The 53624-nt window shown below is 64.7% G+C and carries 68 protein-coding genes, 1 other RNA gene and 2 pseudogenes; 55 read left to right on the top strand and 16 right to left on the bottom strand.

The window, feature by feature from the left end:
- The 4 genes and pseudogenes from AB5Z54_RS05645 to AB5Z54_RS05660 all read right to left on the bottom strand — a co-directional run.
- Positions 1 to 374: patatin-like phospholipase family protein (locus AB5Z54_RS05645; RefSeq protein ID WP_368160736.1), on the bottom strand; the 374-nt coding region annotated here is incomplete at its 3' end.
- 690 nt (positions 375 to 1064) lie between these two features.
- Positions 1065 to 2576 (bottom strand): recombinase family protein, encoded by a 1512-nt coding sequence (locus AB5Z54_RS05650; RefSeq protein WP_368143829.1) that lies wholly within the window; start codon positions 2574 to 2576, stop codon positions 1065 to 1067.
- Between the two features lie 2 nt (positions 2577 to 2578).
- Positions 2579 to 3061 carry a LexA family protein gene (locus AB5Z54_RS05655; protein WP_229071520.1) on the bottom strand — a complete coding sequence of 161 codons (483 nt, stop codon included), beginning with the start codon at positions 3059 to 3061 and terminating at the stop codon, positions 2579 to 2581.
- Between the two features lie 36 nt (positions 3062 to 3097).
- Positions 3098 to 3259, bottom strand: a pseudogene (locus AB5Z54_RS05660) (helix-turn-helix domain-containing protein); the annotation flags it as partial.
- Between the two features lie 101 nt (positions 3260 to 3360).
- Here AB5Z54_RS05660 and AB5Z54_RS05665 point away from each other — a divergent pair.
- From AB5Z54_RS05665 to AB5Z54_RS05925, 53 genes and pseudogenes are all read left to right on the top strand, one after another.
- The gene (locus AB5Z54_RS05665; RefSeq protein ID WP_117637851.1) at positions 3361 to 3558 is read left to right on the top strand and encodes a helix-turn-helix domain-containing protein; all 198 of its coding nucleotides are present in this window, start codon (positions 3361 to 3363) and stop codon (positions 3556 to 3558) included.
- A gap of 28 nt (positions 3559 to 3586) precedes the next feature.
- A complete protein-coding gene (locus AB5Z54_RS05670; protein ID WP_368134764.1) occupies positions 3587 to 3925 on the top strand; it encodes a hypothetical protein in 339 nt (112 codons plus the stop codon).
- A 49-nt stretch (positions 3926 to 3974) separates the two neighbouring features.
- The gene (locus AB5Z54_RS05675) at positions 3975 to 4175 is read left to right on the top strand and encodes a hypothetical protein (protein ID WP_117637853.1); all 201 of its coding nucleotides are present in this window, start codon (positions 3975 to 3977) and stop codon (positions 4173 to 4175) included.
- Positions 4176 to 4263: 88 nt separating this feature from the next.
- Positions 4264 to 4464: a hypothetical protein gene (locus AB5Z54_RS05680; protein WP_117637854.1), complete on the top strand. Its 201-nt coding sequence runs from the start codon at positions 4264 to 4266 to the stop codon at positions 4462 to 4464.
- Positions 4452 to 4850 (top strand): hypothetical protein, encoded by a 399-nt coding sequence (locus tag AB5Z54_RS05685; protein WP_158551308.1) that lies wholly within the window; start codon positions 4452 to 4454, stop codon positions 4848 to 4850. Before AB5Z54_RS05680 ends, AB5Z54_RS05685 begins: the two co-directional genes overlap by 13 nt.
- On the top strand, positions 4847 to 5212 hold the full coding sequence (locus tag AB5Z54_RS05690; RefSeq protein ID WP_368134765.1) for a RusA family crossover junction endodeoxyribonuclease: 366 nt from the start codon (positions 4847 to 4849) through the stop codon (positions 5210 to 5212). The genes AB5Z54_RS05685 and AB5Z54_RS05690 overlap by 4 nt, the downstream gene beginning before the upstream one ends.
- Positions 5209 to 5766, top strand: coding sequence for a hypothetical protein (locus tag AB5Z54_RS05695; RefSeq protein WP_117765305.1), 558 nt, complete (start codon positions 5209 to 5211; stop codon positions 5764 to 5766). Before AB5Z54_RS05690 ends, AB5Z54_RS05695 begins: the two co-directional genes overlap by 4 nt.
- Before the next feature lie 42 nt (positions 5767 to 5808).
- The gene (locus tag AB5Z54_RS05700; RefSeq protein ID WP_117765307.1) at positions 5809 to 6105 is read left to right on the top strand and encodes a hypothetical protein; all 297 of its coding nucleotides are present in this window, start codon (positions 5809 to 5811) and stop codon (positions 6103 to 6105) included.
- The gene (locus AB5Z54_RS05705) at positions 6093 to 7376 is read left to right on the top strand and encodes a ParB N-terminal domain-containing protein (protein ID WP_368134766.1); all 1284 of its coding nucleotides are present in this window, start codon (positions 6093 to 6095) and stop codon (positions 7374 to 7376) included. Before AB5Z54_RS05700 ends, AB5Z54_RS05705 begins: the two co-directional genes overlap by 13 nt.
- Positions 7377 to 8387, top strand: a complete 1011-nt coding sequence (locus tag AB5Z54_RS05710) for a DUF1351 domain-containing protein (RefSeq protein ID WP_368134767.1) — start codon at positions 7377 to 7379, stop codon at positions 8385 to 8387.
- Position 8388: 1 nt separating this feature from the next.
- Entirely contained in the window at positions 8389 to 8961 is a 573-nt protein-coding gene (locus tag AB5Z54_RS05715; protein ID WP_229071509.1) for an ERF family protein, read from the top strand.
- Positions 8962 to 9315: a hypothetical protein gene (locus AB5Z54_RS05720; RefSeq protein ID WP_117637860.1), complete on the top strand. Its 354-nt coding sequence runs from the start codon at positions 8962 to 8964 to the stop codon at positions 9313 to 9315.
- Entirely contained in the window at positions 9312 to 9884 is a 573-nt protein-coding gene (locus AB5Z54_RS05725) for a single-stranded DNA-binding protein (protein ID WP_117765311.1), read from the top strand. Before AB5Z54_RS05720 ends, AB5Z54_RS05725 begins: the two co-directional genes overlap by 4 nt.
- A gap of 19 nt (positions 9885 to 9903) precedes the next feature.
- On the top strand, positions 9904 to 10605 hold the full coding sequence (locus AB5Z54_RS05730; RefSeq protein ID WP_368134768.1) for a conserved phage C-terminal domain-containing protein: 702 nt from the start codon (positions 9904 to 9906) through the stop codon (positions 10603 to 10605).
- Complete coding sequence (locus AB5Z54_RS05735; RefSeq protein ID WP_117637863.1) at positions 10589 to 11317, top strand: ATP-binding protein; 729 nt, start codon at positions 10589 to 10591, stop codon at positions 11315 to 11317. The genes AB5Z54_RS05730 and AB5Z54_RS05735 overlap by 17 nt, the downstream gene beginning before the upstream one ends.
- Positions 11304 to 11690: a hypothetical protein gene (locus AB5Z54_RS05740; RefSeq protein WP_368134769.1), complete on the top strand. Its 387-nt coding sequence runs from the start codon at positions 11304 to 11306 to the stop codon at positions 11688 to 11690. Before AB5Z54_RS05735 ends, AB5Z54_RS05740 begins: the two co-directional genes overlap by 14 nt.
- A complete protein-coding gene (locus tag AB5Z54_RS05745) occupies positions 11687 to 11935 on the top strand; it encodes a hypothetical protein (protein ID WP_147336072.1) in 249 nt (82 codons plus the stop codon). Before AB5Z54_RS05740 ends, AB5Z54_RS05745 begins: the two co-directional genes overlap by 4 nt.
- 11 nt (positions 11936 to 11946) lie before the next feature.
- The gene (locus AB5Z54_RS05750) at positions 11947 to 12156 is read left to right on the top strand and encodes a DUF3110 domain-containing protein (RefSeq protein WP_152067355.1); all 210 of its coding nucleotides are present in this window, start codon (positions 11947 to 11949) and stop codon (positions 12154 to 12156) included.
- Positions 12153 to 12344 carry a hypothetical protein gene (locus AB5Z54_RS05755; RefSeq protein ID WP_368134770.1) on the top strand — a complete coding sequence of 64 codons (192 nt, stop codon included), beginning with the start codon at positions 12153 to 12155 and terminating at the stop codon, positions 12342 to 12344. The genes AB5Z54_RS05750 and AB5Z54_RS05755 overlap by 4 nt, the downstream gene beginning before the upstream one ends.
- A 2-nt stretch (positions 12345 to 12346) precedes the next feature.
- Positions 12347 to 12853, top strand: a complete 507-nt coding sequence (locus AB5Z54_RS05760) for a hypothetical protein (RefSeq protein ID WP_368134771.1) — start codon at positions 12347 to 12349, stop codon at positions 12851 to 12853.
- Positions 12854 to 12855: 2 nt separating this feature from the next.
- A complete protein-coding gene (locus AB5Z54_RS05765; RefSeq protein WP_368134772.1) occupies positions 12856 to 13041 on the top strand; it encodes a hypothetical protein in 186 nt (61 codons plus the stop codon).
- Positions 13038 to 13259: a hypothetical protein gene (locus AB5Z54_RS05770; protein WP_118349161.1), complete on the top strand. Its 222-nt coding sequence runs from the start codon at positions 13038 to 13040 to the stop codon at positions 13257 to 13259. The genes AB5Z54_RS05765 and AB5Z54_RS05770 overlap by 4 nt, the downstream gene beginning before the upstream one ends.
- The gene (locus AB5Z54_RS05775; protein ID WP_264297873.1) at positions 13256 to 13390 is read left to right on the top strand and encodes a hypothetical protein; all 135 of its coding nucleotides are present in this window, start codon (positions 13256 to 13258) and stop codon (positions 13388 to 13390) included. Before AB5Z54_RS05770 ends, AB5Z54_RS05775 begins: the two co-directional genes overlap by 4 nt.
- Positions 13391 to 13493: 103 nt before the next feature.
- On the top strand, positions 13494 to 14216 hold the full coding sequence (locus AB5Z54_RS05780; RefSeq protein ID WP_368134773.1) for a hypothetical protein: 723 nt from the start codon (positions 13494 to 13496) through the stop codon (positions 14214 to 14216).
- A 29-nt stretch (positions 14217 to 14245) separates the two neighbouring features.
- A complete protein-coding gene (locus tag AB5Z54_RS05785) occupies positions 14246 to 14677 on the top strand; it encodes a hypothetical protein (protein WP_117765325.1) in 432 nt (143 codons plus the stop codon).
- Positions 14661 to 15944 (top strand): PBSX family phage terminase large subunit, encoded by a 1284-nt coding sequence (locus tag AB5Z54_RS05790; protein ID WP_117765327.1) that lies wholly within the window; start codon positions 14661 to 14663, stop codon positions 15942 to 15944. The genes AB5Z54_RS05785 and AB5Z54_RS05790 overlap by 17 nt, the downstream gene beginning before the upstream one ends.
- Before the next feature lie 224 nt (positions 15945 to 16168).
- Complete coding sequence (locus tag AB5Z54_RS05795; RefSeq protein ID WP_368160738.1) at positions 16169 to 17458, top strand: phage portal protein; 1290 nt, start codon at positions 16169 to 16171, stop codon at positions 17456 to 17458.
- Positions 17459 to 17508: 50 nt separating this feature from the next.
- Positions 17509 to 19134 (top strand): phage minor capsid protein, encoded by a 1626-nt coding sequence (locus AB5Z54_RS05800; protein ID WP_368134775.1) that lies wholly within the window; start codon positions 17509 to 17511, stop codon positions 19132 to 19134.
- Positions 19131 to 19331 carry a hypothetical protein gene (locus AB5Z54_RS05805; protein WP_271748655.1) on the top strand — a complete coding sequence of 67 codons (201 nt, stop codon included), beginning with the start codon at positions 19131 to 19133 and terminating at the stop codon, positions 19329 to 19331. Before AB5Z54_RS05800 ends, AB5Z54_RS05805 begins: the two co-directional genes overlap by 4 nt.
- A gap of 202 nt (positions 19332 to 19533) precedes the next feature.
- On the top strand, positions 19534 to 20091 hold the full coding sequence (locus tag AB5Z54_RS05810; RefSeq protein ID WP_368134776.1) for a phage scaffolding protein: 558 nt from the start codon (positions 19534 to 19536) through the stop codon (positions 20089 to 20091).
- Between the two features lie 3 nt (positions 20092 to 20094).
- Positions 20095 to 20979, top strand: a complete 885-nt coding sequence (locus AB5Z54_RS05815) for a hypothetical protein (RefSeq protein ID WP_368134777.1) — start codon at positions 20095 to 20097, stop codon at positions 20977 to 20979.
- 14 nt (positions 20980 to 20993) lie between these two features.
- Entirely contained in the window at positions 20994 to 21146 is a 153-nt protein-coding gene (locus tag AB5Z54_RS05820) for a hypothetical protein (protein ID WP_368134778.1), read from the top strand.
- Entirely contained in the window at positions 21136 to 21495 is a 360-nt protein-coding gene (locus AB5Z54_RS05825; RefSeq protein ID WP_368134779.1) for a hypothetical protein, read from the top strand. The genes AB5Z54_RS05820 and AB5Z54_RS05825 overlap by 11 nt, the downstream gene beginning before the upstream one ends.
- A 32-nt stretch (positions 21496 to 21527) precedes the next feature.
- Positions 21528 to 21821: a putative minor capsid protein gene (locus tag AB5Z54_RS05830; protein WP_368134780.1), complete on the top strand. Its 294-nt coding sequence runs from the start codon at positions 21528 to 21530 to the stop codon at positions 21819 to 21821.
- A 2-nt stretch (positions 21822 to 21823) separates the two neighbouring features.
- A complete protein-coding gene (locus AB5Z54_RS05835) occupies positions 21824 to 22174 on the top strand; it encodes a minor capsid protein (RefSeq protein WP_118349157.1) in 351 nt (116 codons plus the stop codon).
- A 1-nt stretch (position 22175) separates the two neighbouring features.
- Positions 22176 to 22574: a phage tail terminator protein gene (locus AB5Z54_RS05840; protein ID WP_161160593.1), complete on the top strand. Its 399-nt coding sequence runs from the start codon at positions 22176 to 22178 to the stop codon at positions 22572 to 22574.
- Between the two features lie 2 nt (positions 22575 to 22576).
- Positions 22577 to 23293, top strand: a complete 717-nt coding sequence (locus AB5Z54_RS05845; RefSeq protein ID WP_368134781.1) for a phage tail tube protein — start codon at positions 22577 to 22579, stop codon at positions 23291 to 23293.
- 108 nt (positions 23294 to 23401) lie between these two features.
- Complete coding sequence (locus AB5Z54_RS05850) at positions 23402 to 23905, top strand: hypothetical protein (protein WP_158573936.1); 504 nt, start codon at positions 23402 to 23404, stop codon at positions 23903 to 23905.
- A complete protein-coding gene (locus AB5Z54_RS05855; protein WP_161160595.1) occupies positions 23905 to 24561 on the top strand; it encodes a Gp15 family bacteriophage protein in 657 nt (218 codons plus the stop codon). Before AB5Z54_RS05850 ends, AB5Z54_RS05855 begins: the two co-directional genes overlap by 1 nt.
- Before the next feature lie 2 nt (positions 24562 to 24563).
- Entirely contained in the window at positions 24564 to 27254 is a 2691-nt protein-coding gene (locus tag AB5Z54_RS05860) for a phage tail tape measure protein (RefSeq protein WP_368134783.1), read from the top strand.
- Positions 27251 to 27964, top strand: coding sequence for a distal tail protein Dit (locus AB5Z54_RS05865; RefSeq protein ID WP_117637885.1), 714 nt, complete (start codon positions 27251 to 27253; stop codon positions 27962 to 27964). The genes AB5Z54_RS05860 and AB5Z54_RS05865 overlap by 4 nt, the downstream gene beginning before the upstream one ends.
- The gene (locus AB5Z54_RS05870; protein ID WP_368134784.1) at positions 27964 to 30516 is read left to right on the top strand and encodes a phage tail spike protein; all 2553 of its coding nucleotides are present in this window, start codon (positions 27964 to 27966) and stop codon (positions 30514 to 30516) included. Before AB5Z54_RS05865 ends, AB5Z54_RS05870 begins: the two co-directional genes overlap by 1 nt.
- Positions 30517 to 30537: 21 nt before the next feature.
- Positions 30538 to 30858 carry a hypothetical protein gene (locus AB5Z54_RS05875; protein ID WP_368134785.1) on the top strand — a complete coding sequence of 107 codons (321 nt, stop codon included), beginning with the start codon at positions 30538 to 30540 and terminating at the stop codon, positions 30856 to 30858.
- A gap of 3 nt (positions 30859 to 30861) precedes the next feature.
- Complete coding sequence (locus AB5Z54_RS05880) at positions 30862 to 31764, top strand: BppU family phage baseplate upper protein (protein WP_368134786.1); 903 nt, start codon at positions 30862 to 30864, stop codon at positions 31762 to 31764.
- Positions 31765 to 31776: 12 nt separating this feature from the next.
- Entirely contained in the window at positions 31777 to 32685 is a 909-nt protein-coding gene (locus tag AB5Z54_RS05885) for a DUF6273 domain-containing protein (protein WP_368160740.1), read from the top strand.
- Positions 32686 to 32790: 105 nt separating this feature from the next.
- Entirely contained in the window at positions 32791 to 33261 is a 471-nt protein-coding gene (locus AB5Z54_RS05890; RefSeq protein ID WP_199669199.1) for a hypothetical protein, read from the top strand.
- Between the two features lie 31 nt (positions 33262 to 33292).
- Positions 33293 to 33433, top strand: a pseudogene (locus AB5Z54_RS05895) (DUF6273 domain-containing protein); the annotation flags it as partial.
- Positions 33434 to 33625: 192 nt separating this feature from the next.
- A complete protein-coding gene (locus tag AB5Z54_RS05900) occupies positions 33626 to 34807 on the top strand; it encodes an RNA-directed DNA polymerase (protein ID WP_368160742.1) in 1182 nt (393 codons plus the stop codon).
- 18 nt (positions 34808 to 34825) lie between these two features.
- Complete coding sequence (locus AB5Z54_RS05905) at positions 34826 to 35071, top strand: hypothetical protein (RefSeq protein ID WP_117637890.1); 246 nt, start codon at positions 34826 to 34828, stop codon at positions 35069 to 35071.
- 74 nt (positions 35072 to 35145) lie between these two features.
- A complete protein-coding gene (locus AB5Z54_RS05910; RefSeq protein ID WP_233514508.1) occupies positions 35146 to 35571 on the top strand; it encodes a hypothetical protein in 426 nt (141 codons plus the stop codon).
- Between the two features lie 13 nt (positions 35572 to 35584).
- Positions 35585 to 35890, top strand: coding sequence for a hypothetical protein (locus AB5Z54_RS05915; RefSeq protein ID WP_117637892.1), 306 nt, complete (start codon positions 35585 to 35587; stop codon positions 35888 to 35890).
- A gap of 3 nt (positions 35891 to 35893) precedes the next feature.
- The gene (locus tag AB5Z54_RS05920; RefSeq protein ID WP_117765363.1) at positions 35894 to 36706 is read left to right on the top strand and encodes an N-acetylmuramoyl-L-alanine amidase; all 813 of its coding nucleotides are present in this window, start codon (positions 35894 to 35896) and stop codon (positions 36704 to 36706) included.
- A gap of 3 nt (positions 36707 to 36709) precedes the next feature.
- Positions 36710 to 37021, top strand: a complete 312-nt coding sequence (locus tag AB5Z54_RS05925; RefSeq protein WP_117637894.1) for a hypothetical protein — start codon at positions 36710 to 36712, stop codon at positions 37019 to 37021.
- A 105-nt stretch (positions 37022 to 37126) separates the two neighbouring features.
- Here the strand turns inward: AB5Z54_RS05925 and ssrA are convergent.
- Positions 37127 to 37490: a transfer-messenger RNA gene (gene ssrA, locus AB5Z54_RS05930) on the bottom strand.
- 237 nt (positions 37491 to 37727) lie between these two features.
- Between ssrA and AB5Z54_RS05935 the strand changes: the two genes are divergently transcribed.
- The gene (locus tag AB5Z54_RS05935; RefSeq protein WP_368143795.1) at positions 37728 to 38162 is read left to right on the top strand and encodes a hypothetical protein; all 435 of its coding nucleotides are present in this window, start codon (positions 37728 to 37730) and stop codon (positions 38160 to 38162) included.
- Between the two features lie 58 nt (positions 38163 to 38220).
- Here the strand turns inward: AB5Z54_RS05935 and AB5Z54_RS05940 are convergent, their stop codons facing one another.
- The 6 genes from AB5Z54_RS05940 to AB5Z54_RS05965 all read right to left on the bottom strand — a co-directional run bounded on the left by AB5Z54_RS05940 (position 38221) and on the right by AB5Z54_RS05965 (position 45294).
- Complete coding sequence (locus AB5Z54_RS05940) at positions 38221 to 38736, bottom strand: type II toxin-antitoxin system VapC family toxin (protein WP_368160744.1); 516 nt, start codon at positions 38734 to 38736, stop codon at positions 38221 to 38223.
- Positions 38733 to 39086: a hypothetical protein gene (locus tag AB5Z54_RS05945; RefSeq protein ID WP_349091633.1), complete on the bottom strand. Its 354-nt coding sequence runs from the start codon at positions 39084 to 39086 to the stop codon at positions 38733 to 38735. The genes AB5Z54_RS05940 and AB5Z54_RS05945 overlap by 4 nt, the downstream gene beginning before the upstream one ends.
- Before the next feature lie 138 nt (positions 39087 to 39224).
- The gene (locus AB5Z54_RS05950; protein WP_368143793.1) at positions 39225 to 41240 is read right to left on the bottom strand and encodes a heavy metal translocating P-type ATPase; all 2016 of its coding nucleotides are present in this window, start codon (positions 41238 to 41240) and stop codon (positions 39225 to 39227) included.
- A gap of 78 nt (positions 41241 to 41318) precedes the next feature.
- Positions 41319 to 41564, bottom strand: coding sequence for a DUF6110 family protein (locus AB5Z54_RS05955; protein WP_055250999.1), 246 nt, complete (start codon positions 41562 to 41564; stop codon positions 41319 to 41321).
- A gap of 145 nt (positions 41565 to 41709) precedes the next feature.
- Positions 41710 to 43467: an ABC transporter ATP-binding protein gene (locus AB5Z54_RS05960; protein ID WP_368143792.1), complete on the bottom strand. Its 1758-nt coding sequence runs from the start codon at positions 43465 to 43467 to the stop codon at positions 41710 to 41712.
- Positions 43468 to 45294 carry an ABC transporter ATP-binding protein gene (locus tag AB5Z54_RS05965; protein WP_368160745.1) on the bottom strand — a complete coding sequence of 609 codons (1827 nt, stop codon included), beginning with the start codon at positions 45292 to 45294 and terminating at the stop codon, positions 43468 to 43470.
- A 120-nt stretch (positions 45295 to 45414) separates the two neighbouring features.
- On the opposite strand from AB5Z54_RS05965, the gene AB5Z54_RS05970 reads away from it, so the two are divergent.
- The gene (locus AB5Z54_RS05970; protein WP_368160771.1) at positions 45415 to 46413 is read left to right on the top strand and encodes a helix-turn-helix domain-containing protein; all 999 of its coding nucleotides are present in this window, start codon (positions 45415 to 45417) and stop codon (positions 46411 to 46413) included.
- A gap of 64 nt (positions 46414 to 46477) precedes the next feature.
- On the opposite strand, the gene AB5Z54_RS05975 is transcribed toward AB5Z54_RS05970, so the two are convergent.
- From AB5Z54_RS05975 to AB5Z54_RS05995, 5 genes are all read right to left on the bottom strand, one after another.
- On the bottom strand, positions 46478 to 47842 hold the full coding sequence (locus AB5Z54_RS05975) for an ATP-binding protein (protein ID WP_368160747.1): 1365 nt from the start codon (positions 47840 to 47842) through the stop codon (positions 46478 to 46480).
- Between the two features lie 343 nt (positions 47843 to 48185).
- Positions 48186 to 49862, bottom strand: coding sequence for an Asp-tRNA(Asn)/Glu-tRNA(Gln) amidotransferase subunit GatB (gene gatB / locus AB5Z54_RS05980; RefSeq protein ID WP_368160749.1), 1677 nt, complete (start codon positions 49860 to 49862; stop codon positions 48186 to 48188).
- Positions 49862 to 51376 (bottom strand): Asp-tRNA(Asn)/Glu-tRNA(Gln) amidotransferase subunit GatA, encoded by a 1515-nt coding sequence (gene gatA / locus AB5Z54_RS05985; protein ID WP_368160751.1) that lies wholly within the window; start codon positions 51374 to 51376, stop codon positions 49862 to 49864. The genes gatB and gatA overlap by 1 nt, the downstream gene beginning before the upstream one ends.
- A complete protein-coding gene (gene gatC / locus AB5Z54_RS05990) occupies positions 51376 to 51687 on the bottom strand; it encodes an Asp-tRNA(Asn)/Glu-tRNA(Gln) amidotransferase subunit GatC (RefSeq protein ID WP_055250987.1) in 312 nt (103 codons plus the stop codon). Before gatC ends, gatA begins: the two co-directional genes overlap by 1 nt.
- A 345-nt stretch (positions 51688 to 52032) precedes the next feature.
- Positions 52033 to 52950 carry a class C sortase gene (locus AB5Z54_RS05995; protein WP_195644591.1) on the bottom strand — a complete coding sequence of 306 codons (918 nt, stop codon included), beginning with the start codon at positions 52948 to 52950 and terminating at the stop codon, positions 52033 to 52035.
- Positions 52951 to 53624 lie beyond the last annotated feature (674 nt).

The raw sequence follows: 53624 nt of genomic DNA on the forward strand, positions 1-53624 counted from the left end.
TCCGTCGCAACGGCGTACATCTCGATGGGGCTCGCATCAAACGTCTCGTTGTCAAAGGGATCCAGGCGGTCCTGGACATCGTTGAAGATAAAGTCGTAGCCGACGATAGAGCCCGTGGCCGCAAACGACGCGGCGCCCATGAAGCGGTTGTCGTTACAGAAAGCCAGGTTGATGCGGTTGGCACGGCCGATCTGGTGCGACTTGTAGTTCACGCCATTGAGGGCGCCGGCCGATACACCGTAGACAGCCGGAATCTCGACGCCAGCCTCCATGAGAACGTCGAGCACGCCCGCAGTAAACTGCCCGCGAAAACTGCCGCCCTCCAAGACGAGCGCGACCTTGCCGGCGTTCTTTGCCTTATCTTCTGCAGTCATATTGACCTCCTGCGATTACGTTTTGACTTTCTTCTACCCAGTTTTGGGATGGAGGGCGCGCAGGTTTTGGAGGTGAGAAGATGGAGCGGATAGCGCGTCCCAGTTTGAGGCGGGATTCCGGGATGCGCTTTCCGCTTGGACCGCCGCTGGGAAAGCGCGTCCCGTTCTGAGCGCGGATTCCGGGATGAACTTTCCGCTAGCCATTCATTTGGAAACTGCATCCCATTCCGAACGAAGATTCCGGGATGTGCTTTCCGCTTGAGCTGCCATTGGGAAAGCATGTCCCACTCTACGGCTCGATTCCGGCTCGCAGTTTCCGCTTGAGGCGCCATCCGGAAACTACGTCCCAGTCTGAGCGCGGATTCCGGGACGTGCTTTCCGCCTGGGCTGCCATCGGGAAAGCGCGTCCCACTCTGCGTCACTGAGGCGTTTTCTTTACGCCCGCGCCCTGCATAGAGTTCGATTCTCCGCGGTGCGGGGGATCCGTTGATGGGTTGAGGCCGGGGTAAGACGCCCGATCGGCATCGCATCTATATCTGGCTGGAGCTTTGCGCGGAGAATCCGCGTGTTCGCTTCGCGAACACGCACCGGCTTCGGCCGCCTGTCGGCGTCCTCGCCCGCGGGCTAAAAACGCTTAGCGTTTTCTTTACGCCCGCGCCCTGCATAGAGTTCGATTCTCCGCGATACGGACTAGAAATAAAAAGGCAGGTAGATATAAGTATCTACCTGCCTGTTACTTATGGTGGAGCTGGCGTTCATTCGGTCGAACACCTCGCCACCTGGACCTATAGCGCCAGGCAGCGACGGATTATCGCCCAAGCCGGCAGAATCGTCAAACGTGAACGCCACGCGCAGGCCGTCGTCATCGTCGGGGCCGCCCAGCACCACGCGCGCCACGAACGTGCGCAGAAGCTGCGCGTCGTCCACCTCGGCGGCGGCCATGCCCTCAAGCCAGAACAGCGCGCGGTCGTAGTCAAGGCGGGCGGCCTCAAGGGCCTCGGCCGTGCGCAGCTCGTCCTTGAGGAGCGCCTGCCGCTGCTTCAGCGCGTCTATGCGCTCCTTGCCGCCCGGCGGCGCGATGCCCGACTCGATGGCCGCCCATATGTTGGAGAACGCCGTCTCGATCTTGGCCAGCTCGCCCTTTATGGTCTCGCTCAAGGGCTTCTCGTCGGCGCGCTCCTCCTCGGCGTCGGCCAGCATGCGAGCGATGCGCTCGCGGCTGTCGGCGCTGCCCAGGGCCTCGCGCACGGCGTCGGCCACGCGCTTCTCCACGACATCGCGGCGCACGGTGCGCCCGCAGCTGCGGCAGCGGTAGTAGTGATAGGGCCTGCCCGACTTGCCCGTGCCGCTGGTGCCGGTCATCAGCCCGCCGTCGCGCCCGTCGTAGAGCTTGCCAGTGAGCGGGAAGTCCCACGCTTCGGTCTTGGCGCGGGGCCTGTGCGAGTCCTCAAGCATCCGTATCACCCTCTCCTCGTCATCCATGGGAACGATGGCGGGCATGCCGCCGGGCACGACCACGCCCGCGTAGCGGTACTCCCCGCCGTTCTCCCGCCGCATCAGTATGCGGCGCACCGTCTGGAAGCGCCACTTGCCGCCGCGCTTGGTGCGGTACGGCTCCCAGGCGCGCACCACGTCGGCCACCGACTTGCCCGACAAGACCATGCGCACGCCCAGGCGGATGGCGGCGGCCTCCTCCTCGTTGACCACGTAGCGCCCGTCCACTATGTCCCAGCCGTAGCGCACGCAGCCGTTGGCCATGCACCGCTCGGCGTTCTTCTGTATGCCGTCGCGTATGCGCTCGCCGTCGAGCGCGCTCTCGTACTCCGCCAGCACCTCCAGCATGCCCAGCTGCAGCACGCCCGCCGAGCCGTCCGAAATGTCCTCGCCCGCGTACAGTATCTCGACGCGGCAGCGGCGCAGCATGATGCGCGCCATGGCCATCTCGTCGCGGTTGCGCATGATTCGGGTAACTTTATATATGACCACGAAATCGAACAGCCCTCGCTTGGCGTCGGCCATCATGCGCTGGAACTCGGCGCGGTCGGTGTTGGTGCCCGTCTGCGCGAAGTCGCAGTACGTGGCCACCACGCGCAGGTCGTTCTCGGCGCAGTAGGCGCGGGACTTCTCCACCTGTATCTCTATGGACTCGCCGCGCTGGTTGTGGCTCGAGAAGCGGGCGTATATCGCCGCGCGCCCGCCCACGGCTACTCCATCTCGTCGGCGGCCTGGAACCACACCACCGTGCCGATCACGCGCACGGGTCCGTCGTCCATGCCGAAAATCATGTCCTCGTAGTCCTCGAAGCTATCCGCCGACAGCATCAGCTTGGTGCTGCCCTTGTACCAGCGGCGCATGACCGCGCGGTAGTCCTCGGTCTCCACCACGGCGATGGACCCGTTGGCGGGCTGGCGGTCGGGGTCGACCAGCACGTGGCTGCCCTCGGGTATGACGCGGTTCATGCAGTCGCCCTCGACCTCCAGGGCGAACGCGCGCGGATGCCCGGCGCACACCGAGGCGGGCACCTCAACGCGGTGCGCTATCTCCTCCTCGTCGGCGAGCGCGCCGGCGTGCACGCGCCCGAGCGTGAGCAGCGGCACGGTGGCGCTGCTGGCCACCACGGGCATGGCACCGGCGGGCATATAGGAGCTGCCCTTGGGCTTTTTGGTCACGGGGTCAATCTGATCCATTCCGCCGTCTTCTATAAGGTGTGACTTACTAATCTGATAGCAGGCCGCCATGCGCTCAATAGCTCCCATACGGGGTTCGGAGCGGCCATTTTCCCACTGCGAAACGGCGTTACCTGTTACACCTGCAATCTCACCCAGTTCATCCTGGGTAACGTCGAAAATCTGCCGTAACTTCTTTATGTTGTCGGATATCGGCATCTTAACTCCTTCCAGGACTTAAATTTATTTTCAATTTTACCAAAATTAATCTTGACCGTGTTCTGAAGATTAATTACAGTTATGGACAGAAAGGAGGGAGTATGAAGTCACTCAAGCAGGCGCGCATGAGCAAGGGCGTAACCAAGAAGGCAATGGCTGAACATCTGGGCATTTCAGGACCTACATACGATGTTTATGAAGACCACCCCGACCGTATGCGCATCGAGACGGCTAAAAAGGCCGCCGACTTCTTGGGCTACAAACCCGAAGAAATTTTTTTCGCTTCAAACTGTAATTAGATTTACCTATCAGAAAAGGAGACACACCATGACCACCAAGAGCCACCAGCCCGAGTTCGCCGCCGAGATCATCGGCAAAACGCTCGACTACCTCACCGACGACCGCAAGCGCGTGGCCGTCAACTTCGAGCTGGCCGAGAACGGCTGCATGGAGGAGACGCACGTCAGCCTCAAGCGCCGCATCGCGGCCATGTGGGGCTTCCAGACGAGCGGCATCGAGCTTCTGGAGGCGAGCACGACCTGGTTCGAGCTCGGCGGCATGCAGTTCAACGTCTACAACTCCGTGCAGTTCAGCGTGAACGGCAAGGGCTGGAGCACCGACTTCAAGACCATCGCGCGCGACACCGCGTACGACGAGAAGGAGTAGGCCATGCTGAACGAGGTGACCGTACGGGGGGGGGTTCACCGCCCTCAACGTGAAGAGCGGCAAGTGCGTGCTGCAGTTTGAGCTGGACCCGAAGTTCCGTGACTTCATCCCCAAGCTGGTGGAGTTCACGGGGCAGATGCTCAACATCCACGTGTACGACGACCAGGAGGTGATGTTCGTGGATAGGGACACCGGTGAGGTCGCCTACGAGGACGCCCCGCTGCTTCTGCCGGGCGTCGCGGGCGAATGACCCCGATACAGCGCGCCATGTGCGACGAGTGCGCCGCCATGATGCGCGAGTTCTACAAGGACCCAGAGAACGAGAGGAAGTTCCAGGAATGGAAAAGATCAAGGGAAAGAGGGTGCGCGTCGCAGCCGGCAAGCGAAAGACGCGCACCGCAACGGTTCACTTCCGAACCGAGACCAGTGTAACACCCGAGCAGCGCCGCGAGAGGCTGCAGGCCGTTTTCGCCGCCCTGTTCGTCTGCGCGTGCATCGCCGCCACATGGGCGCTGGAGGCAACAGTATGGCCGAGGTAGACGCCAAGGCCCAGGCCCTCGTGGCCAAGGCGTGCGGCTGGGTTGCCTCGAACCCCGATACATGGGCGAAGCTGCGCCGCATCTGCTACCGCCTGATGCTGGAGGGCCACGTCATCCAGCGCGACAACGTGTACACCCTGGCGTGCCAGAACGGCATGACCGTGAGCGAGGCCAGCGAGTTCAAGCGCGACCACAACCTGTGGAGCGTGCTGTCCCGCTACATGGTGCTGCAGCGCCCCTCCATGCTGGCCGCCGTGAGCTTCCGCCGCACGCCGGTGGACTCCGTGGACCTGGTGGGCACGTGGGAGGCCATCGTGGGCCCAGCCGTTTTCGCCGCCTCCACGCTAACCGAGGCGCAGGGCATCTACGACAGGGGCGCGCAATGAGGTGCACCGTCACGGTCGAGGGCCGAATGCCGAGCCTGAACGACTACATCAGCGCCGAGCGCGCCAACCGCTACAAGGCGGCGGCCATGAAGAAGCGCGAGACGGCGCGCGTGAGGGCGGCGGTCATGCAGCAGCGAGCGCCGCGCTTCGAGCGCCGGGTGACCGTGCGCACCACGTTCTACGAGCCCGACATGCGCCGCGACGCCGACAACGTGGGCTTCGCGCGCAAGTTCGTGCTCGACGGCCTGGTGGCGGCGGGCGTAATCAAGGACGACTCCCGCAAGTACGTGGAGCAGTGCCCCGACAGGGTGCTCACCGACAGGGCGCGCCCCCGCGTGGTCGTGGAGGTGAGCGACGAGTGACCCGCCGAGACAAGGGCAGGCCGCACAGGGCGTGGCGCAAGGCCGACCTCGACCGCATAGCCGAGCTGGCGGGAAAGGTGCCCGCCCGCGAGATTCGCCGCGAGCTGCGGCTGTCCAAGAACCAGTTGGATAACGCGCGGCGCGTGATCAACGCCAGCGGCGGCCACGTGTCCCTGCGCTGCTACCGCCACCGCCTGGAGCTGTGCCCGTCGTGCGGGTGCCGCAGGGCGACCCTCGGCAAGGACGGCATCTGCGAACCGTGCAGACGCCAGCAGCAGCTTGAGGCCATAGAGGCCCGCATAGCCGAGCTGCTGCCGAGGCTGACCGCAGAGGAGCGCCGCACCTACGAGCGCACCGAGTGCGGCCGAGAGAGCCGCGCCGACCCCATGCCGCAGGCCCCGGACACCTCGGGCATGAGCCGCTACGCCGCCGACAAGGCAGCAGAGGCGCACGACGAGGCCATGGAGCGGTGGCTGTGCCGTTACCTGTACCGCAGGGTCAAGGCGGCGCAGAAGCGCAAGGAGCGCATAGAGAAAAAAGTTCCGAAATCCTGAAAAGTTTTTATCACTTTTAGTTTTCCCAGTTAGGAGACCCAAATGCTCACGGAAATCATCAGCAAGACCGTCGCGGACAAGACGGTGGACAGCATCCTGAAGCGCATCGAGCGCGCCGTCCCCGTGCCCGAGCCGGGCGACGGCGGCTTCGACGCCGCCATGCGCCAGGCGTTCAACATGGGGGCCGCCTGCATGGCCGCGCAAATCAAGAACGGCCCCGTGCCCACCAAGCGCATCGCGCTCATGGGCGAGGTTGCCCGCGTGGCGTGCCGCGCCCGCCTGGTGGGCATGGAGTGCCGCGTGGTCGTAGACGAGGAGGCCCGCGCATGCAATCGCTAGAGGAGGTCGCGATCTGCGACGTGTACCCCTACGAGCGCGCCGACGGCGAGCCGATGAACCCGCGCGACTTCACCACCAGGGAGAGCGCCGAGCACATCGCGGGCCTGGCCGCGCAGTTCAAGGCCAACCGCCTCAACCCCGGCCAGCCCGTCATGAAGCCCATCCTGTACAAGGAGGGCGGCATCTACTGGATCATCGACGGCGAGTGCCGCGTGCGCGCCATGCGCTCCATCGGCACCGAGCGGTTCCTGGCCGAGGTCTACGACGACCTGGACGACGCCGAGCTGGCGCGCGTGGAGGCCGCCAAGGCCATGGTGGAGACCGACGCCAAGCTGGGGCTGACCGCCGAGGAGAAGTCGCGCGGCGTGCAGACCATGCTGGCGCTCGACATTCCCGACGAGGAGGTGGCCGTGGCCGCCCGCACCGATGCGGGCACCGTGGCCAAGGCGCGCCGCGCCGCCCGCAGGGTGCAGGACGCCGCCTACGACATGACGCTCGACCGCCTGGCGGCCATCGCCGAGTTCGAGGGCGACGACGAGGCCGTGGCCGAGCTGCGCGACTGCAAGCAGTCCGAATGGCAGCGCGTGTACGCCGGCCTGAAGGCCGAGGCCGAGCAGAGGCGCAACCGCGCCGAGGTGGTGGCGGTGCTTGCCGACGCGGGCGTCGAGTTCGTCGACGAATGCCCCGAGGGCTTCGCCGCATGCCGCACGTTTTCCGACTACCGCCCCGACCTGGCGGCGCTGGACGCCTACGTGGCCGACAACGCGGGCGCGGGGCTTCTGGCCGAGGAGACGCCGTTCGGCGTGACCCTGCTGGCGCCGGTGGCCGAGGGGGCCGACGAGGCCGCACAGGCCGCAGCCCAGCGCAAGGCCGACTTCCAAGCCGCCTACGAGGACGGCGCGAAGGCCCGCCGCGAGTGGCTTGCCGCCCACGCGGGCGACCTCAAGTCGATGCGCCGCACGGCTCTGGCGCTGACCGCGTTCGCCATGGAGGCCGAGGCCGTGGAATCGTTCGAGGAGTTGCTGGGCCGACCCATCGACCGCACGCCCACCGAACTGGCCGTGGCCATGGGCTGGCGGGCAGCGTGGAGCATGAGCGGCTGGACGGCCTGGAGCCTCATGGAAGGCGGCAGCTCCGTGTACTTCAACCGAGCGACGGTCGAGAACGTGACCATCATCTACGAGGCCATGAAGGCCGACGGCTACGAGCCGAACGCGGCCGAGACGGAAACCTACGAGGCGTGCATGGCGCGCCTGGGAAGCGAGGAGTAAATGAGCGAAGCAGTTGAGGCCGAGATCATCGAGCCCGAGGAGGCGTCAGAGCTGACCGTGGCGTACTCCCCCGCCGTGATCGAGGCCAACTTCGACGCCCTGGAGGCGCACGTGCGCAGGCTGGTGGCCGACTACGAGGGCGCGACCTACGACATGGGCAAGGACGAGAACGTGAAGGCCGCCAAGCGCGACCGCGCCTACCTCAACGGCATCGCCAAGGAGATAGACGAGCGCCGCAAGGCCGTGAGCCGCGAGTACACGAAGCCCCTGGCCGCGTTCGAGGACAGGTGCAAGGCCGTGGCGGGCATCGCGAAGCAGGCAGCCGACGGCATCAAGGCGCAGCTGGACGAGGCCGAGGAGGAGCGCCAGCTGCGCGCGTACGCCAAGCTGCGGGAGCACTACGAGGAGTTCGCCGGGCTGCTGGCCCCCGTCGTGCCCTATGAGCGTTTCCACGAGAAGCAGTGGACCAACAAGACCTTCGGCGAGGTGAAGGCATTCAAGGCCCTGGAGGCCAAGGTAGAGCGCCTGGCCCAGGACTGGGAAACCCTCAAGGCGCAGTTCCAGGGCGAGCCGTTCTACGACGAGGCCGAGCGCGAGCTGTTCGCCACCCTGGACCTGGGCGCGGCCATAACGGCGGCGCACAAGGCCGAGGAGGAGCGCCGGCGCATCGCCGAGCTGAAGGCGGCCATGGAGCCGGAACCCGTGGAAGAGCCCGAACCCGAACCCGAAGCGATGCCCGAGCCTGCGGAATGCCAGCCCGCAGAGTTCCCGCAGCCGCTTGAGCAGATGCCCGAGCCGCAGCCCGCGCCCATGCCCGCCCCGGTGCCGCCAGCGCCGCCCGCACCGGCACCCGTGGCCATGGCGGGCGACCCGTGGACGGTCGTGGTGCCGTGCGCCACGCGCGAGCAGATGCAGGGCGTCGCGGCGGCCCTCAAAGCGCAGGGCGTCGTGGGCACCATCATGCACGGCACGGTGGGCCAGGTTTACGAGCGAATGAACGGAGGCTACTAGCATGACCCAGGAACAGCAGCCCATCGACCTCATGGCGGCCGTTGCCCGCGTGCAGCGCGCCGTGGTGGTGCCCAAGGCCAAGTACAACGCTTTCGGCAAGTTCAGCTACCGCAGCTACGAGGACATAGTGGCCGCGCTGAAGGAGCCGTGCGCCAAGGAGGGCCTGGCGTTCTTCATGACCGACGAGCTGGTGCAGATAGGCGACCGCTACTACGTGAAGTCCACGGCGTGCGTGTTCCCCGCCGAGGGCGGCGAGGGCCTGCTGCAGGTGAGCGCCTACGCCCGCGAGGACGAGCACAAGAAGGGCTCGGACGACGCCCAGGTGACCGGCATGGCGTCGAGCTACGCCCGCAAGTACGCGCTGTGCGGCGCATTCGCCATCGACGGGCAGAGCGATCCCGACGCCATGGAGGAGCAGCCCGCGCCCGAGGAGAAGCAGCCGCCCGCAGACGGCCCCTTCACGGCCCACTGCCGCAGCTGCGGGGCGCGCTACCAGTTCGCCAGCATGCCGCAGTACATGGAGTTCGTGGCCAACAGCCCGTGCTGCCCGCGCCCCGACTGGCAGGTGGAGTAGATGCAGGCGCTCACCGAGGAGCTGGACGAGCTGACCGACAGGCTGGAGGCCGAGCTGAAGACCTGCAAGGAGTCGGGCTGCCAGTACGCCGAGAACGAGGCCGAGTACCGCAAGGCCCTGCGCATCGCCATCCTGAACGAGCGCCAGAAGGGCACGCCCGTCACCATCATCGGCGACGTGTGCCGGGGCCAGGAGCAGATAGCGGAGGCCAAGCGCCGCCGCGACTGCTCCGAGGCCATCTACAAGGCCTCGCAGGAGGCCATCAACGTAATCAAGCTGCGTATCCGCATGGTAGACGCGCAGATCACCCGCATCTGGAACAGCGGGGACGTAACCCAAGGAGGGTATCTATGAGCATCAACCGCGTGTGCATATCCGGCAACCTGACCCGCGACCCCGTGCTGCGCTCCACGTCTGGCGGCATGTCCGTGCTGTCCATGGGCGTGGCCGTCAACGACCGCCGCAAGAATCAGCAGACCGGGCAGTGGGAGGACTACCCGAACTTCGTGGACTGCACGCTGTTCGGCACCCGCGGCGAGAAGCTGGCGCAGTACCTCGCCAAAGGCAGCAAGGTGGCCATCGAGGGCAAGCTGCGCTACCGCAGCTGGAACGACCAGCAGACCGGTCAGAAGCGCAGCGCGCTGGAGGTCGTGGTGGACGAGCTGGAGTTCATGAGCGGCCAGCAACAGCAGCAGGGCTACGCGCCGCAGCAGTACGCGCCCCAGGCGGCCCCGCAAGCGCCGCAGGCCCGCACGTACGGCCAGGGACGCCCCGCCCCGGCACCTGCGCCGCAGCAGCCCGCCTACGCGCCGCAGCCGGCCACTCAGCAGGCGTACGCGCCGCAGCAGCCCGCGCCGCAGCAGCAGGCCATGCCGCAGCAGCAGGCCATGCCCGATCTGTACGACGAGGATATCCCGTTTTAGGGAAGGCGACGGCGACACTATGGGCATGGTTATACACGACGACTTCTGGGCGGCCGCGCAGGCCATGCCCGAGAAGCAGCGCGCGCCGTTCATCTACGCCATCGTCGAGTACCGGTTTACGGGCAAGGAGCCGCAGGGCAGCCCCGCGTGGCTGCCTACCTTCCTGGTGCTCAAGGGCAGGCTCGACATGGGCGACGAGAAGAGCGAGCGCGCAAGGAAGGCGGCCAACGCCCGCTGGGGCAACAGGCCGGGGAAGGAAGACGCGGTGGACGATGCGGCGGCACGGGCGCAAGCCGATGCGCAAGCACATGCGGGAGCATATGCTGATACAGATGCAGCCGCACATGCGCAAGCAGATGCGGATGCACATGCAGGCGCATCGAGTTGCGGCAATGCAGAGGTTGAGGTTGAGGTTGAGTATATAGATAACCCCTTAATCCCCTTTGACGAAATCGTGCATGCGCTCAACGAGGCAGCCGGCACCCGCTACCGCTCAAGCAGCGCCAAGACCCGCAGGCTGATACACGCCCGCTGGGCCGAGGGCTACCGCCTCCCCGACTTCCTGGCCGTCATCGACACGATGGCGGCCGAGTGGGCGGGCGACCCGAAGATGGCCAAGTACCTGCGGCCCTCCACGCTGTTCTCGCCGAAGTTCGAGGACTACGTGAACCGCGGCCCGAGGACCCGGAAGGAGGTCGACGGCTATGCCGAGTACGACTGAGTGCCCCCACTGCGGGGCGCAGCTGGAGGTCCGCTACGTGGTGCTGGCTGGCCGCCGCACCTTCTGCGGCTGGAAGCCGTGCGGCTGCCCGGGTGCCGTGGCGGAGCGCGACGAGCGTTCGCGCCTTGAGGCCAGGGCCAAGGCCGAGGAGGCCGCAGCCAAACGCCGCCGGGCCTACGAGCGGGCCGGAATCAAGCCCCGCTTCATGACAGCCGCCTCCCCCATGGCCGAGGGCATTGCCGCGAAGGTTGAGCAAGGGCGCGGGGCGTACATCTGCGGCCCCGTGGGAACCGGCAAGACCCACCTGGCGAGCGCCGTGGCGCGGCTCCTGGTGGACGGCGGCACCAGCGTGAGGGTGACCGACATGCTGGGCGTGCTGGCCGCCATCAAGGGCACCTACGGCGGCGACGGCACCGAGGACGGCGTGCTGTCCAGGCTCTCCCGCGTGGGGTGCCTTGTGCTGGACGACCTGGGCAAGGAGTCCCCCACCGACTGGACGCTGGGGCAGGTGTTCCGCGTCGTGAACGACAGGTACGAGAACATGAGGCCCGTGGTCGTGACCACGCAGTACGGCAAGGGCGACCTCATACGCCGCCTGGCCAAGAACGGCGACGAGGAGACGGCGGTGGCCATCGTGAGCCGCCTGTCGGAGATGTGCGACAAGTACGAGCTGCAAGGCAAGGACAGGAGGCTATCGAATGGCAAACGTTGACACGCTGCCCGAGATCCTGCGCCCCCTCATGGAGGGGCCGAGCATCGAGACGCCCAGGTGTGGCGCGCCGTGGCCGCTCAACCGCCACCACATCGTGAGGCGCGGGGCGGGCAAGCTGTTCCGCGACGGGCGCGAGGTTCCCAAGCCCACGGTGATGCTGTGCGGCAGCGGCAACGGCAGCGGCTGCCACGGGCTGGCGCACGCCAACCGGCTGCACTTCCGCTGGGTCAGGGCCGAGCAGAGGTTCAACCGCCCCGCCCCGCCGGGCTCGGGGCACTGGGAGTACCTGCTGCTGCCGGAACCGACCAAGTACGCGGATGCCCTGGCCATGGACGGCTGGGGTCGGCTGCCGAGGGACAGGCGGTGCATGTGAGCGGGTACGAGCCTTCAAGCGGGTGGAACCTCCCGCCCGGTTGCTTCGAGTCCGACCCCAGGGCACCGTGGAACCGGCCCGACCCGTGGGAGGGCCGCACGTGCCGGGAGTGCCGCTTCTGCGGCCGCGTGCAGGGCGCTGGCGGCGAGGCCGTGTGCGCCTGCGACGCCATGACTGGCGGCGGCCCCGACGTGGAGGCGGTAGACGAGACAAGCGAGGCATGCGAGTGCTTCGAGTTCGAATAGGAGACGAAACGATGAAGAAGATCTACGCGGTGGCCACGGAGAGCGACGTGGTGCTGGCGTTCGAGAGCAGATCGGACGCAGACGAGTACGCAGGCGAGCACGACGGCATGGCGGTGCTGCCGGTGCCGTGCGTGGGGGCCTACGAGTACCCCAGCGAGAAGCCGGCCACCGACTGGGACCGAATCGCCGACGCTCTGCCGAAGGGAGGCGAGCAGGCATGAGGCTGTACATGTGCGCATGCGAACGCTGCGGCAAGGAGGTGCCGGCGACCCCGGCGGGTTACGCCAAGATGGTGCTGGGGAACAGCGCGCGAATCGACGGCAAGGCAAGGGCCTTGTGCCCGGAGTGCGCCGAGAGCCTGCGGGCGTGGTTCCTCGCAGGCGCGGCGAAGCCGGAAGGAAGGGAGTAGCCATGGGAATCATCTGCGAGACCTGCGGGCGCGATATCGACGCCCTTGGGCAGGACAACATGGGCGTGGACGCGCCGCTGTGCGAGGACTGCTGGAACGAGCAGCAGGGCCACGCGGTGGCCACGCTGAGGCGCGAGGTTCGCAACCTGAGATTCAAGAACGCCCGGCTGCGTGAGGAGCTGGACGCCGCGACCGAAGAGACGGCCGTGCGGAACCTGCGCCAGGGCATCGAGACGGCCTACGAGCCGAACCGCGAGCGCGCCCTGGCGCTCACGAAGCTGGACGAGTGCGAGTTGTGGCTGGGGCGCTGCGAGCTGAGGGAGACAGCGTCACCGACGCTCAAGGGCGCGGCCCAGGACGCCGCCATGCCTTGCCTCAAGGCCGAAGAGGCGCGCGGTTTCGCGATGCCCGACGTGAACGTGGAGGTGAAGGCCGAGGTAACGGCCGAGGAGTTGGCCAAGAGCCTGCGCGAGGTCATGCAGCCGGCCATGCGGATGGCGGTGGAGTAGCCATGGAGCAGCAGACCGAGAAGCCGAAGCGCCGACCCAGCATCGAGGTGCGCTGCCCGAAGTGCGGCATGCGCGAGATCTGGCACCACCTGCCCAGGGGCGGCGACCGCTGCCGCTGGTGCGGCCACCTGTTCGAGGACTTCACCTACCGCAAGGTCGGGCCGAGCGCGAAGGAGGGGGCGCGATGACGAACTGGGAGCACCTTTTCGGCACGCCCGAGCGGGCCATCCACACGGAGACGGAGTTCCACTCGTGGCCCTTCTTCATCGCCGTGTATGAGACGAGCCGCATGAGCAGCTGCACTACCAGCAAGCGGCTGCTGGCCAGCTTCTGCGAGGAGGCCGACTACCTGGAATGGCTCAAGGCCGAGTACGACGACGGCACCGTCGAGTGGGAGGAGCGATGAACCGCCCGGGATGCAACTGGGGGTGCCTGCTGTTCATAGCGGCGGCGATCGCCATAGACGCGGCGGCCATCTACGCCATAAGGGCGCTGGCGCTCGGGCTCATGGCCATGGCCGTGGCGGCGTGCGGATAGGGGCAACCGAATACGGAAACAGGCAGAGGGCCGTCCTTCGGGGCGGCCTTTTCCGTGCCCGGCGACACGCTTGCGACCATATGGGCCGAGAGATAGGAGACGCATGGCGAGAGGCGAGACATACGAGGAGTTCACGGCAAAGTTCGAGCCGAAGAGGACGACGGACGACTGCTACACCCCGCCCGAGGTGTACGACTGCGTGCTGCGGTGGGCGCACCGGGAGTACGGGTTCGACCTGGCGAAGGTGGCGCGCCCGTTCTATCCGGGCGGCGACTACGAGCGCGAGGAGTACCCGCAGGGCTGCACGGTGGTGGACAACCCGCCGTTCTCCATCCTGAGCAAGATCGTCAAGCACTACCAGGAGCGCGGCGTGGGCTTCTTCCTGTTCGCCCCCACCCTGACGTGCATGAGCATCCGCAACTGCTGCAAGGTCGTGACGGGCGTCGGCGTGACGTACGCCAACGGCGCAAGCGTCAACACGTCGTTCGTGACGAACCTCGACCCCGCCCAGGCTCGCAGCGCGCCCGACCTGCGCTCCGAGCTGAATGCCGCGATAGAGCGCCTGCGCCGCGAGAAGGCCAAGGCGCTGCCGAAGTACGAGTACCCGGACGAGGTGCTGACCGCGCCCATGCTGGCGCGCTACTCCAAGTACGGCATCGACTTCCGCGTGGGGCCGCAGGAGTGCAGCTTCACGAGGGCGCTCGACGCGCAGCGCGTGCAGAACAAGGCGATATACGGCAGCGGCTACCTCATATCAGAGTGTGCAGCCGCAGAGCGTTTCGCGCTTTCGCCGCGCGAGCGCGATGTGATCGCGTCGCTTGGCTAGCGCGAAACTAATCAGGAAGGAGGCCGCAGGTGCCCAAGAAGGACAAGCCGCTCACGGCGAAGCAGGAGGCGTTCGCCCGCGAGATGGCCAAGCCCCGCGCCAAGCAGCAGGACGCGTACCGCGCGGCCTACGACTGCAAGCGCATGAACTACAACTCGATAAGCTGCGCCGCCTCCAAGCTGATGCGCGACCCACGAATCGCGCACAGAATCCAGGAAATCCGCGACGCGGCCGCCAAGGACTGCCGCTGGGAGCTGCAGGACGCGGCCGCCCCGCTGTTCGAGGTGCTGGACGGCGCGCTGCCCATCTTCCGCCGCCAGGCGGCCGAGGGCAGCATCAACGGCGACGCGCGCCTGGCCATAACCGAGAGCGTGAAGCTGCTCAACGACATGTTCGGCGTGGACGGCGCGAAGGCCGCCATGGCGGAGGCGGGGGTGACCATCGTTGACGACCTCGGTTAGGCTCTCGGACGTCGTGGCCTCCGTGTTCGCCGGCGTGTGGCGCTCCATCAAGGCGCACGAGTTCACGCACTACTGGTTCAAGGGCGGGCGCAACTCCACCAAGTCGTCGTTCATATCCATCGCCATCGTGCTGCTGATCATGCTCAACCCGGAGGCCAACGCCGTCGTGCTGCGCAAGGTCGGCAACACGCTGCGCACGTCCGTGTACGAGCAGATAGGCTGGGCGTGCGACGTGCTGGGCGTGGCGCACCTGTTCGACTTCGGCCTGTCCCCCATGGAGGTGACGTACCGCCCCACCGGGCAGGTCATACGCTTTGTGGGATGCGACAAGCCGAAGAAGCTGAAGTCCGCGAAGTTCCGCACCGGCTACTGCGCCGTGGTGTGGTTCGAGGAGGTAGACGAGTTCGACGGCATGGACGAGGTGCGCAGCGTGCTGGCCACGTTCCTGCGCGGCGGCGACATGTTCTGGGTGTTCTACAGCTACAACCCTCCCCGCTCGGCTCGCAACTGGGTGAACAAGGAGGCGCGCGACCTGGAGGCCCACCCGGGCGAGGACGGGCGCTTCATATGCCACACCACGTACCTGGACGTCATAGACGAGCACCCCGAGTGGATAAGCGCCGCGGCGCTGGCGGAGGCCGAGCGCAGCCGCCGCAAGACGCCCGACTCCTACCGCTGGCAATGGCTCGGCGAGGTCATCGGCACGGGCTCCGAGGTGTTCCCCGACGAGCTGCTGGACATACGCCCCATCACCGCGGAGGAGCGCGCGTCCATCGCCCTGCGCTCGTTCGGCGTGGACGCGGGCAGCGTGCACCCCTGGGTGTTCATGGAGGCGGGCTACGACGAGAACGAGCGCGTGCTGTACCTGCTGGACGAGGAGAGCCGCCAGGGAACCGAGGCCATCGACGTCAAGACCGCCGAGCTGGTGGCGGCCAAGCTGCAGGCGGCCGAGGACCCCGCCGCCGACGTGTGGTGCGACAGCGCGGCGCGCGGCATGATCCTCTACTACCAGGAGCAGGGCATCGGCGCGCAGAAGTCGCTCAAGCAGGGCCTGAACGCGCCCAAGAGCCGCATCAGGTGGATGCAGAACCTTACGCGCATAGTCATCGACCCCGACCGCTGCCCGCTCGCCGCCAAGGAGTTCCCCGAGTTCGAGTACGTGTCGAACGGGCAGGGCGACATAACCGAGACACTGCCGAAGGTGAACGACGACGCGATAGACGCGGCGGGCTACGCCGCAGGACTGTGGATAAGGAGCAACCTCTGATGGAGAAGCGAGGCAACACGGGCTACGCCGAGGCGTGGCTGCGCCGCATGGGATACCAGCCGGACACCCGCATGCAGGGCATGGTGGGCGTCTGGTTCGGCTGGTTCGCGGCGAACAACGGCTGGTACCACTACAGCGAGCGGCGCGGCTTCCGCGTGTACAAGCGCGAGCGCGCCAGCCTGCATCCGGCGGCGCTCGTGGCCGACGAGTGGGCCAGTCTGCTCATGAACGAGAGCACGATCATCTCCAGCACGAGCGACGAGCGCCGCGCCTGGATGGCGCGCTACTTCGCCAACCCCAAGGCGACGGGCGGCGTCGGCGACGAGGGGCACGAGGACGGCCAGGCCGCGCCGCAGCCGACAGAGGACGGCGACGCGCCCACATCGTTCGCCATGGACAACGCCGACTTCATAGCCCGCGCGTTCGCCATGGGCACGGGCGCGTGGGTCATCGAGCCGCGAGGCGTGACCGACAGCGCCTACACGCCCGACGCCGAGCTGCGCATCGTGCGCTACGACGCCACGCAGATAGTCCCGCTCACGTGGAGCGCCGACGACTGCACGCAGTGCGCGTTCGTGGGCCGCGTGGAGGTCGCCGGGCGCGACTACGACCAGTGCCAGGCCCACGTGCTCAAGGGCGGCACCTACCACATCCTCACGCAGCTGTTCGACACCAAGACGCACAAGCAGGTGGCGGTCGAGGGCATCAGCGCCGACATGGACACGCGCTGCACCCGCCCGCTTTTCGCGCTGGTGCGCCCCGCCGTGTCGAACCGCTTCTACGACTACTGCGCGATGGGCGCGAGCGTGTACTGCAACGCCGTGGGGGCCATGAAGGTGGTCGACGAGGCCGCCACCTCCCTGCTCGACCACATTCGCGTGGGCCGCCCGCGCACGTTCGTGGACAAGACCCTCATAGAGTCCAAGACCGACAAGGGGCCGGACGGCAGCCTCACGAAGACCTACTACGCCTTCGGCGAGGCCGACGACACCATCTTCAGCATGAACCCCGGCGACGAGGGGTCGGCCAAGATTCAGACCGTTCAGAGCGACCTCAAGGCCGACGAGAACGCCAGCGCCATCAACACGGGCCTGCGCCTGCTGTCGGTGGCGTGCGGCTTCGGCAACGGCTACTTCTCCTGGGAGTCGCACACGGGCCTGAAGACCGCCAAGGAGGTGGCGGCCGACAACTCGCAGCTGATGCGATCCATCCACCGGCACGAGAACGCCCTGCGCAAGTCCATCGTGCGCCTCGTGAACGGCATGGCCGACGCGTGCCGCAGCATCAAGGGCGAGGCCGTGCCCTACGGCGACGTCACCGTGGACTTCGACGACTCCATCATCAGCGACACGCAGAGCGCGCGCGAGATGGCCATGAGCGAGGTCGGCGCGGGCATCATGGCCCCGTGGGAGTACCGCCGCCGCTTCTACGGCGAGACCAGCAACGAGGCCAAGGCCAACGTGCCCGAGCAGCAGGGCGGCGCGTTCGACATGCTGGGCGACGGGCTCGCCTGATGCTGGGGCCGGACTACATAGAGCACTTCACCGACGCAGCGCAGGGGGCCATGGACGAATACGCCCTGCGCCTGGTGTGCATCTACGCCGCGCTCATAGGCTCCATCGACTTCGAGGGCGACAGCGCCTACTCGCAGGCCGCCCGCAGGGCGGCGCTTGCCGCCAAGGACGTGCAGAAGGCCATGAACGAGGAGGGCCGCAGAGCCGCGCGCGAGGCTGCCAAGGCTGCGGCCGAGGCCGTGGCCAAGAGCGCCGAGGCCGACCTGGCCACGCTGGGCACGGCCATGGGCGCGCTGTCCAAGACGATGCAGTGGAGGCTGCACAACTCAGCGCGGACCACGGCGGCGGGAGTGCAGGACGTCGTGAGCCGCGACAACCTGAAGATGCCCGCCAACGTGCAGCGCGCCTACCTCGAAGTCGTGGCGCAGGCCGTGGCTCGGGTGAACTCGGGCATGGCGGGCTACGAGCAGGCCACCCGCGAGGCCGTGCTGAAGCTGGCGCGGCGCGGCGTGTCCGTCGTGGACTACAAGAGCGGGGCGTGGGCGCAGGCCGACGTGGCCATGCGCCGCCACATCCGCACCCAAGCGGTGCAGGCGGGCAGCCGCAACACGCTGGAGCTGCTTGAGGAGACCGGGCACGACCTCGTGCAGACCTCCTCGCACGGCGGGGCGCGCGAGAGCCACGCCAAGTGGCAGGGCCGCGTGTTCAGCCTGTCGGGCAAGTCCAAGAAGTACCCGCCGTTCTACCGCGAGACGGGCTACGGCTCTGTCGATGGCCTGTGCGGCGCGAACTGTAAGCATGACTTCGGCATCTACGTGGAGGGCCAGCCGCTGCGCTACGAGCGCGACCCCGACGGAGGCGACGAGAAGCGCGAGAAGCGATACCAGGCCAGCCAACAGCAGCGCGCCATCGAGCGCGAGGTGCGCACCACGAGGCGCGAGGCCGCCGCGCTCGAAGCGGCTGGCATCGACAACACCAAGGAGCGCATGAAGCTGAGCAGACTCCAGCAGAAGCGCCGCGACCTCGTGACGAAGTACCCGCACCTGAACGCAGAGCACGGGCGCGAGAACCCCTACGAGACGGGCAGCAAGGTGTACGCCCTCACCCGCCAGAAGGTGAGCCGCACGGCCTACATGGCGCACCCGAACACCAAGGCGCTCATAGCCGAGGCAGGCGTGAGCCAGAAGCGCGTAGGCGAACTGGTCAAGGCCAGCGGCGATGGCTTCGAGCTGAAAACCGCAGCAGAGCGCCGCGCGGCGCTGGACAACGCCATCAAGCGCGCCAAGGCCGAGAAGGAACGCGACCGGCGCGTGGCGAACGCCGCAGCCATGGAGGTGCACGTAGACAAGCAGGCCAAGCACATCGCGGGCAGCCGCCAGCACGAGCAGTACGTTGCGAACCTGAAGCGCAAGGGCGGCGCGTACAAGGAGCCGAGCGGCATCACGGTGACGCTTGAGGAGGTGCGCGACCTCATAGCGAAGCATGCGGGCACGGGCACGGCGCAGACCACCAGAAGCGGCAAATGGAGCGGGCGCGAAACATGCGACGCCGGGCGTGTGATCGGCTACGTGATAGGCGATAATGGGGAGCACATACCGACGACGCGCTTCACCATCCACTACGCCGACGGCGACGTGCACATAGTCCCGACCAAACCAGAGGAGGCACAGCAATGAACCTGAACGAAACGCTGAAATACTACGGCAAGCAGGTGCGGGTGACGTGCACCGACGGCGAGGAGTACCGGGGCAGGTACGACTGGTACCAAAGCGACGCCGAATCGCTAGACGAGCCCAATGCCATCGGCATAGAGGGCGCGGGCATCATCACCGAGATACCCATCGACGAGGTGGCGAGCATCGCCGCCCTGTAGCGAAGCAACGGCAACCGAACAGCGACACGGCATCAAGGCCGCCCACCACGGGCGGCCTTTTCTTTTGCCTGGCGACACCTCGGGGAAGATGCAGGCACGCGATGGGGCGGCGACAACATGCCCCGCACGCGACCACGGCGACAACGGTGGGCCATCCAAGCGCGCAGGGAAGCGCGACAACCAAACACGGAAGGAGCAAGCGATGGCTGAAGACAACAAGCCCCAGGGAAACGAGGGCGGCGAAGGCCAGCAGACCGAGCCCCAGAAGGAGGTCGTGTCCTACGCGAAGTACAAGCGCGAGACCGACGAGTACCAGGAGCAGGTGAAGGCCCTCAAGGCCGAGCTGGAGCAGCGCGACAAGCAGATCGAGGAGTTCACCTCCAAGGCGGGCAACGCCGAGGAGCTGCAGGCCGCGCTCGACAAGGCCAAGGCCGACAACGAGGCGTACAAGGCCGACGCCGAGAAGCGCGAGGCCGACATGCGCCGCGACTTCGCCATCGACACCAAGCTGACGCAGATGGGGGTGCGCAACGCCAAGGCGGCGCGCGCGATCATCCCGAACATCGCCGACGCGAAGCTGGACGAGCAGGGCAACCTCACGGGCATCGACTTCGAGGCCCTGAAGAAGGACAACGCCTACATGTTCACCGACCAGCCCCGCGAGAGCGCGGGCGGCGACCCCAAGGGCGGCGCAGGCTCCGACGGCCTGGCCGACTTCCGCGCAGCTTTCGGACTCACCGACGAATCTACGAAGGAGTAAATCATGCCAAACAGCATCGAACTGCCCAAAGGCTACGAGAACGTACTCATGGAGGCGTACCGCAAGGAATCCCTGACCGCCGTGCTGGAGAGCGCCGCGCCGCAGGGCAACATCGCGCAGATGGAGCAGCTGGGCGAGTTCTACTACCCCGTCTACTCCATGGGCGGCCTGGGCGACGTGCAGGCCAACGGGCGACTGCCGCAGAACAGCGGCGCGTCCCTGACTTGGAAGCCCATCAGCGCCAACTACGACCGCGGCACCATCCTGGAAATCGACCAGAAAGTGGACGCCCAGTCCTTCAACCTGGCGTTCGGCAACGCCGCCGCGCACTTCAACCGCACCAAGGTGGTGCCCGAGGGAGACGCGTTCGTGTTCTCCACGCTGTGCGCGGGCACCGGCATCACCAAGGAGCAGAAGACCTACGCCGACGGCGCGGACATGCTCAAGGGCCTGAACGCCGCCATGTGCGACATGGACGAGAAAGAGGTGCCGGAAGAGGGCCGCGTGCTGTTCATCACCCCCACCCTGCTGGGTATGGTGAAGGACCTGGACACCACCAAGTCCCGCGAGGCGCTGGACGGCTTCTCCTCCATCGTGAAGGTGCCGCAGTCCCGCTTCTACAGCGCCATCGACCTTTTGGACGGCACCACCAAGGACGAGGAGATCGGCCACTACAAGAAGGGCACCGGCGCGGTGGACATGAACTTCCTCATTGTCCACAAGGACGCCGTGGTGCTGCGCTGGAACTTCGCGCACGGCAAGGTCATCGACGCAGAGGACAACCAGCAGGGCTTCGGCCACCTGTTCAAGTACCGCAAGTACGGCGTGTGCGGCGTCCGCGAGAACCTGGCGCACTACATCACCGCAGGCATGAAGGCGGCGGCCTAGGAAGGAGGCGCGACATGCGCACAGTTGGACTGGCCTTCGAGAAGGAGGCCCCGAAGAAAGCCAGGCCCGCCAAGGGCAAGGCGGAAAAGCCCGAGGCGAAGGCCGCAGACGGGCAGCCCGCCGAGAAGGCAGAAAAGCCCGAGGCGGCCGAGGACGATGGAAACTAGAGCCCCGACCCACGAGGACTACCTGGCAGCCGGGCGCGGGGAGCTGTCCGCCGAGGAGTTCGAGGCGGCGCTCCCCCACGCGCTGGCCTGGGTGCGCGACCTGATCTTCCCCAACGAGCCGGACGGCTCAAAGGAGTGGGCGCAGGCGGTCATGGCGGCCTGCGAGGTCGACGCCGCGTACGGATGCTCGGGCGGGGCCATGGAGGGCGGCGGGTTCACCGTCGGCTCATTCACGTGGTCGCCCGGCACCGAGCAGGCCAGCACCTACCGCAGCGACATGGAGGCCGCCGTCCGCCGCGAGCTGCTGGGCACGCCGCTGCTCTATACGGGCATCGGGGGCGCGAGATGATGCGGGTGCCGCGCTCGGCGCGGCCCTCCACCATGTCCGTCAAGGTGCCCAGGGATGGCGGCTACGGCGGCGAGTTCGAGCAGCCCGTCGAGGTGCGCCGCGTGCGCTTCGAGCCCGTCTCGGCGTGGCTCGTGCGCGAGTACGCCCTGGGCGACGGCGCGCAGGGCCTCGTGATAGCGGACGGCGCGGACAGCCCCGGCATGTTCGACGTGCCAGTGGGCAGCCGCGTGAGCATCGACGGGGGCGAGTGGATGAACGTGGCGAGGTGCACGCCCCGCCGCGCGTTCGGCACCCGTCCCCACCACTGGGAACTGGAGGTGAGGTAGCCATGCCCGCAGCAGTTACGGTCGACCTGACCAAGCTCATGAAGCGTTTCAGCGCGAAGGAGCTGGAGGCCAAGCAGGTGAAGTTCGCCATGAGCGTGGCCGAGGACATGAACGCGTTCACGCCAGAGGACACCAAGCGCATGCACAACTCCATGCAGGCCGCCTCCGACTTCAGGCAGGGCCTCGTCATATGGGACGCCGACTACGCCGCCTACGTGCGCGACCTGCCCGACAGCTCCATCAAGCACGGCAAGAACCCGAGGGCCAAGGCCGACTGGCCGAAGGCCGCGAAGGAAGCGCACGGCGAGGACTGGGAGCGCCTGGCCGTCGACCTCCTGACCGAGGGGGCGTGACATGGCCCCGGACGTGATGGAGGCGGCGAAGGCCGCCATAGAGGCCCTGGGCTACGGCCCGGTGCTCCTCACCCGCCTGGCAGCATCGCGCGGCCACGACGACGCGGTGGTGCTGAGGCCCATGCCCACGGCCGACGCGGTGCGCCACATGGACGGCACCCGCCGTGTCGGATACGTGCTGCAGGTCATCGTGAAGGACACCTCCGAGGCCAAGGCCATGGGCGACGCCTACGACCTGGCCGACGCGCTGGACGGGGCCGACCTGTCCTCGCCCACCGGCTCCTACGGCTTCACCAGCGCGGCGCTGTACACAGAGCCGCAGGAGATAACGCCGCCGGAGGGCGGGCCGTACCTGTGGGAGTTCCGAATCAAAGCGACCATAACCATAGAGAAGGGATAACGATGGCAAAGAAACAAGACCTGGGCTTCGCGCCCAACTACATGAGCGCGCTGGAGATCGACACCACGCCAGACGCGGCCAGCCCCACGTGGGCCATCTTCTCGCGCGGCATCACCGAGGTGAAGCCGACCACCAACGAGACCACCGAGACCAAGGACTACTACGACGGCTACGGCACTCCCACCGACAAGGTGAAGAGCGTGCAGCCGCAGTACGAGGTCACAGGCGACCGCTGCTACGGCGACCCCGCGCAGGACTTCGTTGCCAGCCTGGCGCTTGAGACCGGCGAGGGCCGCACGGGCCACTTCCGCCACACCGACCCCAACGGCGACGTGGTGGAGGGCGACTGCACCTACCTGGGCCTGACCGTCGGCTCGCAGCAGGGCGCGGCGTCCGACCCCGGCGCGTTCTCCTGCACAATCTCGGGCGCTGGCGCTATGCGCTACATCCCCGCCAACAAGCTCAAGCAGCCCACGGGCGTCACCTGCACCGCGCCGACCGGCCCGTCCGTGGGCAAGTCCATGAAGCTCGCGCCGACCGTCACGCCCGCCGAGGCGAACGCCAAGTGCTTCTTCGCATCGGGCAACACCGACGTGGCCACCGTCGACAGCGACGGCAACGTGACGGGCGTGGCCGCAGGCGAGGCGGTCATCACCGTGCGCTGCGCGTCCAAGCCGAGCATCTGCACGCAGGTGAAGGTCACCGTGGCGGCGAAGTAGCCGCAGGCGACACCAGACATAACCTCCTGGACATGGGGGCGCGGGCTAGTGAGCGGCCCGCGCCCCTTTTCTATGCCCGACGCTCACCGCTCACGAAAGGGGCAACAAATGGAACTTCTGAAAAACATCCGCGCGTACGAGGACGTGTTCTTCGAGGACCCCGAGGAGAACCCCGACACGCCGCGCTTCCGCGTGTGGTTCGACGACAAGCACATCGAGGAGTACCTGGCCAAGGTCGGCAACGCCATCGACCGCGCGCAGGCCAACGAGCAGATGGCCCGCGAGGCCGACACCCCCGAGAAGGCGGCCGAGGCCAACGCCGCGCAGGCCCGCCTCATGAAGCGCACCATCTCGGCGTTCATCGGCACCGAGGGCTGGGAGCAGCTGCTCGCGTGGATGGGCGGCGACGAGGGCCCCATCGCGCCCGAGGAGAACATCCGCATCCTGGGCGAGGTCTTCGCCACGTTCCTCAACATGTTGGCGCGCCACGCGACCAGCGAGCAGCTGATGGCGTGCGGCCTTGCATACAGCGAGCGCGCCGATCAGGTCCAGGCGCTCAACCGCGCCCAGCGCCGCGCCAAGGCCAAGCGCAAGAAGAAGGGCGGCAAGTAATGCTGCCAGCCGCGCTCACGGCCGAGCGGGTGCGGCTGCCCGACGGCACGAGCGCCACGCGCTACCCGTGGAACGGCGAGGAGGTGCTGGTGCGCGATGACGCGCTCACGATCATCCGCGTCATCGAGGTGCTGACCGACGAGGGCAAGTCCGACGACCAGCGCCGGGACGAGTTCCTGGCGCTGTTCTTCGTGGACTGGGCGGACGCGTGGTGCGCATGCGACTACGACGCCGCCGAGTTCGTGCGGATGCGCGACGCGGCGGTATGGGACATGTGCGGACTCGACCTGACCGGCGACCGCCCGCACGAGACCCCGCTGTGGGACTTGGAGGAGGACGCGGCGCGCATACGCACCAGCTTCCGCCAGGCCTACGGCATCGAGTGGGACGAGGTGCGCGGTCGCATCAGCTTTGCCGAGTTCGTGGCACTCGTGGGCGGCTGCCCGCAGGACACGCCGCTCGGCGCGGCCATCCACTACCGCAACCCGGCGACCAAGCCGAAGCCAACCAAATACAACAGGCAGGAGGTCGAGGCCTGGAACGCCGCCCACAAGGCGTTCGAACTCGGCAAAGGCCGCAGCTCACACGGCTCTGAGGAAGGAAGCGACGCGGCGATGCGCGATGTGTTCGCCGCGCTCAAGAGAGCGACGAGGTGAGCATGGACGGCAACGTCATCATCAAAGCGGTGCTCGACACCGTTGACGTATCCAAAAACATCAAGGCCCTGGAGCGCGACCTCCAGGGCATCTCCTGGAAGAACATAACCGAGGGCGACGAGAAGGCCGCGAAGCTGTCGTCCTCGTTCAAGAAGGCCGGCACGGCCGCCACGGTGACGCTGACCGCGCCCGTGGTGGCCGCCGGCAAGGCCGTGTTCGGCGTGGCCAGCGACTACGAGCAGGCCAACGCCCGCATAGCCGCCGCGTTCGGCGTGTCCGGCGAGGAGGCCGAGCGTTTCAGCGGCATAGGCAAGCGCATATACGAGGGTGGCTGGGGCCAGTCCCTGGACGAGGTCAACGATGCGCTGATCCAGTGCAAGTCCACCCTTCGCGACGTGTCCGACGAGGACCTGCAGACCGTCACCACCAACGCACTCATGCTGTCGGACACCTTCGGCGCAGACGTGAACGAGTCCATACGCGGCACCAACGCCCTCATGGAGGGCTTCGGGCTGTCCGCCACCGAGGCCAGCGACCTGCTGACGGCGGGCATGCAGCGCGGCCTGAACTACACAGACGAGCTGGGCGACAACCTGAGCGAATACTCCGTGCGATGGGGCGAGGCGGGAATGAGCGCCAGCGAGTACTTCTCGCTGCTCGAAGCGGGCACGTCCAACGGCGCGTACAACCTGGACAAGGTGGGCGACTACCTCAACGAGTTCCTGACGGCGCTGTCCGACGGCCGCATGGAGGAATCCATCGGCTCGTTCAGCGAGGGCACGCAGGAGGTCTTCGAGAACTTCAAGAACGGCAGCGCCACCGCCGAGGACATGCTGCAGGCGGTGCTGGGCGACCTCACGCAGATGCCAAACGAGTACGACAAGGCCGCGCTGGCCTCCACCCTGTGGTCCTCGCTGGGCGAGGACAATGCCATGGGCATGATCGAGTCCCTGGCTGGCGTGCAGGACAGCTTCGGCGACGTGGCGGGCGCTGCGCAGCAGGCCCAGGAGGCCGCCTCCGACAGCTTCGCCGTGAAATCGCAGGAGGCCATGCGCGAGCTGCAAGGCTCCATCGAGCCGCTTGGCGAGCCGCTGCTCAACATCGCCACCAACGTGGCGGGTGTCGTCAAGTCGTTCTCCGAGTGGTTCGCCGGCATCGGCGAGGGCGGCCAGACCGCCGTGCTGGCGATCGCCACGATAGCGGCCGCCATAGGCCCCGTGCTGTCGACGGTCGGCACCGTCGTGGACACCGTGCCGAAAATCGGAGCGGCCTTCCAGGTGGTCGGCAAGCTGGGCACCGGCGCGCTGGGGCTCATAGCCGCGCACCCCGTGGTAGCGGCCATAGCGGCCATCATCGCCGCCGTGGTGCTGCTGTGGAACAACTGCGAGGAGTTCCGCGACGCGGTGACCGCCGTGTGGGATGCCGTGTGCGCCGCGTTCGAGGTGGCCATCCAGGTGGCGGGCGACGTGGCCCAAAGCGTCGGCGAGTTCTTCTCGCAGCTCGGCGAGAAGCTGGGCGGCGTGTGGGACGGCATCTGCTCCACGGTGCAGGGGGCCATCGACGCCATATCCGGGTTCTTCCAAGGCCTGGCCGGCACCGCCTCGTCCATCTGGGACGGCATCTGCAACGTGGTGCAGGTCGCCGTGATGCTGCTGGGCGAGATTCTGAACCTGGCCATCGAGACGCTGCTCATACCCTGGAACTTCATCTGGGAGAACTTCGGCGAGCAGCTGACGGCGGCATGGGACGCAATCTGCAGCGCGGTGGGAAGCTACATCGACGCGGTGAGCCAGGTCATCACCGACGTGGTGACGGCGCTCTCCGAATGGTGGGGCGCGACGTGGGAAGGCATCAGCGGCACCGCCAGCGCCATATGGGAGGCCATCTACGGCGCGGTGAGCGCATACATCCAGTACGTTAGCGACGTGATAGGCGCGGCCCTTTTGGTCATCCAGGGCGTGTGGGACACGGTGTGGGGCGCGGTGAGCTTCACCGCCTCCAGCATATGGGACGCCATCAGCTCGGCGATAGGCGCGGCCATCAATGCCATCAGCTCCACCATATCGGCGGTGCTGTCGGCAATTCAGGCGGTGTGGAACTCCATATGGGGGGCCGTGAGCAGCACGGCGTCGAGCGTGTGGGGCGGCATCAGCTCCACCATATCCAGCATCGTGAACGGCATCCGCGACACGATCTCCAGCGTGTTCAACGCCGCCAAGGACACCGTGAGCAGCGTGTGGAACTCCATCAAGAGCGCCATCGAGACGCCGATACAGAACGCCCGCGACACCGTGCGCAACGTCATCGACTCCATCAAGGGGTTCTTCAACTTCTCGTGGTCGCTGCCCCACTTGAAGCTGCCGCACCTGTCCATCTCCGGCAGCTTCAGCATCGCCCCGCCGAGCGTGCCGCACTTCGGCATCGACTGGTACGCCAAGGGCGGCGTGTTCAACGGCCCCAGCGTCATCGGCGTCGGCGAGGCGGGCCCCGAGGGCGTGGTGCCGTTCAACGAGCGCGGCGCGCGCCCGCTGGCCGAGGGCATCGCCAAGCTGCTCGACGGCAAGGGCGGCGCGGCCCATGGCGACACGAACGTGACAATCAACCTGTACGCGACCGTGCGGGAGGAGGCCGACATCGAGAAAATCTCCCGCCAGATAGCCAAGGAAATCAAACGGCAGGAGTGCTTCGCATGATATACAACGGCTTCGACTTCGCGCCGTGGTTCGACACCCGGCTCGTGACCCGCTCGCTGCTGCCCGAGTACGAAATCGCCACGCGCGACGTGCCCGGGCAGCCCGGCTCGCGCTTCATGCGCGCAGAGCTGAAACCCCTGACGATAGACGTGGCGGCGGCCTGGAGGGCGCGCCCCGCCGACGACATGGCGGCCCTTCGCCGCCTCATGGCCTCGCGCCTGCTGTGTCTCAAGGAGGCCGAGCTGTGGCTGGACGACGAGAGGCACCTGGGCCTGCGCTACATGGCCGTGCTGACCTCGCCGGGCGCGCTCGACACGTTGTGGCACACCGGCGAGGCCACGCTGACGTTCACGGCATACGACCCCGTGGCCTACGGGGCCGAGGGGCGCGCAACCGTGTCGGGCACCTCGGGCGTGCAGGTGGGCGGGACGTTCCGCACCTACCCCACCGTGACCGTCAGGCCCGGCGGCAGCACGTCGGCGCTGCGGCTGACGAACATGGGCACGGGCGAATTCGTGCAGATCGACAAGGCGGTGACGGCATCGAGCGCGGTGGTCATCGACATGGCCGCCCCGCAGGCCACGGTGGACGGCAGCCCAGCGCCCGTGACCTTCGAGAGTGACTTCTTCCCGCTGGAGCCGGGGGCCAACAGCCTCAAGCTGTCCAGCGGCACCGCGACGGTACAGTGGACGGAAAGGTACGTGGGCTGATGATTCTGTGGGCATGCGACCGCTGGGAGGCGTACAAGGGACCCATCAAGACGCTGTTCGAGTGCGAGGACACGCGCGAGGTCAACGGCGAGAACGCCCTGAGCATCACAACGCTGGCGCGCCTCGACAAGGGCGACCGCCTGGTGTGGCGCGACCTCAAGGGCCGCTGGCACGAGAACATCGTGGACGGCGTGGAGGAGGAGCGCGCAAGCGCGGGCATCCTCTACACGTACTACTGCCCGACCTCGGCGCAAATCGAGCTCCTGGGCGACTACCTGGAGGACAAGCGCCCCTACGACGTGAGCGCCTACGCCGCGCTGGCCTCGGCGCTGTCCTCCTCGCGCTGGCAGGTCGGAACCGTGGCCGACCTCGGGCAGGCCGGCACGAACTTCTACCACACCAACGCATGGGCGGCCATCCACGACGTGGCAGACACTTGGGGCGGCGAGCTGTCGTTCGAAATCCAGGTGAGCGGCACCAAGGTGACCGCACGCCGCGTGTGCATGGCCAAGCAGGTCGGCGAGGACAACGGCAAGCGTTTCACCTACGCCAAGGACCTCGTGAGCGTCAAGCGCAGCGTGGACGAGGGCAACGTGTGCACCGCCCTGTACGGCTACGGCAAGTCCCTGCAGACCGCCGACGAGGACGGCAACCTGACGGGCGGCTACGATCGCAAGCTGACCTTCGGCGGCGTGAACGGCGGGCAGAACTGGGTGGGGTCGGCCGACGCGTTGGCGCGCTGGGGACGGCCCGACGGCAAAGGCGGCAAGGCGCACGTGTTCGGCGACGTGGAGTTCTCCGACTGCGAGGACGCCGCCGAGCTGAAGAAGCTCACCGAGGCGCAGCTGGCGAAGTCGTGCGTGCCCACCGTGTCCTACACTGTGGACGCCGTGGCGCTTGCGCGCGCCGGCGAGGGCTTCGAGGGCGCGGACGAGGGCGACCTGGTGACCGTGGTGGACAAGGTGTACGACCCGCCGCTGCGCGTGCGCACGCGCATCACCAAGGTGGTGGAGGACCAGCTGCGCCCCGGCGAGGTCACCTACACGTTCGGCAACTACCAGACGGTCGCCGAGCTGATGGCCGCGCAGAAGTCGGCCGCCAAGTCCACCGCCTCGACCATCCGGGCGACCGTGACCGAGGCCGTGAACGCCTCGAACAAGGCATCGACCGGCAAATGGGGCGAGAGCCTGGCGGCCGCCGAGGAGCGCCAGAAGGCGTACGCCAAGGAGGTCGGCGGCACCGCCCAGGACTACACCGACCAGATAAGGGACGAGCTGGACAAGGCCCTCAAGGAGTACGCCGACAACGGGGACACCACGCTGGAGGAGGCGCTGAAGAAGTACTCCGACGACGGCAACCTGGCCCTGGACGAGGTGCTGCGCCTGTACACCGACACGTCGATAGAGCAAAGCGAGAGCGTGCTCAAGCAGATAGACGAGGCCAACAAGGAGTACCTGGAAGGCGTCACGGGCAAGTTGGACGAACGGCTGACGAGCGCCGAGGGCGAGGTGGATGGGCTGCAGAAACAGCTCGACCAGCTGCCGACGGATATCCGCAAGAAGATCGTTGACATGCTCAACAGCGAGGTGAACACCACGGGTGGCTGGGTGTACGAGGAGCCCGGCCAAGGCATCCTGGTGTACGACAAAAAGCCCGAGAGCGCCACCAAGTGCGTCAAGATAGGCGGCGGAATCATCGGCGTGGCCAACTCCAAGTACTCCAGCGGCGCGTGGAAGTGGCGCACGGCCATAACCGGCGACGGCGTGACCGCCGACGAGCTGACCACGGGCCGCATCAAAGGCGGGAACTCGTACTGGGACCTCGACAGCGGGGCCTTCTACCTGCGCGACGGCTCCATCTTCATGACCGACAGCAACGGCAACAGGGTCTATATCAACGCCACCAACGGCTTCCAGATATACGACAAGAACGGCTCCATCATCGCGGGCACCGTGCTGGTGGGCAGCACCTCCATGTTCCGCTGCAACATGGTCGGCACGTCGTCAACCAACTACATCACCACCGGCACGACGACGAGCAACCACCCGGGAGCGTCGTTCGTGAACGGCTCGACCGAGTACTGCACCATCGAGGCCGTCCACGCGAAGGACAGCCCCACGGCGAGCTCGACCGACGGCGTGGGCATATCCGCCTGCGGCTACGGCTTCCTGGCAGTCAACCGCTACTACCGCCAGACGTGGCTGACGACCCCCTACTACGCGGGCTACATGAGCCATCCCGACGAGCAGCTGTACATGAAGAGCGGCAACAGCAACGCGGGCGGCTCGGCGTACGTGAAGCTGCAGGAGAACTCCAACAACTACGTGTACCTGGATAGCAGCCGCGCAGACATTGGGTCGTCGGACACCGCCAGGATACTCGCCCCGAAGTTCGCCATAGGAACCAGTCCGAGCAGCGGCGGCACCTACGGGTACACGGGCTCCACGCAGTTCATCGGGTGCATCACCAACAACGGCAACAACTGGACGTGGGGCACCATCAACGTGGTGAACGGAATCATCACCGGCATGAGCAGCATCACGGGAAACTAGACCAGCGAGAGAGGAAACGGAATGTTCTACCACCTTGTGCAGCAGCCCGAAGCGCCGCAGGCGCTCGACGGCGCGCCGAAGCCGCCCGAGGCGCTTCCGGTGTTCGAGTGCATCAGCGACCCGGCCACGGCGCGGGCCATCGTGGAATCGGAAGACGTATTCGAGTTCGACGGCAAGGGCGGCTTCACGCTCGTGTCCAGCCCCGTGGCCGTCATGGACGCGGAAGGCGGCGAGGCCAACGCCGTTGACTTCTCGGCGCTCACTGACGAGGAGATATGCGGGGTCCACAGAGCGCAACCCGGCGACATATCGCAGACACTTGCGGCCGAAGGAAAGGAGTGAGGCATGGCAACGCACGAGCTTACGCTCAACCTCAAGAAGACCAACATAGCGCCGCCCGTCATCACCGTGCACCAGGGCGACAGCGCCGAGGTCCTGAAGGCCGCCATCTACGACGGCGACAAGAAGGCGGCCCTGACGGGCTGCAAGGTGCACCTCATGGCTGCGAAACCCGACCACACCTACGTGGAGCAGCAGTTCACTGGCATCAGCGACAACGTGGCCACCGTGACGGTCGACCCCGCCGTCTTCGGCGTGGCCGGGCTGCTCAAGGTGTGCTACGTGCGCGTGCGGAACGCGGCAGGGCTGGACGCCACCACCGAGAACGTCCTGGTGAACGTGCTGCCCTCGGCGAGCGCGTCGGGCGAGATATCCGGCCCGTACGTCGATGCGGTGGAGGCGATCATCGCGAACCTCGAAGGGCAGCTAGCCGACGTGAGCGCGCTGAACGCGCAGATGCAGAAGGCCGAGGCCTCCCGCGCGAGCGCGGAAAACCAGCGCGCCACGAACGAGAAGGCGCGCCAGACCGCCGAAACCGGGCGCGCAGAGGCGGAGAAGAAGCGCGCCGCGGCGGAAAGCGCCCGCGTCACCGAGGCGGCGCAGCTGAAGACGGCCTCGCAAGCCGCCACGGCTGCGGCAAACGGCGCGGCCTCGAACGCCGACGCGGCGGCCAACACCGCCCTGCAGATAGCCAACAGCGTGGCGCAGGGCAGCGCGGGCAGCTCGGACATGGCCAAGCAGAAGCAGCAGATAGCCGACCTGTACGGCAAGCTTGCCGACGCCACGGACGCGTTCATCTACGACGACGGCACCGTGTACTGCCCCGCCTCCAAGGCCAGCGCATCGGGCAGCACCGTCACGTTCGGGAGCACCTGCACGGCGTCCGGCACAACCCTCAACCTCAAGTAGAAAGGCAACGAAATGGCACAAGCGAAAACCCTGTCGGTGGGCGGCATCGGCTACGAGGTCATCGACGATACCGCGCGCAGAAACGCGCAGACGGCGCTCAACAACGCCGAGTACAACCGCCAGGACCAAATCGGCAAGTACGGCGGGCAGAACATCGCCACCATCCTGGCGGGAGAGATCGGTAGCGGCGGCGTGTACGACGCGCTGCATAAGCGCATCGCCGCCGCGAACTTCGCAGGCCTGCGCGTGGGCGACTACATCGACGTGCCGCTCGTGAGCGCGTCAAATGTGGCGGCCCAGCAGTCCGTGCGCTTCCTGCTTGCGCACTTCGACCCGTACTACCAGTGCGGCGACAGCGCCAAGGGCCACCACATCGCGTTCATCGCGTCCGCGCCCGTCGCCGTGGCCAAGACCGTCACCGGCGTGGCCAACGACAGCTACCTGATGTGGAACACTGCGAACACCAACCAGGGCACCGCAGACGTGAAGAACCCGTACCTGAACAGCAACCTCAAGGCGTGGGAGAAGCTGTTCGAGGCGTGCCTGCCCGAGGGGCTGACCAAGTACCTGCTCACCCAGCGCGTGCTGCTTGAGGAGCGTTACAGCGCGAGCGGCGCGCTCAGCGACTCCAACAGCTGGAGCTGGCAGGACATCGGCAAGGTGTGGTCGCCCTCCGAGATGGAGGTGTACGGCTGCCCAGTGTGGGGCACCAAGGGCTACAGCGTGGGCTTCGACTGCCAGTTCGACCTGTTCCGCGATACCGCGCACCGCTTGAACGGAACTCGGTGCTATTGGTGGCTGCGTTCCGTTGCGTCGGGCTCCGCGTCCGGCGTGTGCTTTGTCGGCGGCTACGGCTCTGCCAGCTGCTCCTCGGCGACGTACGTCTGGGTTCGCCCCCGCCCCGGCTTCCTCGTCGGCTAGCCAGCCGAGTGCTCTATACTTCTCTTTCGATGCGACCGCCTTGCGCGGTCGCATCCCTGCCCGCGCAGCGGGCCGTTTTTTTCGCCACTATTTCCGGGAGGTGCCATGAGCGGCGTATACCAGCGAAACCGCGAGGTGTCCGAGTACAAGTTCTTCACGCAGGCCATCGCCATCCGCGTGGAGGTCAACAAGCTCATGGCCTCCTCGTCGGTCGTGCCGAAAGCCTACAGGCTGCTGAACGCGGTGCCGACCGTGGAGACGGCGCGCAGCATCGTGTACAACGTCAACCGCGCCGACTGCTTCTATCCCAACAGCTCGTTCAACGCGCTGGAGAGGAAACGCTACCTGACGCTGGCCATAGCGGACTGCGAGCAGCTTATGCTGGACATGCAGTGCCTCATGGATATCGGCCTGCCCGTGAACGCCAACCGCTTCGAGGAGCTGGCGGCCATGGTCGAGGAGGAGATCAAGCTGCTAAAGGGCGCGCGCAAGAACGTGCGCGTCACCGGCAAGAAGTCCACCGAGGAGCGCATAGCCGAGGCCGAGGCCGAGCTAGAGCGCCTGCGTTCGCTATAATGGACGGCGGTCGCGCCTTGTTTATCGGTACAATTGGTGGCTGCGTTCCGTTGCGTCGGGCTCCGCGTCCAACGTGTGCTATGTCAACAACAACGGCAATGCCAACTACAACTCGGCGACGAACGTCTGGGTTCGCCCCCGCCCCGGATTCCCTTATTGCCAGACCGAGTAGGCCCCAGAGCCGAAAGCAGAGCGCGAAGAGGAAGGAAGGCGCGACCGTCGGGCATGCGCCCGTAAATACGCACCCCGCGAGGGTGGCCGGACGCTGCTTGCATGGCGCGGCGCTCCGTGGCTTCGCCGCGTTTCATGGCCATACCTCAAGCGGCTGCCAGAGCCACATTGCAAGCCGCGCGGGGTGCCTCCTGTGAACTCCGAGCAAAGGCGGGCGGCGCGCCGCAAGCGCCGCGAGGAGAAGCGCGCGCAGGCCAAGGCCGAGCGCGTCAAGGCGTGCACGCTTGATACCGTGGCCGACCTCAACAGCCTGTGCAAGGCATCGAAGCAGGCCGCGCGCGGCGTGATGTGGAAGGCATCCACGCAGCGATACATGAAAAGCTACCTGCGCAACGCCGTCCTGTCCCGCCGCGACCTTTTGGAGGGCCGCGACATATGCCGGGGCTTCATACGGTTCGACCTGTGGGAGCGCGGCAAGCTGCGCCATATCAGCGCCGTACACTTCCCCGAGCGCGTGGTGCAGAAGTCCCTGGCACAAAACGCGCTCGTTCCCGCCATAGTCCCCACTCTCATAGCCGCCAACTCCGCGAACATAAAGGGGCGCGGCACCGACTACGCCCTGAGGCTGCTCAAGCGCCACCTGGCCGACAACTGGAGGAAGCACGGCGGCGATGGCTACATCCTCCTGGGCGACTTCTCCGACTACTTCGCGCGCATAGCGCACCAACCCGTCAAAGACCAGGTGGCCTCCGCGCTGCTAGATCCGCGCGTGGTCGCCTTGGAGCACCGCCTGATAGACGCGCAGGGCGATGTGGGCCTGGGGCTGGGCAGCGAGCCGAACCAGATATGCGCCGTGGCCCACCCCAACCGCATCGACCACTATGTGACCGAGATGCTGCGCCCCGAGTCTTACGGGCGCTACATGGACGACTTCTACCTGATACACGAGTCCAAGGACTACTTGCAGGTGTGCCTGCTGCTGATAGAGGGCAAATGCGCCGAGCTGGGCATCGAGCTGAACCCGCGCAAGACGCGCGTGGTGAAGCTCACGCGCGGGTTCACGTGGCTGAAGAAGCGCATCTTCTACACGGAGACGGGCCGCATAGTCGTGAAGCCGTGCCGAGACTCCATAACGCGGGAGCGCCGCAAGCTCAAGAAGATGGCCCGCATGGTCGCCGATGGCATCATGACCCCCGAGCAGGTGGAGCAGAGCTACCAGAGCTGGCGCGGAGGCATGAAGCGGCTGGACGCGCACCGCAGCGTGCGGGCCATGGACGCGCTGTACCGCAGCCTGTTCGGAAATCCCGCGGGGGGGGGTTGCTCAATGCAATCCAAACCTGGAGGCGACACGGATGGGAACATGCCCCTACCCTAGCAACGGAAGGAGCGACCCATGACAGAACAGGAAATCGCCGGGGAGATCAACGGCTACAAACAGCAGCTTGAGCAGAGCGACTACAAGGTCATGAAGGCGGTGGAGCGCATCTTCTCCGCATCGTCCATCACCGACCTGCTCTCGGCCATCGCCGCAGCTGCCAAGGAGGTGGCCGAGATCATCTCGCAGCGCCAGACGTGGCGCGACCGCATCAACGAGCTGGAAGCCATGGAGCCCGACCAGCCGGAAGCGCCGCAGGAGTAGCGAGCGCCCCTTCGGGGGCGCTTTTCTTTTGCCCGGCGACACCTCGCGGACAATCGCGGCAGCGATTCGAGGAGGTGAGAAAACGAATGACCGACGTGCTGGAAATCTTCGCGCCGTACGGCCCCGGGTCGCTTTTCGGCGCGCTGCTCGTCCTAGTGGTCCTGTACTTCGGCAAGCAGTTCCTCGAAGAGTTCAAGGCCCAGAACGAGCGCAAGGCGAACATCGACCTCAAGCGCGAAGAGCGAAAGCAGGACGAGGTGAACGAGCGGGCGCAGCGCGACCGCGAGCGCAGCCAGATGGAGGGCCGCATCGCCGCGCAGATGGAGCGCAGCAACGCGCTGATGGAGGCTATGAAGGCGCTCATGGAGTCCGTCGTGACCTCCAACGAGGTGCTGCACGCCGACCTGGCGAACAGCCAGGCGCGCAGCCAGGGCATGGCGGCGAAGGTCGACCACATCGCCGACCGCGTTGACCTGCTCTACAAGGAATCGGCTCGATAGAAAGGAATCCGAAATGACAGAAATGCAAGCAATCGCAGCCATCGTGCTGTCTTTCGCCGTGCCGTTCGCGGTACAGCTGATCAAGACCGAGGCCATGACCGGCAAGGCCGCGCGCATCCTGGCGCTGGGCTGCTCGCTCCTGGCGGGCGTCGTGACCGGCTTCGTGGGCGGCGTGCCCGCAGACCCGGGCGCATGGGTCACGTGCGCCTTCGCCGTGGTAGGCGGCGTGCAGGCGGCCTACACGCTGTTCAAGTCGGTAGGCATCACATCCAAGTGGCTCGACGCCCTGTTGGGCGTGACCGTAGGCGGGAAGGAGTAGGCAATGGCTAAACTGTTCATCATCTGCGGCCACGGCGCTGGCGACCCTGGCTGCTGCGCAGGCGGCTGCACCGAGGCCGAGCGCGTTCGCGCCCTGGGCCAGCGAATCAAGGAACTGGGCGGTTCCGAGGTCGAGCTGGGCGATACGTCCCGCAACTGGTACGCCGACGGCGGGCTTAACCGCCTGAGCACCGACGCGCCAGTGGTGGAGCTGCACATGGACGCCAGCGGCATCGCCACGGCCCACGGCGCGCACGTCATCATCAAGGAGGGCTTTGAGCCTGACGAGTACGACAATGCGCTGGCCGACAAGCTGGCGGCGTTCATGCCCGGGCGCTCCGAGAAGCTGGTGCGCCGTTCCGACCTCGCGAACCCGAACCGAGCCGCCGCGCGCGGCATCAACTACCGCCTGTGCGAGAACGGCTTCATCGACAACGACGGCGACCGCGAGAAGTTCAACGGCAACCTGGACGAGCTGGCGCGCATCTACCTGGAATGCTTCGGCATCACTGCTGGAAGCGCCCCCGCAGCCGTCCCGCAGCCGCAGCCCGCGCAGCAGGAAACGACCGAGAACTTCGGCGGCACCTACCGCTGCACTGTGGACTACCTGCGCGTGCGCGACGCCCCCGGCCTGGGCGGCACCGAGGTGGCGCACTATTCCAGCGGCGAGACCGTGACGCTGGATAACTGGTACAAGATCGCCGACGGCTACGTTTGGGGCCGATACACGGGCTACAGCGGCGCAACGCGCTACATCGCCGTGGGCAAGGCCACGGGCAAGCCAGAGGCCGACGACTATCTGGTGAAGGTGGGATAGGCCATGCCGTACCCGAGCCCCGCAGACGAGGAGCGCAACGGCGGGTGCGGCCCCATCCTCGCGGCGGTCGTCCTGCTGTTCATCGTCCTGGCCGCCGCCAGCTGCGCGTCGCAGGCCATGGGAGCGCAAGACGTGACCGTGAGGCAAGCCCGCACGGACGGCCCCATATACGACCTGCCCGAGGGCATCGGCCAGGAAATCGTGTGCGACGAGCACAACCGCGAGTACCTGCTGCTTACCACCGAGCAGGGAGGCGTGTTCCTCATGCCGTACATGGACGAGGACGGCGAGCAGGAGATCATGCCGCAGGCCTAGAACGCAAAGAAGCCGCCCCGTATGGAGCGGCTTCTTTCTATCTGACGAGCAACACGAACGCCCGCCTGACGACGAACACGCGTATGTGTTCGCCTACTGAACAGTTGGTGGAGGCGCGGAGAATCGAACTCCGGTCCACGAAAGCCCCCTAATTGGCATCTCCAAGCTCAGTCGCTGGTTTAGTCTCGGACGCTTTGCGCGCAGCGACACGCTCGCGGCGTCCTAACCGGTTCGGTCTTAGCCTGCGCCATACCGATTACGTGCGCAGGAGCATTCCCCTAACATGACGTCGCGCCGGTGTCGGGGAAATCACCGGGTTGACGCGCCGCTATAAACTAAGCAGCAAGAGCCATAGGCTCAAAAGAAGAGTTGTTGTCAATTCAATTTGACGGTACCCCTGTTTAACGAGGCGAGGAGACCTCGGCTTGCTTCCTCTCTCAGAGCTATCGTGTCGAAACCAGTCGCCCCCGAATGTCGGGAAAGTCTGGATGGCATTGGGCACGAGCACCCAACACCCGTCGACTTTTCAAGGAACATGCAGGGCGAGCCCCGCTTGTGGAGTGTTATCTTACCACGTTCTGAAAGCGGACAGCTGTTCTATGCACGAGCTGTGAAGACCCTAATGTGCACCATACTTCGCACTTTTGCTACCGAACGCGTCACGTATATTTTCGCCAAGCAAAATTGACCCGCCGAAAGGACCGTTATGGATACCAAGCAGCAACTCGTCAATGCCCTCGCAGGCCTGGGCTCAACCATTACCGAAGCCATGGATGTCATCGAAGGCTTTGTCCCCTGTGGACATCCCGCCCTCACGGTATCGAACGCACTCGTCGCGCTGGACGCTGACGATGATGCAGCTCTCGCCCAGCAGCTTGAGACCGTCGAGGGCTTTATCGACCACGTGAGTGAGAACCGCGGCGTGGCCGCCTACCACGACATCGAGGTCGAGCTCGCGGGTCCCAAAGCCGATCTGCTCGCAGCAATCCGCGAGGTAGGCGCCCTTATGCAGACCGCAGGCGTCAAGAACACCCAGGTCAACGAGTGGGTCTACCGCAGCCTGGCAGCGCTCGACAGCTCCGACGAAAAGGCAGCCGAGCAGCTCGCGGAAAGTCCCGCCATTAAGGCCGAGCTTTTGTAAATAGCAGACGCGGGCCCCTTGGCGCATCGTCGTCCAAGAGGCCCGCAAACAGTTCGCGTTAACCGATAGCCGCGCCGCCACGTTCGGCCAAAGCAAGAATCGGCATCATTTGACGAGGTTTCTTTGCTGCAAGATCGGCATGTTCGAGCAGCTTGCGATCGTTGGTCACCAAGTAATCGACCTGTGCGCGCTTACACGCGGCGAGCACCAAGTTGTCCTCGTAATCGCGATGGAGCGCTAAGTATTTGTCGGCCAACCAAAGGTCCGACGCATCTGCGCCCACGGCTGTGGCGTTTTCGGTCATGTTCCGAACAAACGCCAGCGCCGCATCGCCAATCGCGCGGGCAGATGCCTCGTCGAGCGCTCCCCCGCTGGCAAGAACGCTACGCCTCAGCTCGTGTTGGACAACGTACAGCACGTCCTTGGCAATATGCACCGGGAAGAACAGCAATGCCCCCGTCTCTGCTGCCTGCCCAATAAACGCACGCGCGGCAAGCGACTCGGCATGGTCGACGCAAAACGAATCAACCCATACGTTGGCGTCCACCATTATTTTGAGGGGAGCCTCACTCACTGGATCATCCCCTTTTGGCGATAGCGCTCGTCCATGGCTTCGGAATAGATTGTGTCCCAACCGCGATCGTCGGATACGGGCGACGTAGCGATGCCCAAATCTGCATAAAGCCGATCTGCCGCTGCCCACGATGCGGCGAACGGAGTATCGTGCGCGACGGTCTGTTGCCGGCCATCAACGGCAGACAGCACTTCCTCGCACTGCCCGCCACCCTGCGCGACCTTGGCCACCACCTTTTTGATGAGCTCGGGCAGCGACCCGCCCGAAAGCCGCAGCGCCTCCTCGGCACGGTTCTTGACCTGGCGATCCACGCGAACGTTCACCTGCGCCATGCCGCTAACAGTACCCATCTCAACCTCACCTTCGACTTTTGCTATCTAAGCTAGCACAACTATATATTTCTGCTAGCACATGGTCAAACGCAAAAGGCCTGCATTCTGGCGGCTGCAACACCGCCCAAATGCAGGCCAAAAACTTAAGTAAAAACGCTAGCGCAGGTAAGCCTTCGCGTTGCCCAGGCTGTAGGCGATCGTCGAGCCGTTGTGCAGCAGTGACGACGTCTGCGGAGTGATCATGCCGGTAATGCCCAATGCCAACAGCGCCGAGTTGGTGAGCATCACCTTGGAATACGAACTCGTCAGACGGTCGATAAGCCCCTGACTCATGCGGCGCAGGCGCACGATCGCGGCAAGATCCGTATCGGTCAGGATGATGTCGGCGACCTCCTTGGCGATGTCGCTTCCACCGCCCATGGCCAGACCCACATCGGCCAGACCCAGCGCCGGTGAGTCGTTGACGCCGTCGCCCACCATGGCAACGTGGCGCCCCTCGCCCTTAATGCGCTCAACATACGCGTACTTGTCCTCGGGCAGTAGCTCGGCCTTAAACTCGTCGACACCTGCCTCGCGCGCGATGCGCTCGGCCGTGCGCTCGGAGTCGCCCGTGAGCATAACGACATGTTTGACGCCCAACGCGTGCAGGTCGGCGATGGCCTCGCGGACCCCGGGCTTGAGCGGGTCCTCGATACCGAGCACGCCCACAACGGTGCCATCGACCGCCAGATACAGCGGCGACAGGCCCTGCATCTGGAGCTCGATTTGCTCCTTGATGTCGGACTCGAGCTGCGCACCCTCGTCCTCAAATACAAAGTGCGCGGAACCGATGATGGCGCGACGCCCTTCAATGGACGAAGCGATGCCGTGCGCCACAATATACTCGACCGCAGCGTGACGCTCGCGGTGCTCAAGCCCGCGCTCGCGTGCCGCATTGACCACGGCGCGCGCCACCGGATGCGGAAAATGCTCCTCCAAGCAAGCGGAAAGACGCAGGATCTCGTCCTCGCTCCAGCCATCGGTGGTGAGCACGCAGGCAAGACGCGGCTGCGCCTCGGTGAGCGTGCCGGTCTTATCAAACACAATGGTGTCGGCCTTGGCAAACGACTCAAAGTACTTGGCGCCCTTGACCATCACGCCCATCTTGGCAGCATCGCTCATAGCAGTCATGACGGCGACGGAGCCCGTGAGCTTGAGTGCGCACGAGTAGTCGACCATCAGTGCCGCTGAGGTCTTGATGAGGCTGCGGGTGGCAAGCGCAACCAAGCCCGCAAGCAGGAAGTTCCACGGGACGATCTTGTTGGCGAGGTCTTCCATGTGCGACTGGCCCTCGGACTTGAGCGAGTCGGCCGTCTGCACGAGTGAGACGATCGAGCGCAGTTTGGTCTGCGCCGTGTTGGCGCGCACGCGCACCAAGATGCTGCCGTCTTCCACGACAGTGCCGGCGAACACGTCGTCGCCTGCGCTGCGCTCGACGGCAAGCGGCTCGCCGGTCAGGGTCGCTTGGTTGACCATGGCGCTTCCCTGCTCGACCACGCCGTCGATGCAGATGGACATGCCGGTGCGAACGGCGACCAAGTCGCCGGGCTCAAGCTCGGTCGCGGCAACACTTACCTCGGTGTCGCCGACGACCTTTTGCGCCTTGTCGGGCACATCGAGCAGCGAGTTGATGAGCTCGTTTTCGCTCATGGCGCGGGTGTAGTCCTCAAGCAGCTCGCCCACGTTGAGCAGGAACATCGTCTGGCCCGCGGTGTCGACATCACGCTTGACGAACGAAATGCCGATGGCCGAAGCGTCGAGCACAGGAACGGTCAGGCGCGGCTGCGCCAGCTCATGAAGGGCAGCGCGCAAAAATGCCATGTAACCGGCCACGACAAACACCGCACGCAGAGGCGTCGGCAAGAACCAGCGACGTGCGTAATGGGCGCCGACGAGTGTCGCCAGGTCCATAACGAGTTTGTGCTTGCGCGGCTCGAGTTGCATCACATAGCCCGACTTGGCATCGGCGATAGCTTGAGCATCGAGTGCGCCCAGGGCGTCGAGCACGCTCGCACGGCGCGGCTCGTCGTACTCCAGCGCCATCTGGCCAATACGGCCATAAACGCGCACCTTGTGCACGCCGTCGATATCGCCGCTGAGCTTAAGAAGTGCGTCGAGATCGCTCTCTGGCACAGGACCCGCCAATTGAAGACGGGTCCTGCCAGGGATCTCGCTAATAATCGAGAATCTCATAGTTTGTGCCTGGGAGCGTTACTCGGCTGCCTCGTCAGCAGCGGCCTCGCTCTGGGTGATGTAAGCAGCCTCGGCAACCATGTCGTCGACATTAGCCTTGGCCTGCTCGACCATGTCCTGGTAGCCGTTCTTGATGCGCATGCCGCACGCGATACCCTGCACGCAGGCATTCTTTACCGGAGCGCTGGTGAGCAGCTTGATGCCGGCCGTGCCAAGCAGAAAACCGCCACCGACAAGCAGGGTGTTAAACGTCGACTTCTTCATGTTGCTTCTCCCTTTTGCCGCACAAGCGCGGCATGGTGCCTTAGCACCCGAGTTCATTAGTTTGCTCGAGCACGCTTTTGAGACTAGTTTAATCGAACTATTATGGTCAACCAAAGTTAACCTTTGGAAATCTTGGTCCCCTTTCCTACAGCTGCCAGGTAGCCGCTTCCTTTTGCAGTGCGACCATGCGGGCAAATTCTCCGCCTGCCGCCTTAAGCTGCGCCGGAGTGCCCTGCTCGGCAACCACACCATCCTTGAGCACAACGATTTTGTCGGCATTTTCCACCGTACGCATACGGTGGGCAATAACGATAACCGTCTTACCTGCAAGCAGACGGGAGAGCGCCTGCTGTACCACGGTCTCATTCTCCACATCCAAGCTTGCCGTCGCCTCGTCCAACAGCACGATGGGCGCGTCTTTGAGCAGCGCACGGGCGATAGAAATGCGCTGGCGCTCGCCGCCGGACAGCCTGGAACCGTTCTCGCCGATCATGGTGTCGTAGCCCTGCGGCATGCGGTTCACGAACTCGTCGCAGTTGGCGGCACGCGCGGCCGCAAGCACTTCCTCATCGGTGGCATCACGACGCCCGAGGCGGATGTTTCCCATCACCGTGTCGTCAAAGAGCAGCACGTCTTGGAACACAATGGCGTAGTCGCGCAGCAGCACCTCGGGATCAACGCCCGCAACATCCACGCCACCCACGGTGACCGTGCCTTCGGTGGCATCCCAAAAGCGCGCGGCCAGGCGGCTCACCGTAGACTTACCGGAACCCGAAGGACCGACCAGCGCCGTAACTTCGCCTTCCTTGGCGGTAAAGCTCACATCGGTAAGAACTTTCTCGCCGGCACGGCCGTCCTCGCCCGCACCATAGCCAAATGCCACGTGATCGAACACCACATCGTGGCCCACGGGCTCAAATTTCTCGCTGCCCCGCGCCACAGGCTCTTCCATGATGGAACGCATGCGCTTGGCAGACGACTCGGCGGCAAACAGCTCGGACATTAACATTAACGCCTGGTCAAAGGGCGCATAGATACGGCTCACCATAAGCAGGAAGGCAAACAACACCAAAAAGTCGACCTGGCCGGAGGCGACCACCGCGGCGCCCGTGACCAGCGTGGTGGCAATGCCCAGACGCAGGATGACAAAGGCGGAGTTGACCAAAAGCCCGTTAGCGAGCTCGCCCTTGGTGGTCTCGCGCTCCTCGGCATCGATCACGGCGTTGAGCCCCTCAAGATAATGGGCCTCCTGATTGGTAGCGCGGATCTCGCGAACGCAGTCGAGCGTCTCTTGAATTGCCTCGGTAACCTTGACCTTCTCGGCGCGCACGCGATCGAACACCGGAGTCATGGGGCCGCGTGTTAGATACAGCACGGCAAAGGCCACGGGAACGCTCCAAAACGCCGCGATCGCCAGTTGCCAGCAAAAGAACAGCGATGCCACGAACACAATGGCACTTGCGATGATGGCGCCCCAAAGCTCTCCCAGCACGTGGCTGTAGGCGTGCTCCATGGCCTGGACGTCACCCATGATGGTCTCGGTTAAATCGGCCAGATCACGACGACCGAAAAATGACAGCGGCAGTTTGCGCAAGCGCTCGGCAATCTCCATACGCTGCTTGCCGCACTCCTCGTAAAAGATGCAGTAGGTGTAGTAATACTGCTGCCAGTTAGAGGCAAAGAGCAACACGAAAAAGACCAGGAGGCCGCCCACGATCGGCAGCGCATCCGGCAGGTCGGCGCCGGTGGCGAGATGTTCGACAAAGCCGGCCATGACCAAGAATAAAAAGCCCATGCCGGCCATGGAAATAAGATTGGTGAGCGTGGTCCAGAAAATGCCGCGTTTTACTCCGGCGACGCCTTTATCGGATAGGAAATACTTCTTTTGGAATGAGGCGAACATTTAGGCCTCGCCTCCCTTCGTGACAGCGGCATCCGCGGTCGCTGCAGTGATTTTCCAGCTCGCGGCCTGTTCGTATTCGGCCCACATCTTGGCATACAGACCCTCTTGGGACAGCAACTCGGCATGGGTACCCGACTCCTGCACGCTGCCCTGGTTGAGCACCACGATTTGGTCGGCGCCCACCACGGTCGAAAGTCGATGCGCAATCATAATGACCGTGCGGCCCGCCGCCAGCTTGCTAAAGGCGCGCTGGATGAGCGCCTCGTTCTCGGGATCGGCAAACGCCGTGGCCTCGTCGAGCACCACGATAGGCGCGTCTTTAAGGATCGCGCGGGCGAGTGCCACGCGCTGGACCTCGCCGCCCGAAAGATATGCTCCGCCGGCACCGAGCATGGTATTGATGCCCTGTGGGAGCTTGGCCACAATGTCGTCGCACTGAGCTGCGGAGAGGGCCGCACGCACTTCGTCGTCAGTGGCCGTAGGCTTGGAGGCGCGCACGTTATCGGCAAGTGTTTGCCGGAACAGCTGGTTGGTCTGGAACACGAAGGCGACCTGGTCCATAAGCTCGTGCGGATCCATATCGCGAACGTCCACACCGCCTACGAGCACTCGACCCGAGGAAACATCCCAAAAACGCGGGATCAAGCTTGCGCAGGTTGACTTACCGCCACCCGAGGGACCCACCAGGGCGAGGGTGCTACCCGCGGAAACGCTAAAGCTCACATGGCTAACGGCAGGTGCTTCGGCACCCTCGTACGTAAAGCTCACGTCCTCAAATCGCACGTCGCCGCCGGCAGGGTGCTTGGGTTGGGCGGGCACGGAGAGCTGCTTGGAATCCATGACGCTTCGAATACGAGCCAGCGAATCGGCACTCATCTGAGAGGCCTCGCCCACAAACATAAGCTTGGTCATGGCCGTCGGCACCACGGCCGAAAATATCGCGTAAAACGTGAAGTTGGCCATAAAATGCGCGAAGTCCGTCTCGCCCGGCGCCAACAGCAACGCCACGGGCAACAGGAATGCCACAAGACCATTGAGCGCGGTAAGGTTGAGTACCTGCGGACCTCGGCAGAACGTGCCCGCATAGTTTTGTGCCATGTCGGCGTATTCGGCGATCGCATCGTGGAAAGCCTTAAAGGAGTAGACCGTCTGCTGAAACACCTTGACCACGGGAATACCGCGTACGTATTCGGTGCCGGTCTTGTTCATCTTGACCAGCGCTCCCATGTAGGCCTTCATGAACTCGGCGCCTTTGCCGCTCATCATGGTAGCCATGGCGCCAAACGAAATGACCACCGAGATGAGGCATGCCGCGCCCAAGCGCCAATCCAAGGCGAAAAGCAGCACAAGCAGGCCTGCGACCATGGCGGTGGCGCCAGCGATATCGGGCAGCATGTGTGCGAGCAAAGTCTCGGTGGAGGCGGCGCATCCGTCTACAACACGACGCAGCTCACCGGTGGCGTGCGTGTCAAAGTAGCCAAGCGGCAGCTTAAGCAGGTGCTCGCTCGTAGTCTTGCGGATATTGGACGCGCAGCGAAACGCAGACAGGTGCGTGCACATGAGCCCCACGAAATAAACTACGATGCTTGCCAAGGCAAAACCAACGGCCCACCAGCCATACATCGCGATATCGGTGGCTTCGCTCCAGTTAGGCGCCACGGCGATAAGGTCTCGCGCGACAAACCAGATGCAGACGTACGGGCCAAAGCTCAGCAGCTGTGAGAGCGCCGAGAGCGCCATGCCCAAATACGTTAGGAATTTGCGGTCGCCGGCATACGCGAGCAGGTCGCCGATGCCGCCGCCCTCCTTTTTTGATCCCTTTGCCATGAGATTCCTTTCTAACGGCTTGAGAGTTAACCGTAGTCAACTTATCATTGATATGTTGACCAAGGCACATAATCGAGCCAGGCTTGGACGTTTCCGCAAAGGAAGGGGACGCTTTTGAAAATGCATCGGGCAGCGACCGACATAACCGAGCTCTACGCACCGCAATTTGAGCAGTTTGGCCTGGAGCTTACCGGCAAGGGCGCCGTCTTTACCGGCGAGGTGGCAAACGACCGGGCACACGGCCGCGCATGGATCATGCCTCTCTCCCCCGCCTGCATCGTCATGGAGCATTTCATCACCCCGACGCACGATATGTACCTGGCCGAATACACACCCGAGCCATACGCCTGCGTGAGCGAAGTCAGCGCGCCCACACTTACATGCATGCCCGAGGCTGGCATAACGCCCGCGAACCTCAAACCATTGCATGGACCGTGGCCAAACAATGCCGTTTGCAGCTTTATCCAAGATAGCTGTGGTGAGGAGTTAAGCCCGCTGTTTGCGGGGGAGCTCTATCACTCGCGCTCGGTGCTCTTTTTGCCTGGATATTTTGACGAACTGGAGCACCGCTATCCCACCGAGTTCGCGGGAATCTTTGAGGCGTTTGCCGAGCCATGGCACGAGGAAGCGGCGTCTGCCATCTGCCACGCGCTGCGCCGGATTAACGAGGACCGCGCCCGCACCGTAGGCGGACACGTCTATATGCAGGGCATCGTGGAGACCATGGTCGCGGAGCTCGCCTGTTCGTGCGCGGCCCACAAGCAGGCGCGGCAGGCAGCAGACACACGCGTCAGCATAACCATTGCCGAAGAAGCAACGGCAATGATTGAGCGCGCGCTCGACAAAGGCAGACGTGTGGGTATCAACGAGATCGCCGAGCGGCTCTACACAAGTCGCTCCAAACTATGCGCCACCTTTAAGGCCCAAACAGGCGAGTCCCTGGGCGCCTACATTCGCAGACGCCGTATGGAACGTGCGCAGGACTTTTTGTCCGACAGCCCCCTCACGATAGCCCAAATAGCCGAGCGACTCGGCTACCCCCAGCAGGCCGCCTTCACCCAAGCCTTCAAACAATACACCGGCATGACACCCACGGCTTGGCGAAGCAAGCATCGCTAAGGCCCAAGCTCCCTGGCCGTAACGGAGCGATTAATTAGCCGCCGCCCGTCAGCTCACCCAGGATCTAAACGTCAAGATGCGCACAATCAAGCGCCTTTTTGATAAGAGGGACAGATCGATCAGCCAAATACAACGGAATGTTGAGCACCCCGTCGTCGAGCTTTAGGTTCTTAAGTGAGTAGCGGACCCTCAATGGAGTCGTCTCCGCATGCTTGTCGGCATAGTACTTAAGGCTCTTGGAATGAACGACCTCTCCCGATTTGACCTCGACGGGAACGATTTCGTTTCCGACTTGAATCAAAAAATCGACTTCGTGCTTCGGCTTCTCGTTTGTCCAATAACGCGGAGTAGCATCTAACTGTGAAAGTAATGCCTGAAGCACATAGTTCTCGGCGAACGAACCTTTGAACTCCGAAAATAGCGCATCCGAGATGGCAAAAGCGGACGCATCCAGCCTTGCCATGCGGCGCAGCAAGCCGACATCAAGACAGTAGACTTTAAATGCCTTGAGGTCATCGTACGCAGAAAGTGGCACACCACCGGCAGCATTAAGGCGAACCGCCGTGATGAGCCCAGCATCGGCAAGCCATTCCAGAGCATCCTCGTATTCTCGAGCACGAGCCCCCTCGCGCACCGCACCCCAAACGAACTTTTTGTTCTCGCGCGCCAACTGAGCTGGAATCGAGTTCCATATTTGCGAAAGCTTGGCGAACTGCGCACGGCCACCATGCTTGGCAAAATCGCGCTCGTAGGAATCCAAGAGATCAGACAACACCTTATCGACCTGAACGATATCGCCCGTCTCCGTCCACCGGCCAAGAGCCTCTGGCATGCCGCCGCATGCAAAATAACGACGAAGATGCTCGACGAGACGGACATGGAAGAAATCGGGCACTGTCTCGATCTGATCCAGGCCGCCAAGGTATTCGTCGTAGTTTGCAGCGCCCTCGGCTTTCAGAAACTCGGAAAAGCTCATGGGGCGCATCTCCATGAACTCGACCTTTCCCACCGGAAAAGCGCTGGTCTCACGGGACAAGCGAACGCCCAACAAAGACCCTGCGCATGCGACGTGATACTCGGGGGCCTCGTCACAGAAGTATTTAAGGGCGCCGACTGCAGAAGGACAATCCTGGATCTCATCAATAATAAGCAGCGTTTCGCCGGGATCGATAGGCTGTCCAAGTGCCAGGGAAAGATTTGAGATGATCCGTCGAGGATCGCGCGTACCTTCGAAAAACTGAGCGTACTCGCTCTGTACCCCAGGTGACGGCTCCTCGAGCGTCAGATACACAAAATTGAGGTACGAGGTTCGGCCGAACTCCTTAAGCGCCCACGTCTTTCCAACCTGGCGCGCCCCCTTAAGGATAAGCGGCTTACGATATTCTGACGCTTTCCAAGCGTTAAGCTTGGCAATGATATCTCGCTGCATGACCGAACCTCCCGCAAAGAAACTTCCGTAAACGTGATATTTCCCACATTTTACCCTAGGTAAAACGTGACATTTATCACATTTACGGAAGTTTTAAGCTCATTTCGCCACACTTTCGTCACATTCAAAAGGCGGAGGCGCATTTTGCGCCTCCGCCACCATCTTTCCTATCAGCCCGCCTGACCCGAACGGCCGAGTCGTCACGGAACCGAGGGGCCGGGCGCAGGGCCTTGCCTCTCAATGAGTTCCGCACGAACAGGAGGCGCCAGTGGCGCCTCCGTCGTGAGTCAGGACTGTCCGAAATTGAGAGGCAAGGCCCTGCGCCCGGCCCCTCGGTTCCCGCTTACGAGAGCGACGTTCTCAGCAACTCGTTGAAGAGTTTCGGGTTACCCTTGCCGCGGCTCGCCTTCATGCACTGGCCCACCAAAAAGCCGATGACCTTCTGGTTGCCGTCACGATACTGCTGCGCCTGATCGGCACAGTTTGCCAGCACTTCGTCCACGATCGGCTGCAGCGCGCCGGCATCGCTCACCTGACGCATACCACGCTCGTCGACGATCTTGTTGGGGTCATCGCCGGTCTGAGCCATGGCCTCAAAGACCTCGTGAGCCTGGTTGGAGCTGATGGCATCGGTCGCCAGCAGCTTGGCAAGAGCCGCCACTTGAGCCGGCGCGATACCGGACTCTGTCAGCGAGACGCCCGCACTCTTAAGATAGGCGATCATCTCGTTCACCAGCAGGTTCGCGACCGTCTGGGCCTCCTTGCCAGCCATACCGGCAGCGACGGCCTCAAAAAACTCGGCAAACTCGGGGTCGCCGGCAATCTGCTCGGCATCGGCCGCCTTAATGCCAAAATCGGCCTCAAAACGAGCGCGCTTGGCATCGGGCAGCTCGGGGATCTCGCCACGGCAGCGGTCGATGAACTCATCGTCCAGATCGAACGGCGCCAAATCGGGGTCGGGGAACAGACGATAGTCGTCGGCCGTCTCCTTGACCCGCATGACAACGGTGCGCTTGCGGCTGGGCTCCCAGTGGCGGGTCTCCTGGTAGATGATGCCGCCCTCCTCGAGCACCTCGGCCTGACGGCAGATCTCGTAGGCTAGACCGTCGTGCAGGCTCTTAAACGAGTTGAGGTTCTTGAGCTCGGTCTTGGTGCCCAGCTTGGTCTCGCCGCGGCGGCGCAGCGACACGTTGCCGTCGCAGCGCATGGAACCCTTTTCCATGGAGCAGTCCGAAATGCCCAGCGTCACAAAGATGCGACGGAGCTTTTCCATAAACAGGCGAGCCTCCTCGGGCGTACGCAAGTCGGGCTCAGTCACGAGCTCAATCAAAGGCGTGCCGCAGCGGTTGTAGTCGACAAGCGACTCGGCAGCGGCGGTAATGCGGCCCTCGGCGCCGCCCACGTGGACCATCTTGGCGGCGTCCTCCTCCATATGGATGCGCAGGATGCGGATAGGCACCGTGTAGGAACCGTCCTCGCGGCGCTCGGGCATCTGCAAGTTAGAAGCATCGTAGCTGGCCAGGTGGCCGGCGCGCTGGTTGCCCTCGCGCATGGTCGACGTCATAGACGTGGACAGGCCCTCGGCGTTGGCCGAAGCGCTCGCCAGGCTCTGGGCCTCGGCCTCGCCAAACGCGCAGTCGGGGCGCTCGGCGGCACCGCGACCGGTCACGTCCAGGTCCAGGTGACCGTACATGGCAAAGGCGACCGGACCCTGCGTGGTCTGGAAGTTCTTGGCCATATCGGGATAGAAGTAGTGCTTGCGGTAGAACATCGAGTGGCGCTGGATCTCGCAGTTGGTGGCGAGACCGGCCTTGACGATGCTCTCGATGGCGCGCTTGTTGGGCACCGGCAGCGCACCGGGCAGGCCCAGGCACACCGGGCACACGTTGGCGTTGGGCTCGTCATCGTGGCTGAGCTTGCAGTTGCAGAACATCTTGGTATCGAGTGCGGTGAGCTCGGTATGGATCTCCAGGCCGATCACGGCCTCCCAATCCTGCAGGACCTCAGAAAGCTCCTTCATTACAGCTCGCCTCCCTTCCCGGCAAAATCGGGCGCGACGGAAAGCGCGGGCGCACCCGTGGCGGCATCGGCAAAGCCGCGCTCCAGGGCGCGGGCAAACGTGAGCAGCTGACGGTCCTTAAACGCCGGACCAACCAGCTGGGCAGAAACGGGCAGCCGAGTATCCTCGCCCAGGCCCAGCGGCACCGAGATACCACCGTTGCCGCAAATGTTGAGCGAGATGGTGTACAGGTCGGAGAGATACATCTGCGTGGGGTCGCTGATCTCGCCAAACTTAAAGGCCGTGCGCGGCGAGGCGGGCATGAGGATGGTGTCCACCTTGGCATACGCGGCGTCGTAGTCCTGCGTGATGAGCGTGCGGGCCTTTTGCGCAGCGTAGTAGTACTTGTCGTACACGCCCGAGCTCAGCAGGTAGGCGCCGAGCATCTGACGGCGCTTGGCCTCGGCGCCAAAGCCGTGGGCGCGCGAGAGCGAGCTCTGGTCGGACAGGTTGGCGCAGCCCTCCTCCTGATAGCCGTAGCGAATGCCGTCGAAGCGGGCCAGGTTGGAGAACGCCTCGGCCGGGCCGATGACGTAGTAGGCGGCGATGGCGGCGTCCAGGTGCGGCAGGTCGACCTCGACCAGCTCGGCACCCTGGTTCTGCAGCTCCTGGGCGGCGCGCTGAACAGCGGCCTTGACCTCGGGCGTCAGGCCCTCAGCCTCCATAAACGCAGGGATAATGCCCACGCGCTTGCCCTCGATGCTGTCGTTGAGATGCTCGGTAAAGTCGACGGCGCAATCCTGGCTGGTGCAGTCGTACGGATCGTGGCCCGCGCCGGTAAGCGCATTCATGGCCAGAGCGACATCCTCGACCGTGCGGCCAAAGGGGCCCACCTGGTCGAGCGACGAGCCAAAGGCAACCACGCCGTAACGGCTCACGGCGCCATACGTGGGCTTAAAGCCCACCACGCCGCACAGCGACGCCGGCTGACGGATGGAGCCGCCGGTGTCCGAGCCCAGCGAGAGCGCGACCTCGCCCGCGGCGACGGCGGCAGCGGAGCCACCCGAGGAGCCGCCGGGCACGCGCTCGGTATCCCAGGGGTTGTTGGTGCGGTGGAACGCCGAGCTCTCGGTGGAGCTGCCAAAGGCAAACTCGTCCATGTTGGCCTTGCCCATGGGCAGGCAGCCGGCATCGAGCATGCGCTGGACGCAAGTGGCGGTGTAGACGCTCTGGTAGTTCTCGAGCATGCGGGAAGCGCAGGTGGTGCGCGTGCCCACGAGGTTCATGTTGTCCTTAATGGCCAGCGGCACGCCCGCGAGCGGGGGCAGCGGCTTGCCTGCGGCACGGTCGGCATCCACGCGCGCGGCGGCCTCGAGCGCAAGCTCGGGCGCTACCTGCAGGAATGCCTGGACCCCGCCCTCGCGCGCCTCGATGGCGGCAAGGGAGGCCTGAGCCACCTCGGTAGCGGTAAAGTCGCCAGCGGCAACGCCCGCGGCGATCTGGGCAGCGGTAAGGGAATCGAAGCTCTGCGCCATTACTCGCTCTCCCCCTCTCCCAAAATGGACGGCACGCGGAAGTAGCGGTCGCGCGCGCTGCCGGCGTTCTCGAGCGCGACATCGAGCGGCAGATCGCGCTCGGGCTCGCGCAGGTCGTCGCCCATCACGTTGGACAGGCTTCCGATGGGATGGAACGTGGGCTCCACGTCGGGCAAGTCATATTGCAAGACGGGCTCGAGCATCTGGACGGCGTCGTTCATGTAGGACGTCATCTGGGTGAGCTCGTCATCGGTCAGTGCGATCTTTGCGTACTCGGCGATGCCGCGCACGTCTTTCTCGCTGAGTGCCATAGGCGCTCCCTTCCGCATAGCAGTTAAACCGCTCTAGTATACAAGGCAACGTCGGCTTGGAGCAGGCGCTTTACCCAAATGCAGCGAAAACGTAACGAGGGCGGCGGTTGGCAGGCGGCGGGCTGGCGATTCTGCAGCGAAACCGCACCGTCCATAGCAAAACCGCACCGTCCATAGCGAAAACCGTACTGCCCACAACGAAATCCGTCTCGCCCGCAACGAAAACCATCACAACATTCGACGCTTTTCGTCAAAATCGCGATTTTCATCGAATGTTGTGATGGTTTGGAAGCCCCGACCACCACAAAGGTGCCTGTCCCCATTGTGGTGGTTCTGGAGAATGTCTTATGCCGAGGCCTTGGCCTTGCGGCGCTTACGGACCGCGTGGATCACGATGTCCAGCAGCAACAGCACAATGGCCACAACCACGATGAGCACGGCAAACTCGCGCTTCCCCCAGTGGCGGCCGGCCAGCGACTTTTGCTTGTCGACGTCCTTCTTGCTGTACTTGGTGCGCACGCAATGCACCAGCAGGCGATGGTCGTTCACGCCGTAGGGCGTACAGGTGACGAGCGTCACCTTGTCGGCGCCGGGCTCGATGGTCAGCGACTCCATCTCCTCGGGCAGCACCACCTCGGAGTCCACCATCTTGTAGGCGAGCGTCTTGTTCATGGTGTGCAGCAGCACCAGGTCGCCGGGCTCCAGCGAGTGGATGTCGTCGAACATGCTCAGGTTGCGCATGCCCGAGTGCGCGGTGAGCACGCAATGCGTCGAGGTGCCGCCCACCGGCAGGCTCGTGCCCTCCAGGTGGCCGACGCCGGCCATAAGGACTTCTTCGCTCGTGCCGTGGTAGATGGGCATGCTCACATCGATGGAGGGGATCTCGACCCAGCTCATCATGGGATCGCGGTCAAAGATGAGCTGCTGGGCGTAAGGCTCGATCTGGTCGGCGGGAAGCTCGGTGGCCTCGCCCGCCAGCTGCTCGTTAAAGGAGCGAGCCTGGAGCAGGATGCGCTCGCGCTCCTCTTCGGAGAGCGCATCCACGGTGCTGGACACGGTGCTGATCTGGTTGAACACGCCCGAGGCCTCGAGCCGGTCCAAGATCCACGGCCAGGTCATAAGGCCCACGCCAATAAGAATGATGACGATGGTGATGAGCCGGTCGGCCCAGCGCGGCAGTCGCTTGCGGCGGCGCTTGGGCTTTGGTTGAGGTTTGGGCTGAGGGCTTGAGCCACCGTTGGCCGCGGCGTTATTGCTCTTCATATGTTTGGCGCCCTGCACCATCGCCGGTCACTCCTCTACAGCTCAGGTTGTCTAAACAAATAATAGCCGATTAGCAGGCTCCTCCGCCCGACAACACGGCTAGACCGCACCGTCCAGTCGAGGATAAGCCAGCATTTGAGTTTTCAAAATGTCCCGAATCGGCGGGGCGATTCGGGATACAATGTCAATAGAAAGCGACGCACCCCGCGTAAGTGTATGAGAGCGCGGGCAGCCTAGTTTTCTGGTTTTGTTAAATGCCCGGGCCTCTAACCCCGGGCATTCTTATTTGCGCTTGTTGCGGCGCAAATGCCTTCTACCGTCCGCACCGCGCGTGCGCCTACGGACCTTAAACCGAACCTCATACGAGTCGAGAAACGCGATGACGAACGTGCCAACCGCCGCGAGGGCGGCGAGCGCGTTAAGGAATTTCAGCATTTGGGGACCTCCGATCGAGTCGTCGGCCGCCCGCGCACGGAATGCGTCGCAAAGCCATTTTACTGCGAGTGTATGCACCCACAGCTGGTAAACGCAAGAATTGCAAACATCTGTTCGCTAACCATACGCTCGATCCCGCAAGCAACGGCGCCCCAGCTGCTATGTCCAAAAATAACGGGGCAGACTCCAGTGCGGAGTCTGCCCCGAAAAGAGAATGGCAAAGCAAGAACGTGGATGGA

The organism is Collinsella aerofaciens (assembly GCF_040910185.1).
Lineage (GTDB): Bacteria > Actinomycetota > Coriobacteriia > Coriobacteriales > Coriobacteriaceae > Collinsella > Collinsella aerofaciens_BF.

What these genes read in the sequence shown, in the direction of transcription:
- AB5Z54_RS05655 (WP_229071520.1), bottom strand. Translation starts at nt 3,061, where the DNA reads ATGGATCAGATTGACCCCGTGACCAAAAAGCCCAAGGGCAGCTCCTAT.
- AB5Z54_RS05665 (WP_117637851.1), top strand. Translation starts at nt 3,361, where the DNA reads ATGAAGTCACTCAAGCAGGCGCGCATGAGCAAGGGCGTAACCAAGAAG.
- AB5Z54_RS05670 (WP_368134764.1), top strand. Translation starts at nt 3,587, where the DNA reads ATGACCACCAAGAGCCACCAGCCCGAGTTCGCCGCCGAGATCATCGGC.
- AB5Z54_RS05680 (WP_117637854.1), top strand. Translation starts at nt 4,264, where the DNA reads ATGGAAAAGATCAAGGGAAAGAGGGTGCGCGTCGCAGCCGGCAAGCGA.
- AB5Z54_RS05685 (WP_158551308.1), top strand. Translation starts at nt 4,452, where the DNA reads ATGGCCGAGGTAGACGCCAAGGCCCAGGCCCTCGTGGCCAAGGCGTGC.
- AB5Z54_RS05690 (WP_368134765.1), top strand. Translation starts at nt 4,847, where the DNA reads ATGAGGTGCACCGTCACGGTCGAGGGCCGAATGCCGAGCCTGAACGAC.
- AB5Z54_RS05700 (WP_117765307.1), top strand. Translation starts at nt 5,809, where the DNA reads ATGCTCACGGAAATCATCAGCAAGACCGTCGCGGACAAGACGGTGGAC.
- AB5Z54_RS05705 (WP_368134766.1), top strand. Translation starts at nt 6,093, where the DNA reads ATGCAATCGCTAGAGGAGGTCGCGATCTGCGACGTGTACCCCTACGAG.
- AB5Z54_RS05710 (WP_368134767.1), top strand. Translation starts at nt 7,377, where the DNA reads ATGAGCGAAGCAGTTGAGGCCGAGATCATCGAGCCCGAGGAGGCGTCA.
- AB5Z54_RS05715 (WP_229071509.1), top strand. Translation starts at nt 8,389, where the DNA reads ATGACCCAGGAACAGCAGCCCATCGACCTCATGGCGGCCGTTGCCCGC.
- AB5Z54_RS05720 (WP_117637860.1), top strand. Translation starts at nt 8,962, where the DNA reads ATGCAGGCGCTCACCGAGGAGCTGGACGAGCTGACCGACAGGCTGGAG.
- AB5Z54_RS05725 (WP_117765311.1), top strand. Translation starts at nt 9,312, where the DNA reads ATGAGCATCAACCGCGTGTGCATATCCGGCAACCTGACCCGCGACCCC.
- AB5Z54_RS05730 (WP_368134768.1), top strand. Translation starts at nt 9,904, where the DNA reads ATGGGCATGGTTATACACGACGACTTCTGGGCGGCCGCGCAGGCCATG.
- AB5Z54_RS05735 (WP_117637863.1), top strand. Translation starts at nt 10,589, where the DNA reads ATGCCGAGTACGACTGAGTGCCCCCACTGCGGGGCGCAGCTGGAGGTC.
- AB5Z54_RS05740 (WP_368134769.1), top strand. Translation starts at nt 11,304, where the DNA reads ATGGCAAACGTTGACACGCTGCCCGAGATCCTGCGCCCCCTCATGGAG.
- AB5Z54_RS05750 (WP_152067355.1), top strand. Translation starts at nt 11,947, where the DNA reads ATGAAGAAGATCTACGCGGTGGCCACGGAGAGCGACGTGGTGCTGGCG.
- AB5Z54_RS05755 (WP_368134770.1), top strand. Translation starts at nt 12,153, where the DNA reads ATGAGGCTGTACATGTGCGCATGCGAACGCTGCGGCAAGGAGGTGCCG.
- AB5Z54_RS05760 (WP_368134771.1), top strand. Translation starts at nt 12,347, where the DNA reads ATGGGAATCATCTGCGAGACCTGCGGGCGCGATATCGACGCCCTTGGG.
- AB5Z54_RS05765 (WP_368134772.1), top strand. Translation starts at nt 12,856, where the DNA reads ATGGAGCAGCAGACCGAGAAGCCGAAGCGCCGACCCAGCATCGAGGTG.
- AB5Z54_RS05770 (WP_118349161.1), top strand. Translation starts at nt 13,038, where the DNA reads ATGACGAACTGGGAGCACCTTTTCGGCACGCCCGAGCGGGCCATCCAC.
- AB5Z54_RS05775 (WP_264297873.1), top strand. Translation starts at nt 13,256, where the DNA reads ATGAACCGCCCGGGATGCAACTGGGGGTGCCTGCTGTTCATAGCGGCG.
- AB5Z54_RS05780 (WP_368134773.1), top strand. Translation starts at nt 13,494, where the DNA reads ATGGCGAGAGGCGAGACATACGAGGAGTTCACGGCAAAGTTCGAGCCG.
- AB5Z54_RS05795 (WP_368160738.1), top strand. Translation starts at nt 16,169, where the DNA reads ATGAACGAGAGCACGATCATCTCCAGCACGAGCGACGAGCGCCGCGCC.
- AB5Z54_RS05800 (WP_368134775.1), top strand. Translation starts at nt 17,509, where the DNA reads ATGGACGAATACGCCCTGCGCCTGGTGTGCATCTACGCCGCGCTCATA.
- AB5Z54_RS05805 (WP_271748655.1), top strand. Translation starts at nt 19,131, where the DNA reads ATGAACCTGAACGAAACGCTGAAATACTACGGCAAGCAGGTGCGGGTG.
- AB5Z54_RS05810 (WP_368134776.1), top strand. Translation starts at nt 19,534, where the DNA reads ATGGCTGAAGACAACAAGCCCCAGGGAAACGAGGGCGGCGAAGGCCAG.
- AB5Z54_RS05815 (WP_368134777.1), top strand. Translation starts at nt 20,095, where the DNA reads ATGCCAAACAGCATCGAACTGCCCAAAGGCTACGAGAACGTACTCATG.
- AB5Z54_RS05820 (WP_368134778.1), top strand. Translation starts at nt 20,994, where the DNA reads ATGCGCACAGTTGGACTGGCCTTCGAGAAGGAGGCCCCGAAGAAAGCC.
- AB5Z54_RS05825 (WP_368134779.1), top strand. Translation starts at nt 21,136, where the DNA reads ATGGAAACTAGAGCCCCGACCCACGAGGACTACCTGGCAGCCGGGCGC.
- AB5Z54_RS05830 (WP_368134780.1), top strand. Translation starts at nt 21,528, where the DNA reads ATGTCCGTCAAGGTGCCCAGGGATGGCGGCTACGGCGGCGAGTTCGAG.
- AB5Z54_RS05835 (WP_118349157.1), top strand. Translation starts at nt 21,824, where the DNA reads ATGCCCGCAGCAGTTACGGTCGACCTGACCAAGCTCATGAAGCGTTTC.
- AB5Z54_RS05840 (WP_161160593.1), top strand. Translation starts at nt 22,176, where the DNA reads ATGGCCCCGGACGTGATGGAGGCGGCGAAGGCCGCCATAGAGGCCCTG.
- AB5Z54_RS05845 (WP_368134781.1), top strand. Translation starts at nt 22,577, where the DNA reads ATGGCAAAGAAACAAGACCTGGGCTTCGCGCCCAACTACATGAGCGCG.
- AB5Z54_RS05850 (WP_158573936.1), top strand. Translation starts at nt 23,402, where the DNA reads ATGGAACTTCTGAAAAACATCCGCGCGTACGAGGACGTGTTCTTCGAG.
- AB5Z54_RS05855 (WP_161160595.1), top strand. Translation starts at nt 23,905, where the DNA reads ATGCTGCCAGCCGCGCTCACGGCCGAGCGGGTGCGGCTGCCCGACGGC.
- AB5Z54_RS05860 (WP_368134783.1), top strand. Translation starts at nt 24,564, where the DNA reads ATGGACGGCAACGTCATCATCAAAGCGGTGCTCGACACCGTTGACGTA.
- AB5Z54_RS05865 (WP_117637885.1), top strand. Translation starts at nt 27,251, where the DNA reads ATGATATACAACGGCTTCGACTTCGCGCCGTGGTTCGACACCCGGCTC.
- AB5Z54_RS05870 (WP_368134784.1), top strand. Translation starts at nt 27,964, where the DNA reads ATGATTCTGTGGGCATGCGACCGCTGGGAGGCGTACAAGGGACCCATC.
- AB5Z54_RS05875 (WP_368134785.1), top strand. Translation starts at nt 30,538, where the DNA reads ATGTTCTACCACCTTGTGCAGCAGCCCGAAGCGCCGCAGGCGCTCGAC.
- AB5Z54_RS05880 (WP_368134786.1), top strand. Translation starts at nt 30,862, where the DNA reads ATGGCAACGCACGAGCTTACGCTCAACCTCAAGAAGACCAACATAGCG.
- AB5Z54_RS05885 (WP_368160740.1), top strand. Translation starts at nt 31,777, where the DNA reads ATGGCACAAGCGAAAACCCTGTCGGTGGGCGGCATCGGCTACGAGGTC.
- AB5Z54_RS05890 (WP_199669199.1), top strand. Translation starts at nt 32,791, where the DNA reads ATGAGCGGCGTATACCAGCGAAACCGCGAGGTGTCCGAGTACAAGTTC.
- AB5Z54_RS05905 (WP_117637890.1), top strand. Translation starts at nt 34,826, where the DNA reads ATGACAGAACAGGAAATCGCCGGGGAGATCAACGGCTACAAACAGCAG.
- AB5Z54_RS05915 (WP_117637892.1), top strand. Translation starts at nt 35,585, where the DNA reads ATGACAGAAATGCAAGCAATCGCAGCCATCGTGCTGTCTTTCGCCGTG.
- AB5Z54_RS05920 (WP_117765363.1), top strand. Translation starts at nt 35,894, where the DNA reads ATGGCTAAACTGTTCATCATCTGCGGCCACGGCGCTGGCGACCCTGGC.
- AB5Z54_RS05925 (WP_117637894.1), top strand. Translation starts at nt 36,710, where the DNA reads ATGCCGTACCCGAGCCCCGCAGACGAGGAGCGCAACGGCGGGTGCGGC.
- AB5Z54_RS05935 (WP_368143795.1), top strand. Translation starts at nt 37,728, where the DNA reads ATGGATACCAAGCAGCAACTCGTCAATGCCCTCGCAGGCCTGGGCTCA.
- AB5Z54_RS05945 (WP_349091633.1), bottom strand. Translation starts at nt 39,086, where the DNA reads ATGGGTACTGTTAGCGGCATGGCGCAGGTGAACGTTCGCGTGGATCGC.
- AB5Z54_RS05955 (WP_055250999.1), bottom strand. Translation starts at nt 41,564, where the DNA reads ATGAAGAAGTCGACGTTTAACACCCTGCTTGTCGGTGGCGGTTTTCTG.
- AB5Z54_RS05960 (WP_368143792.1), bottom strand. Translation starts at nt 43,467, where the DNA reads ATGTTCGCCTCATTCCAAAAGAAGTATTTCCTATCCGATAAAGGCGTC.
- AB5Z54_RS05965 (WP_368160745.1), bottom strand. Translation starts at nt 45,294, where the DNA reads ATGGCAAAGGGATCAAAAAAGGAGGGCGGCGGCATCGGCGACCTGCTC.
- AB5Z54_RS05970 (WP_368160771.1), top strand. Translation starts at nt 45,415, where the DNA reads ATGCATCGGGCAGCGACCGACATAACCGAGCTCTACGCACCGCAATTT.
- AB5Z54_RS05975 (WP_368160747.1), bottom strand. Translation starts at nt 47,842, where the DNA reads ATGCAGCGAGATATCATTGCCAAGCTTAACGCTTGGAAAGCGTCAGAA.
- gatB (WP_368160749.1), bottom strand. Translation starts at nt 49,862, where the DNA reads ATGAAGGAGCTTTCTGAGGTCCTGCAGGATTGGGAGGCCGTGATCGGC.
- gatA (WP_368160751.1), bottom strand. Translation starts at nt 51,376, where the DNA reads ATGGCGCAGAGCTTCGATTCCCTTACCGCTGCCCAGATCGCCGCGGGC.
- gatC (WP_055250987.1), bottom strand. Translation starts at nt 51,687, where the DNA reads ATGGCACTCAGCGAGAAAGACGTGCGCGGCATCGCCGAGTACGCAAAG.
- AB5Z54_RS05995 (WP_195644591.1), bottom strand. Translation starts at nt 52,950, where the DNA reads ATGAAGAGCAATAACGCCGCGGCCAACGGTGGCTCAAGCCCTCAGCCC.